Genomic DNA, 57671 nt, shown 5'->3' with positions numbered 1-57671 from the left:
AATGGTGTAGGTGATAGAAGCTCCGGGAGGAATTTGTGCCGTTGCATTAAGGTCATTATTATCCGAAAAGTCACCGGGGTCGGTTACCGCTAGCACCCAAGGAGACACCGCTTCTCTTTCAGCACTGATGGTCCATGATGAAAACACCGGCTTAGTTTCTCCCGACTCATGAAGTAACTCAGCCTCTATCGTACTGATTTCATCTTTAACATTGATATTCGATGCGAAACCGTTCCCTTCTGGGTTGGAAATACTGATCGTATAGGTAATTTCGGTCGTCGTGTCGGTATAGGCATTTTGTTCATTGTGCCCATCTACACGCTTGTCCAGAGTGAGGTAATAATCACGGGGATAAGCACCTCTATCGGAATAGAGCACGCTGTCTACCGTCACTTCATTTCGAATCTCATCATCAGCAATTGGGTTTACGATCGCGGCAATGCTATAAACGATCTTATCGTGTGGGGCTAACTTAGCCTTCTCGTCTAAGATCACTTTATTATTTTGATCACCTTCAATTTGGCCAGTAAAGCCAGGATCACTGTTTGTCGAGATAGAGCCGTCAGAAGCATAAGATTTCGCAGTAATCACCCAGCTCAAATACGCTTTAGTCGGCGTATCATTAATAGACTGAGTCATGACAGAGACTAAATCATCGTAAACCGGCACATCAATCGCGTAGCCGTCACCGTTATTCTCTACCGTGATATCGTAGTTCAGGGTACCGCCAGCTGAGTAGTAACGAGAATCCACTTCCTTTTGGACTTTTAATTTCGAGTTTGGCATTTGTACACCAGAGCCCGACTCACCTAAGTTATCTCCCAAGCACAAGCCTACATCTGAACCATCATCAACAATCTGACCTACACTAGTATCAGCCACTTTTGCGGTCAACTTGTAATGAACAAAGCCCTTTGGCGCGAGGTCGACTTTTAAATCGATGTCGTTTTTAGTCCAAGATCCATAGTTAAATGAACCGTAATTAGAGCCATCACCACTTCTATCAGCGACTTCTAATTTCCATTCAGAAAACGCAGAAGCAGTGCTACCATCAGCTTGCTGTGTAACGATACAAGCAAATTTATCGACAACTTCAACATCGTTCGCGAAAAATTCAGCGTCCTTGTTTGAAATAACAATGTCATAGACCACTTCGTTATCACCGGATATCCCCGGTACATACGTAGTATCTGTTGTGCTCTTATTACGGGTAATTTGGCTTGATGAAGAGTTCAATACTTGTTGTGTATCTAGAGGGGCCGTTAACACATCAGTAGAACCTGCTGTGCCTTCTGCATCCACTACCCGTGCGATAACTTGAGGAATGACGCCAATTGAGACTGGGCTTACATCAACCTCCACCGAATACAGGACTTGTTCGCCAGGATAAATAGAAATTGTGTCGTTTAACGACTTATTGGATTCAATCCCAGTATCGTTCAGTTCAGAAATGCTGTTAGAACCAATAGTAATAACCTGATTGGTCCAAGACTCATATGGGTTGCCCATTGTATCGTCAGCATTCTTGTTATTGCTGACATCATTACCTAAATCGGTTTCAAGATCAGCGAGAAACTGCTGAACCGAATAATGGTAAGCAATACCCGAGTTTGCTTGGTTGGCAACCGTGACCGTATAGGAAAACTCATCATCGACTAGGTAGTTATCCGATTGGTTCAAAGTATGTGTCAGGGTGATACTAGGCTCAGTGGGTGGAGTGATAACCTCATCAACTGTGACCAAGTCATCGCGTGTTTCAGCGGTTATGTTGTCATTAACAATGTCGCCGACTAAATTGTCGGCAACGGTCGCTTGAATTTCGTAAGTCACAGACCCGCCTATATCAATCGACGCATCACTTACTGATAAGTCCCCTGATTCGGCGAAGGTGCCTGGTTCGCTCTTGCTGCCTTCAACCTTGCTGACTGAGTTAACGTTGTCAGTAAAGGCTTGTTGCAAAGCCCCTTCAATATTGAGTGCCTTTATGTCTGAAAGGACATCTTGAATGTCGAGCGTCTGAATAAACGTATCGCCAGTGTTCGAGACCTTAATCTTATAGGTGAGTTTGTTATTGAGTTGATAGCTCATCTTATCGACCGAAACAGCAACATCATGTTGGTACACACCACGCTGAATGGATTCTGTATTTGAGTCCACCGAATCCAATAGCCCAGAACTCGCCGTCGCGAAGTTATCAATCGTTCCCGCAGCCTCATCAGAAACCATTGCAGACATTGTGTAGGTCACCGAACCACCAGCGACAACACGCACGTCAGTTGCTTCTAGGTTGCCAAAACGATTAAACGTACCCGCAGATGAAAGCACCGTCGAATGCGCTTGGATCGTAGCCTGAGTAAACGCGTTAACGCTCTTGCCTTGGTCATCTGTCGTCAGAATATTGAGTAGCTCATCTTTAACGTCAAAGTCACTAATGGCTTTGTCTGACCCATTCGTTAAAACAAGCGTGTAAACCACCTCTTGTCCATTGTCATAAGATGCACTATCTACGGACAGATCCATTTTTAGCCCTGTAGTGTCAGCTTGGGCGGAGAATGGGATCAATAAAATAGATAAGAAAAAGGCAAGGTTGTATCTGAACATTAACGCGCACTTCACAGTAGATTGACAAGTCTCCAGGCTAAATGCCATAGATTTGACGTCACTAATTTGGCATTTCGCCTTTTTAGGGACATGCGCAACATACCGATCAATCAACCCAAACAATTAACATCCGTAAAAAACAAATTACCGAAGATGTTAAATAGAGAGTCTGATGTCTAAATTAGAATCGAGACATTGAGTTAATTATCAGAAGGTTAATGTTTTAATGAGTGAGTTTTCACAGTTGTTACGTAACTTCAGAAAGGAACTTCTATTTACGCAAAGAGAGTTTGCAACCTACTTAAATCAGCTGGACGATGAATTTAATGCGGTTGACGTCGTAACGATAAATCGTTGGGAAAACAATAAGGTAAAGCCAAGTACATACAAAGTACTCAAGATCTTACAGTATCTTGGCGGAGATTTGTTTGAGACAATAAAGAGCTTCAAGTCCGAACAAAAAGATACACTAATCGAAACGTTTTTTAACGAATCCCATGGCTCATTTCAAAGTCGAATTTCAGCTCTAGCAGGCCTCAATAAAAAACAAGGCCAACGAAATTTTAAGTCACAGCCTTTAATGTCAGAGCCGTGTGACACTAGCGTTATCGACAGAATCAAACTACTTTCTAAATTCACAAAAGTCGACATTTCGCCACTGGACCAAATTGATTTATATCTCTATTACCGTGAGAAAAAAGCACACGGTCACAAGCTCATCAATACAGATGGTGACATTGTGAGTCACAACGTAGGCTTTTTCTTTGAAGACCATCAATTTGAGATATTAAAAACTCAAGAGCTAGATCTCAGAATGGCCTGCTCTTTAAATTCAGGCAAAAGCATAAATTATTTTAATATAAGCTCACACTCAGAGACAAAAGATCATGTTATTGAGCATATAGTTTCAGATATACAGTTACTTTCTCAGAACAAAAATATTAAAAAATATTCTGTTTTAGTAAAAGATCCCAACATGATGAAACTCTTGAAGGGCCTAGGGTTTGAAGTGTTTAAATTTTCAGAACCTTCTGCTAAAAAATGTAATATCACATTCAAAGATAAACATTATAGCTACTGTATATTAACGATTGATAAAATAGACTATCTGACGAATCGGAACGTAATGTCACTAATCAAAGATGAATACTCTACCATGATGAAATTTCCGAAATTACTTCGCGAAGCGCGCAAGAAATTGAAGTTAACGCAAAAGGATTTTGCGGCATACATTAATCACTTAGATGATGAATTCAGCTCTGTAGATGTCGTAACGATAAATCGATGGGAAAATAGCAAAGTAAAGCCAAGTAACTACAAAGCCCTAAAGCTATTGGACTGCCTTGGTCTAGACTTGTATACAACGTTGAAGTCCTTTGATTCCGAAGAGAACGAAGACACTGCACTACTTGAAGATTTCCTGAGTGAACGGTTTTTTTCATTTCAAAGCCGAATATCATCTATCACTAAAGGGGATATTGAAGAAGGCTGTAACTGTAAGATCATGCCATTGATGACAGATCAGAATGACAAAGCAGTAATAGATAGAATAAAGCTGATTTCACAATATACAAAGGTGGATCCTTCAGCCCTCGATACTATCGATCTGTTTCTCTATTACAGTGAAAAAAAGGCGCATGGCAGAAAACTGGTCAATGTTAATGGCGATATTGTTAGTCATAGCCTAGGTTTTTTCTTCAACGAAGAGGTATTCGAGCAATACCAAAATAAGCATCTGCATATTAAGCAAGCCTGCTCTTTAGATTCTAATCATAACTTAAATTATATTGTGGTTAGCGGTCACTCTGAGAAGCGCGAACAATCTATTGCGAATCTAATTTCCGATATGAAGCTTCTTGCAAGAAATACTAAGATTAAAAAGTATTCCATGATCATCAAGAACCCAAGTGCATTGGAACTTATGAAGAACATCGGATTTGAAATATGGAAGTTTTCAGAACCAACAGAAGAAAAGTCGAACATCAACTTCAAAAACAAAAACTACCGCTACTGCGTACTGACTATCGACAAGATTGAATTACTGAGCAATAAACATGTTATTTCTTTTATTAGTAAATATGGTTAAACACCGGGTATTAATAGCTATGCTAAGTTCTGCTTGAGCTTCTCTTCTAACGCTTGAACACACAATTGGATAGCGATTGGCGTATTTGAAGTAAACGGATTCAACGCATAAACCGTGTTAGTGGGTAATTGAAAACTAGGCATAATGTCGACCACCTCATCGGATAGCTGATGAAGGTAGAAATCTGGAATTACACCAATGCCAACGCCCGACTTGATCAAGGCAAGGCAACTGTGAAAAGAGTTGGTGGTACAGCTGGCTTGCTGTTGGTAGACAAAGTCTTGTTCATTTTGAGAACTAAAGTGATGAGTCACCTGTTTCCCCTGCCAAGAATTTGCGATGTAAGGGATAGATTCAAGCTCTCTATCTTGCATACCTTCAACACCACACAACACATCTTTGAACTCGCCTAAGCGCTTCTGCTTAAGGTTACTGTCACGGGAGCTGCCTACTCGAACTGCGAGATCAATATCATGTTCCATGAAATCTAAGTGCTGATCATCACTGATCAGTTCTGGTTTTAGCTTTGGGTATTGCTTCATCAGCTCTGCAATAACAGGCGCAACCAATAGATCCATCAACGCATTCGGAGCCGTAATTCGAATTCGACCTTGTGGCTCTTCTAACTCAGCTTTGGCCATATCCCAAGCCGAGTCTGCAATCACGTTAATGTCTTTGCAACTTAAATAGAAACGCTCACCCATACTGGTCAGGGTTTGTCTTCGTGTTGTGCGCTTGAGAAGTGAAGCACCTAACTCTTGCTCCAAAATTTTTAGATGCTGACTGACAACAGATTTAGACAACTCTAGTTTTTCAGCCGCGGCCGATACTGAGCCTTGCTCTACGATATGAGCGAAAATCGACATCTGCTTTAGCTTACTCATTCTATTGTTCTCTTTTTACATACAGTATTTTCTATTATCTCTGTTTTTCAAATCAATTTCCAAGACTAAACTCAATCCAACTTATCGAGACACTCAAATCAAAGACACAGTGTTTGAAAAAAGACTGCTATGGAGAAAAGCAATGTTAAACAACCAAGTATTAGAAGCATGTAAGCAAGGCATTAACGCATGGCAGAAAGCATTCAACAGCCAAGATGCAAAAGGTTGTGCGGATCAGTACTCGGAGTCGTGTGTGATGGAAGCTCGCCCATTTGGTACCTTTGAAGGTCGTGAAGCGATTCAAGCGTTTTGGCAAAATATCATCGACCAAGGCTTCAAAGACGTTGATTACACCGATGTTAAGTGGGAAGAGCACCCAGAAGGCGGCTACATTCTTACCGCTAGCTGGACAATGAACAAGGCGTTTGGTGTTGTACATCGTGAGCACTGGGCACTGGAAGCGGATGGCTGCGCTCGTTTAATAAGTGATGACTTCGAAGTTCAAGGCGAACGCTAGAGCTATAACTAAAAACTAAAAACTAGAAGCTAGAAGCTAGAAGCTAGAAGCTAGAAGCTAGAAGCTAGAAGCTAGAAGCTCAAGAATAGAAACAGAAAACAAAAAGCCAGCAATCCAAATTGGACTGCTGGCTTTTTTAATGTTCACTCTGTCGCCATTTCACTTGATTTGAAGGTGATTGAGTGACTCTACACAATCACTCAACACGCTCATCAAATCAAAATGTCTTGTCAGACAGAGCAAATACAAGTCAAAGTTACAGCGCTGCTTTCTTCGCTTCTGCAATCCAAGAATCAAACGTATTTTGGTTCGCTTTAATCCAACCGTTAACGTGTGCTTCGATATCCGCAGAGCTGTTTTTACCTTTGCTCATAATCATGTTCTGAGCACTTACATCATTGATGTTAAGTTTGATGATTTCGAAAAGCTTCGCTGCTGACGGGTTGTTCTTAGCAAACTCTTTGTTAGCAATAATGCGCATTGAGTTCATTTCGAAGCCGTAGTTTTTACCATTAGACAAAGTAGTATCAACATTCGCACGCTCACCAGGTAGTGAAGAGAACGGAACTTCTAGCCATACTACATCTTCGTTAGGCACCAATACGCCACTCACCCAGTAAGGTGTCCACGTGTAGTAAAGGATTGATTCACCCTTCTGGTAACGTGAAATTGTGTCGGCAATGATCGCCGCATAGTTACCTTGATTATGAGTTACCGTATCGTCCAGCTTGAATGCCGATAGTTGGTGTTCGATAACCATTTCACAGCCCCAACCTGGGTTACAGCCCGTAAGATCTGCTTTCCCATCACCGTCAGCATCAAACAGCTTGGCGATTTTTGGATCAGTCAATTGACCAATATTAGTGATGTTGTACTTTTCTGCCGTTTTCTTATCGATTAGGTAACCTTGAGCGGCACCACTTACATATTGGCCTTCGCGGTAGAATTTGTCATCGCCGCCCGCCATTTTGTATTTATCAGCATGAAGCGGGAACCAACCTACCGTTAGGAACGTCGCGTCACCTTTTGCGATAGAGGTGTAAGCTACGTTGTAGTCCACTTCTTGTGTTGATTTCACGTCGTAACCAAGCTCTTCTAGAGCACGGTTAACAATCAGTGTTTGGAACGTTTCTTCAGCAACTGAAGATTGAACAGGCTGAACTGATACACCTTCACCTGGCAAGCTTGCTGCCCACACGTTCGTTGATACAGCCAGTGTCGAAACGATGCTAACGGCTAGTTTGCTCTTCCATGAATTATTCATTGGTGTTTTTCCTTAGTTGTAGTTCTGATTGTTTACCGCGATTTAAAGCTTTTAGCACAAGGGAAACTGGCCCCATGTGATACCAGCGTAATTTTGTATTACCTGCATTTACCCCAAGAACTTGGGTAATGCGGTCAAGTAGGATTGCCAAAATAACAATGCCTAGACCACCAACAGCGGCCAGCCCCATATCTAAACGGCCGATACCTCTCAGTACCATTTGACCTAAACCGCCTACCGCGATCATTGATGCGATAACCACCATCGATAGCGACAACATTAGTGTTTGGTTTACGCCTGCCATGATGGTTGGCAACGCCAATGGCAATTGAATTCGATATAGCATCTGCTTTTTGCTTGCGCCGAATGAGTGACCCGCTTCGATCAAATCTTCCGGCACCTGTTGAATACCCAAGATAGTCAAACGTACAACAGGAGGAAGTGCGAATATGATGGTCACCACCACACCCGGAACGTTACCGATACCAAACAACATTACGATGGGTACAAGATAAACGAAGGCTGGCGTCGTTTGCATGGCGTCGAGAATTGGGCGTACGAATTTAGCCGCAGTATTACTACGCGCGAGCCATATCCCCATGGGCAAACCAATCAACAGACAGAAGAAGACCGACGTCATAACCAGTGAAAGTGTGGTCATCGCTTCAGACCAAGCGCCAATTAAGCCAATAAAAGTCAAAGAAACGGCTGTAGCCAAACCAAGCTTCAGGTTTGAAAACTGCCATGCGACTAAAAACAAGATGATCAACATGAATGGTGCAGGTGTCGACACCAACGCCGTTTCAAATGAACTTAAAATGAAATCGATAGGCACACGGATTGCTTGAAACAATGGACGTCCGTGCTCAACTAACCAATTCAGTCCAGACTCAACCCAAGTGTCGACGGGCAAAACTGCTTCTGCAAATGGGTTAAGTGGATCAAAAGGTGTCGTTTCGACTGTTTCGCTGCTTAACCAATCCGCTGATGGTGAGGTATCAGCTGCTTGACCCCAAGGATCACTTGCTGGTTGAGCTGCAGGAGCTGATTGAGACCATGGGTCACTTGCTGGTTGAGCTGCAGGAGCTGATTGAGACCATGGGTCATTATTTGTTTGTTCAGACGACATGATCTATCCCTTATCTAATGTTTGTAGCAGTCGTGACTTAGTCACAACGCCAAAGTAATTACCTTGCTCGTCCACAACAGGAACGGAATAAGGCACACCGCCAACAAGGCCAAGCACATCATTGATTGGTAAATCAGGGTTCAGCGTTAAACCATCATCGAGCTGCGCGCTGACGAGTGATTTGTTTTCTTTATGTGCTTTACGAAGGGAATCAATAGAGACGATGCCGGAGTAACGACTGGTCTTCTCAACTACGATGCCGTATTCGCGGTCGTTATCCATCAAAATTTGTAGAGCGGACGCTGGGCCATCGTGTTCTGATTTTTTAAATACCGCAGCTGGCTTCTTACGCGCAATGTCTTTCACAGTAAGCACGCTTGCTACGTTTACACCACGGAAAAAAGCTTCGACATAATCGTTAGCTGGGTTATTAAGAATATCGTCTGGAGTACCTACTTGAACCACTTCGCCATTTTGCATAATTGCAATTCGGTCACCGATACGCATCGCTTCATCCAAATCATGCGAGATGAAAACAATGGTTCGTTTATCGTCATTTTGCAGGCGAATTAGCTCGTCTTGCATTTCAGTACGAATCAAAGGATCGAGCGCAGAAAAGGCTTCGTCCATTAACAGAATATCGGGGTCGCATGCTAGAGCACGAGCCAAACCAACACGCTGCTTCATACCGCCAGACAATTCATCAGGGTAAGATTCTGAATACGCGCCAAGACCTACTCGCTCTAACGCTTCGAATGCTGACTGTTTTCGCTTATCGACTTCAACACCCGCTAGCTCAAGACCAAACGCGGCATTTTCAATTACTGTCATGTGAGGCATCAATGCGAAGTTTTGGAAAACCATTGAGATGTTGTTGCGGCGGACTTCGCGGAGTTCATCTTCTGAGATGTGGGCAATGTCTTTGCCTCGAAGAAGCACATTACCTTGGGTAGGTTCAATCAAGCGGTTAAGAAGGCGTACTAAGGTTGATTTGCCAGATCCTGACAGTCCCATTATTACGAAAATCTCGCCTTCTTGAATACTAAGAGAAACATCGTTAACGCCGATCGTTAACCCTGTTTCTTCGAAAACTTTATCTTTGTTCGCGCCTTCATTAATCATAGTAAAAGCACGGTCGGTGTCTTCACCAAACACCTTGTACAGTCCCTTAACTTCCAGTATGGGATCCATGTAATCTAATCCTTTCTTAGTTATTTAAACTAATAGTTATTTAAACTTAAAAACGGTTGTTTAAACTTTAAAATGGTTATTTAAACCCGAAAAACGATTAGCACTCTAAGCAATTAAGCCGTGCAAATCAAGGGGGTGCGTTCTGTAAACATAGGACAAAACCGTCAACCCCCCAACCAAAACAAAGGTTAAACATCAAGCACAATTAGAGCAAAATATTGATAACAAAGGAATTTAAACCGCAAGCAACATCTGCAATATTATGTATTACTTACTGATAGATTATTGAATATTTATTTCACATCAGAACAATTAATAGGCTAAATAGACCAAGAATACGCACAAATGGTTCGTGTACAAATAATTCGAATACAAACTATTTATTAAGCTTTCATGGCGTTTCAGAGGCGAAAGTTCATTCGGCAACAAAGCTAAAATCTACTCTCAATCTCTACCTAAAAACCAAAGGTCAACCGGCTAAAGTCAGCGAGTCTAAATCAACTTTTTCAACCAAGAATTTTAATACACCACACCAACTGTGATACTTGCTGCAAACTCTCAATTGGTGATTACCTAAGCTGGACATCAACTTGTAGAGTGCTCATTGCTGAGCCATTCTTTATAAAAGAAATAAACATTTTCCCGTGACGAAATAGAGAAAAAGACAAGGAATTCGAATGATAAAAATGTTGGTGTGTGACTTTGACGGTACGCTTGATGGTGGTTCATCTCACGGTGTTAACCAGTTGTTTGATTACCTCACAGAGCAACCTGATATCCGCTTTATCATAGCGACGGGAAGAACATTACCTTCGATTCGAGTGGGTTTAGAGTCGGATAACTACCCGAAACCACACAGTATTATTAGCGATGTGGGCACGAAAATTCATCATGTTCATTCCCAAAAACCAGACCATGTTTGGCATAACCAACTGGAAGCTTCTTGGAACAAATCAAAGGTAGAGACGGCTCTCGCACCACTTGATTTTATGGGTGAGCGCTTCGAAAACCATCAAGGTGATTACAAGATTACTTTTGAAGGGAAACTGTCTGATCCTCAACATGAGTTGATCGAATCAAGTTTGGAATCGCACGGATTGGATGTACATCTCACCTACTCTCACGACTGGTATCTGGACATCACCCCGAAGGGCGTCAATAAGGCTACCGCGATTCATCATCTGCTCAAACAACATGATTTGAGCGTTGCGGAAGTGTGCGTAGCGGGTGATTCTGCTAACGACACCTCGATGCTCACCATTGAGGGCGTAAACTCGATATTGGTCGCTAATCATTATCCTGAGGTTGCTCACCTATCGGATAGAGACAACGTATACACGAGTAGAGCAACACATGCTGAAGGTGTATTAGAAGGCCTTAAATACTGGCAAGGGCGTGCGTCGAGTATCCGATAAACGCCAGTTCGCCATTAACAACAGATTAGAATCAAACAGGCTTCTAGCCCTACTTCCAGCCTGGGAGCCAATTTTGATTATCAGTAAGCTCTCGCCAATTGATGTTTTCTTCTCGTTTAGTCATTACTGCCTCTATCATGCAGCGCACTACTTCCCCTTCATCAAATTCAACTTCTGTGACCATAAAGTGCTTTTCTTTCTTCAAAGGGCTAACGGCCGTCCATTTACTGCGAAGTAATTTCTTTGGATTGATTCGATTCATTGGTTCTGTCCTGTCTTAGTTTTTTAATACTTTATCTATAATCCTCAAAGAGTTAAAAAGATCACTTCAAGTTAAAAAAGCCCACGATTCAAACCCAGGTAAGTCATAACTAAAATCAATAAAACAAATCGTAAACTCGATACAATAGTTGTCACCAGAACAGAAACCTACTTCCCATGAGCCAAACAGAATTCCAACAAAAAATAGCGAGTTTCACTGCCATCGAACAAGCGCTTGATTACTTTGAGATTGGCTTTGATAGCAAGTTCATCGACCAAAATAGAGTCGAGCTCGTTAAACGATTTAATGGTTATCTGATTCTTGCGAAACCTGATGATTGGTTTTCTGGACGAAGGGCATTGAAAAACGCTTATTGCAAGGTGCAACGTAGCAAGTTAGATCGCCACACACGTTCTGCCTGTCGCGGGTGTACGACTTGCCAGCGCCGATAGATTGGAAGTAATTGTTCAAAATAGACAACTAAAAAGTAGATAGTTGAAATAACATCTCATTACGATTTAGTTAGTGGTTTGCTCGAAAAAAAGTGTGCTAGTCTTACGGCAACTCAACTACGAGATAAAAACTACAATGAAAATTTTCAGCAATTTCGAGAGCGGCAACATTCACGTCGTTTCAGCAGATTCACCACAAAACATTCAACTGACTATCCCAGCAGACAACCAGACTGAAATCTCTCAGTGGTTTCACTTCCGTTTAGAAAGCGATGCTCAACAAGCACACCACTTTGAAATCGGCCAACTGGCAACGTCTGCATACCCTGAAGGCTGGAAAGATTACGATGTGGTTGCATCGTATGACCGCGAAGAGTGGTTCCGTATCCCATCTCAATTCGATGGCGACACACTAAGCTTTGATATCATTCCAGAGCACGATTCAATGTACTTCGCGTACTTCGCACCGTACTCATATGATCGTCATCAAGATCTTCTGCACAGTGCTCAAACGCACCCGGCTTGTAAGCTTGAAACTCTGGGTCATACGCTAGACAACAACGACATCACTTTGCTAACTATCGGCGAGCCAAGTGAAGAGAAGAAAAATATCTGGGTTATTGGTCGCCAACACCCTGGCGAGACTATGGCTGAATGGTTGATCGAAGGTCTACTTCAACGTCTACTCGATGAGACAGACACAGTGGGTCGTTCACTATTAGACAGCGTTGTATTCCGTGTTGTGCCTAACATGAACCCAGATGGCAGCATCCGTGGCCACCTGCGCACCAACGGTATTGGCGTTAACCTAAACCGTGAATGGCAGTCACCTTCTATGGAACGCAGCCCTGAGGTTTTCCTTGTACGTGAGCGCATGCTAGAAACTGGCGTTGACCTATGTCTAGACATTCACGGCGATGAAGCGATTCCATATAACTTTGTTGCTGGTAGCGAAGGCACACCTTCATACAATGAGCGTATTGCTAAATTAGAGAACCACTTCAAGCAAGCGCTACTGACGATCACGCCAGAGTTTCAAGATGAGTTTGGTTACGACAAAGACGAACCAGGCAAAGCGAACATGACCGTTGGTACAAACTGGATTGGCGAGCAGTTCAAGTGTTTGGCTTACACGGTTGAGATGCCATTTAAAGATCACATCAGCCACGCTGACGAACTTTACGGCTGGTCGCCAGAGCGTAGTGCCGCATTTGGGCACGACATGCTAGCAGCAGTTTGGGCAACAGTAGACGAGCTATAGATTAGCCATGCTCTTTATTTGACTCTCTATCTAGTTTGGTCAATATAACAAAGCCCAGCACTTATGAAAGTGCTGGGCTTTTTAATCTCTGCTTAGAATAAGCTATTTGCGCCTTAAGGAACTTACGTCAGCCGCTTTTAAGCCACTCTCAGGCTTGCAAAAAATACCGGGTATCTTTGCCTAATATGCCTTTGTTCAGACACCATATCTTTGAAGCTGGGGCCTTGTGATAGCTGAACGATCACTTCATCGCCCTCTTGTCTCAATACAGCACCACTAATATCGACACTGTTGTTGTCATGCAGCCTCAAGGTGCCGGCCATTGAAAAGCCACGATAAACCGGAATGATGTTGCGCATCATCAGGCGTACACCTTTTTCAGACACTTCACTGACATGAAAAAGCTCATCCTTAATTCGCATCACCGGGCGTGCCTTTTGAGGGTACTTTAAGCGGTAATATTTGCGTTTCTGGGTGAATGAATCTTCACGCATTAATGACTCCCTGTCTCGGTTATTCGGTCAAGCAATAAACTTTAGCTTCAATTGGTTTCAAACAAACACATTCACCAAATTGATAGCTGATTATTATATCGACTTGCCGGGATAATGCTTTAGAGATTTATACAGAGAAACAAGGATTGCTTAGCATTCAGTAGAAAATGAGAACTGAGACGGAAATCAGAACTGAACCGATAGCTAAATACCCAATTCTTCACGTCGCCCCCTAAAGCTGAAACAACGCCAACTGGATGCTGAAGCCCACGAATAGAACACCACAAACGATGTTCATCATTTGTGAGGTTCGCTTTTGAACCAACAAGCGCTTAAACGTATCCGCCATTAAGATCACAACCAAGAACCACATCGATACCACTGACGCCTGAATCCCACCAAGCATGAGACTGTCTGCCACAATCGCATCTTTTGAAACAAATTGAGGAAATATAGAAAGATAAAACAGGACGATTTTAGGATTCAGAAGATTAGTGAGGAGCCCTTTGAAAAATTGGTTATATAACTTACTTCCCGATGCACTTACCACAGAAAGTACGCCCTCTTGAGCGCGCAGTGCCGCACGAAAATGGTTATACCCAAGCCAGACAAGATACAAAACCCCAGCCCATTTTAGCCCTTCAAAGGCCATGGGGGTGTTCGACAGTAACAGACTTATGCCGTTGGCCGAGATAAAGGCATGAAAAAAGAAACCACATGACACGCCCAACACGTTCACAAATGCGAACAGCTTCCTTTGAGTTAAGGCTGTGCTTAATACCAATAAAGCATTAGGCCCCGGAATAATGGCAATAAAAAACACGATAACAATAAACAGCCAGATACTGTCCCAACTCATTTCGATCTCATTTCATGAACATTTTTAGGGCGGACATTGTACGTCCATTCATTGCCATTACAATATGACAAACGCTTAATTATCACGTATGGCTAACATATATAATTCGCGCGTATAATCAATACGTTTATCGTGTAACGTACAAAACTGATTCTCTAACATTTGCAGCCCTGTTAGACTCCACATCCCTTTTGATACTTGGTTCATTTATGTCATTTGATAGCCTAACCCTTAACGCAAAAACCGTGTCCGCGCTCCCATCTCAATTCAATAAGCCGACAGAGATACAGCAAGCGGTAATTCCTACAATTATTACGGGGAAAGACGTACTTGCATTGGCTCAAACGGGTAGCGGTAAAACATTGGCCTTCGGCTTACCTTTGCTGAACAACATCAATCATGATGTAAATGAACTGCAAGCACTTGTTATCGTTCCAACACGTGAACTTGCGTCTCAAGTCGCTGAGTCTTTAGAACCCATCGCAACTGCTCTTAATATCAGAACGATTACGTTAACTGGCGGTGTGAACGCAGATGACCAACAACAGCAATTATTAATGGGGCCACAGCTTGCTATCGCAACACCGGGCCGATTGCTGGCTGTTATCAAAAGTGACGAATTAGAGTTAACTCAATGTGTGTCATTGGTTCTTGATGAAGCAGACCGATTGATCGACATGGGCTTTTGGCCTGATATTCAAGCGATCATCGAAGCTCTGCCAGCGAAACGACAGTCACTGCTATTCTCAGCGACACTTCCTCCAGAGTTGGTCAATCAGGCTGAAGCGCTTTTATCAAACCCAGAGAAGATCACAATTCACCAAGAAAACAGCGTTGTCGAAACCATTGAAGAAACACTGTATCTCGTGAACAAAGGCAACAAGGCTCAAGCACTGATTGCCCTACTTAATCAAAACCAATGGCCGCAAGTGTTGGTTTTTATTGGCGCCAAAGACAATGCAGACGCATTAACCAAGCGATTGAACAAAGCCAAGATCAGCGTAAGTGCGTTACATGGCAACAAGAGCCAGGAAGAGCGCGCACAGGCATTAGAGAGTTTCAAAAATGGTGAAACTCGCGTGCTTATCGCAACCGATGTGATGGCTCGTGGCATCCATATTGATCAGCTACCTGTTGTGATCAACTTTGAATTGCCCTCTCACTCAGCAACTTATGTACATCGCGTAGGAAGAACGGCGAGAGCAGGAAGCGCAGGCTGTGCTATCTCGCTGGTTAGCCACAGTGAAAACGAGCACCTCAATGCGATTCGAACTCTGACTAATAAGCCACTTCCGTTGCAATCGTTGGAAGGTTTCCCTGTAACTGATAAACCTGCATCAGAATCAACAGCTCGTAAGCGTCCGCCAAAAGACAAAATGGCCAATCGAAGAACAGCCAAAAAGAAGAGCATTAAGCAGTTTAAAAGCAAAACAAATAGCTCAAAGTAACCAGGAATAGCTCTAAGCAATCAGAAATAGAATGGTCAGCTCAGTTTGCACTGGGCTTTTTCATATGCAACAAAACATAAATCCACACCCAAAAACTTCCCTAAAGCTGCCAACTTAAATGACACTTTTGTGAATTACGATGCCAACGTATTGATTCTTGGTTGCTCAAAAAAAATACTATCAAATCACGTTGACGCCCCTATATCTGGCAACTAGATTTTTCTATTAGTGTCTACAACAGGAGGTCATTGAAATGAAACGTGCTAGCTCTACATATCGATTACAACTGATTAAGGAAGTGGCAACCCGCCGAGATCGTCAACGTTCCAATGACCCGATGGCAAACTACATACAAACCCTATTAGATAATAAAGATGATTGTGATACCTCGGTGGAACGCAACCAGAGGTTCAGTGGCAGTCATTTTGATGAACACATAGGTGGTTGGGTAAGCGACCACTGGGGTAATAAGTAGAACAATAAGAGTAATCCAACCAGCATAGCCGCTGTAGTATTTATCTCCGCATTAACCTATCATCTGCAACAATTCCCTATCCTAGAGTAAGCAGAAAGTGTCTGAGTTAAAAAGAGAAAAAGAAGTGATGGTTGCCTTCCAAGTAATACCTCGCGTTAAAGAAGGCAACAACTTCGAAGTGGTTGATAAAGCCATTGAAGTTGTGAAAGCATCCGATGTGCCGTTCCAGGTTGGTGCAATGGAAACCACGATGAAAGGTGAACTCAACCAATTACTCGATATCGTTAAAAAAGCAGAGCAAGCTTGCTACGATGCAGGGGCTGTTGAAGTCATCACAAACATTAAGATCCATAGTAAAACCACCGAAGCCGATGATACATTTTGTACGTACCATCGAGGTGTAACGAAAGCGAATCACATGTTTGTTTAATAATATGTTTATTTCAGAAAGCTGTTTATTTAAGAAAACAGGGCTTTAAGAAAGACTCTGAAGAACCAGTGGTGTTATTGAAAAGGCATGTCTGAAAGGTGAGAAAGGATTTCCATTCGTTCTTCTTCTGACATCGAATGCCAATCACGCGGAGCCTCTTCAGGGTCATCTTTCGCCCCGATCGTTTTACGATCCAGTGCTTTGACTGGCTCTTTTTTGAGTTTTACGTTCTTTTTATTCATACCGACACCACTCCTTCAGGTACAAAGGTACCTATCTTAATATTACACCCCAACCATTATGTAAAGTAATAGTTACATCGGAGTTAAATAAAATCTTAATGCATCCTCTTTAGCCAAAAAGATCTCTTTGGGGACTTGTATTTCCCTCTTCGTCGACCGACTTACCAACCAAGTTTTTTTGCTTCATTATTTTTCGTCTATAGCGCTGACGACACAGCTTTATCACGTGCAATTGTTCTGACGGTGTCATCGACATCCAGTTAAAGCGCTCTTCTCTCTTGCGCATACAACCATTGCAATAGCCTTTGTCATCGCTTGAACAAACCCCAACGCAAGGGCTTGGAACTTGGAAAAACTCTAACTGCTCCACCGTGCCTCCTTACACATTCAAAATTACGCTTACTATCTCAAAAATAAGCGATTAATTTATCGCCTAGCTCATGAAATCCATACTAAACTATGACCTTATACTGACACATATAGTGTTTTGTAAACTATACTTTGAACCCATCAAGTTACACTTATTCGGTAACTTCGTTCTTTCCTTTGGAGCCTTATAATATGAAGTTTAGTTCAAAAAAATTACTAGCAGTAGCCGCTTTACCTATGATGCTAGCAGCATGCACAACAACAGGTGACAACGCGATGCAAGTAACACCAACCGATCTACAGCACCATAATTGGGAACTTGCGCAAATTGATGGCAAGGACATTGTGAAAAGCGAAGACCAAGCAGCTCCTCGTCTAGAGATCGGCGAAAAGATGACTGCAAACGGCATGGCTGGTTGTAACAACTTCTTCGGTCAAGGCGAGCTGAAAGACGGTCAATTCCGTATCAAGCAAATGGGCATGACAATGAAAATGTGTCACGGCTCTGCGATGGAAATCGAACAGTCGGTTTCTGCTACTCTAAGCGAGTGGAGCGACGTAACCCTAACAAACGATACGCTAGTACTGAAAAACGATGTACACACGCTAACGTACACAATTCGTGATTGGGTAAACTAATCCGTTCTCGAAATAGATATTGATTAGAGGAGCCTTCATGGCTCCTTTTTTATTGCCTGCTTACCCTCACAACACCTTCAAAATTAACACTCATCGACTACTTTTCGTACCAACCTCCAATAAACCTCAAATATCTCTCATTTAGATGCAATAAATTCACTGGTTTATCGGTCTATTGCTAGGATGGTAAGAGCCTAAAGTCTGTCGAGCTTTCGAGACGATCGCATATCGAACAAACTCAACCGCGAACTCCCTGCCTGTTCTCAAGTAATTGATTGAATTTACTGTTGAATTAGAATTTATTTGAGAAACGGATAGAATAACTATTAGGGCGTTCGAAAACACAATGCTCTTGCCCGTTCACTACCAAATGGAAAAGTTTATGAACAAGATAGTAAGTACGTTAGGAATCATGGCAACCGTTGCATACAGCGCAACCACTTATGCTGATGAAGCAACATCCACCGACAGTTGGAACCAAATAGAACAGCAGGCAGAGGGAGAAACTGTCTACTTTCACGCTTGGGGCGGTAGCCAAGAAATCAATCGTTACCTACAGTGGGCGGGCAAGAAATTACAAAGTGAGTACGGTGTTACCTTAAAACATGTGAAAGTAACCGATATTGCAGAAACTACCACTCGCTTACTCGCAGAAAAGGCGGCAGGAAAGAACACTGAAGGCAGTGTTGATATCGTTTGGATCAATGGCGAGAACTTCCGCTCAATGAAAGACAACGCTTTGTTGTTTGGACCATTCACTCAAACACTTCCAAACTGGCAGTATGTCGATAAATCTTTACCGATTGATGTCGACTTCTCTGAACCAACAGAAGGCCTTGAAGCACCTTGGGGCGTTGGGCAACTTGTCTTCATCCACGACCAAGAAACACTGCACAATCCGCCACAATCGTTTTCAGAGATGTTGAGCTACGCTCAGGCTTTCCCGAATCGCTTAAGCTACCCGCGCCCACCAGAGTTTCATGGTACGAGCTTCATTAAGTCTCTACTGATTGAGCTAACAAACAACAGTCCTGCGCTTGCTAAACCCGTTTCAGAAGATACCTTCCAAGAAGTTACGGAACCACTGTGGGCTTACTTAGATAAATTCCATAAAGTGGCATGGCGAGGCGGAAAGCAATTTCCTGCAGGTACATCTGAAAGCATTCAACTTCTGGATGACGGACAGCTCGACCTCGCGATTACGTTTAATCCAAACTCTGTTTATTCAGCACAAGCAAGTGGTCGCCTAGCGGAAACCACTAAGGCTTATGCTCTAGATAGCGGCGCTCTATCTAACATTCACTTCCTTGCGATTCCTTGGAATGCCAATGCAACCGCAGGTGCTCAAGTGACCATTAACTTCTTGCTGAGCCCAGAAGCACAGTCTCGCAAAGGTGACCTTAATGTTTGGGGCGATCCTTCGGTTCTGAGCAGCAAGTACCTCACTGGCAGCGCTAAAAACACCCAGCAATTTAAATCGATTGATGAACCGCATCCTAGTTGGCAAAACGCGCTCGAGAAAGAGTGGCTTAAGCGATACGGTAACTAACCTCCATGCTACGCGCTCTATATTTTGTTGTTATAGCTGTGTGCATTACCCCAACCATCCCTGGGGTAGCGGGAGTCGTGGCTTCATCACTGAGTTTCATCCCGCCCCTAGGTTTAGATGAGCCAACACTCAACGGTTTTAGCCAAGTCTTTCAATGGGAAGGGGCTTGGCACTCTATTGGCTTAAGCCTAGGTTCAGCGATTGCAAGCAGCTATATCGCCTGCTTCCTGACCTTTTGTATTCTTCAAGCCTCTTGGGGAAACCAATTTTGGAGAAAGATTGAGTTAACGCTATCGCCAATGCTTGCCATTCCACATGTGGCTTTCGCCATTGGCTTTGCGTTTTTATTTAGCCCAACAGGCCTTGGCGCAAGAGCCGTGCATCACTTACTTGGTGAATCGGCTACGAGTTCTGAATTAGCTTTGTTGGTCAAAGACCCATACGCATTCGGCCTCATCATCATGTTGGCGCTTAAAGAAGTCCCTTTCTTATTGTTGATGAGCATATCGATACTTCAGCAAATTGATGTAGAGCGTATCACTAAGGTCAGTGCATCTCTGAGTTATAGTCGTGCTCAGATCTGGTGGAAATGTATTTTCCCACAATGGTTTACTAAGCTTCGATTCCCAATGTTGGCGGTACTCGCCTACAGCGTGTCGGTTGTCGATATTGCTCTGATCATTGGCCCAACCAACCCGCCGACCTTTGCCGTTTTAGTATGGCAATGGTTCAACGATCCGGATCTTAATCTACTCCCGCGAGCTGCTGCTGGTGCTATCGTTTTGTTTGGCTTAGCTTCATTGATCATCACCTTGGCGCGTTTAGTTGAATGGGCAATTCTTAAGTACTTTCGAACTTGGCAGTATTCAGGAAGAACAGGGGCTAACTTGCCGGGGAAAACCATATTCACTGTCCTTGCTAGCCTTTCATTGCTGGTCATTCCTTTAATGGCAATTTGGAGCGTTGCTCAGCGCTGGCGTTTCCCTGATTTACTGCCGAGCCGCTACAGCGTGCGCTTCTGGGAGTTCGAGTGGGATGGCATCATGAGCACCGTTAGTCAAAGCTTATGGATTGGTCTGATTGCGGCTTCAGTCGCTTTGTTGCTTGCGCTGGTTGCTCACGAATACCGAATCAAATACAAGTGGCAAGTTCCGGGCTTTATTATCGCGATTCCCATGTTGATACCTCAACTCTCAGTATTGTTTGGCATGCAAGTGACCACCCTATACATAGGCAGCAACGCCTATGAGTTTTGGGTGATTTGGGCACACGTATTCTTCGCCTTTCCATTTGTGTACTTGTCTTTGGACGGCCCATGGAAAAGCTTCAACGATGGGCTGATAAAAGCTTCACTGAGCTTGGGTAAATCGCCATTTCAGAGTTGGTATTCAATCAAACTGCCAATTTTGCTTCCTGCTATCGCCTTTGCTTGGGCGGTCGGAATCAGCGTGAGTTTGGCTCAGTATTTGCCAACATTGATGCTCGGTGCGGGTCGCATTAACACGATCACAACCGAAGCCGTTGCCCTAACCAGTGGTTTCGACCGCAGGGTGACAGCAATCTATGCCATTTGGCAGGCCCTATTGCCTCTGTTCTTTTTCTCTTTAGCGATATTAGTCAGCCGACTTCAACTTAGATATCGCCGTCTTACTTTTAAAGGTTTCCTAAGTAATGAGTCTGTACCTCAACGACCTCACCATCCGTAAAACCGATGGCGAATCGCTGTTTTCAGCGCTAAACGTAACATTAGAATCAGGCCAAATATTGGCGTTGATGGGGCCAAGCGGCTGCGGAAAATCGACTTTGTTAGATGCCATCGCGGGTCACCTGAATGACGAGTTCTCATACTCTGGCACCGTTATTTTGAACGATATTCAGCTAGACGAGCTCCCATCACATCAGCGTGAAGTCGGCATTCTGTTTCAAGATGACTTGTTGTTTCCACACCTAAAAGTATGGGAGAACTTGGCCTTTTCGTTACCAAACTCGGTTAAGGGATCAGATCGCCAACAACAAGCAATGGAAGCGTTAAAAGACATTGAACTGACCCGCTTGGCGGAGTCATTTCCCGACCAAATATCTGGCGGCCAGCGAGCGAGAATTAGCTTAACTCGTATGCTATTGGCGAAACCGAAATTGGCGTTGCTTGATGAACCTTTTAGTAAACTCGACCAAGAACTCAGAGCTCAGTTTCGCGACTGGGTATTTGAGCAACTCACTAAAGCGGATATTCCGACATTAATGGTGACGCACGACCAAGCCGATGTGCCTCAAGGGGCAAAAGTTTTGTCTTGGCCATGGAGAAGTAACCATGTTGGATAAGTACTCTATTAAGGTCATTAAGTGGCCATTAAATCAATCAGCCAAACTACTTAATAGATTCGGCATCACAGCCAACCAAACCACCCTGTTTGGGTTTCTGGTTGGATGTTTAGCGTTTCCAGCATTGGCATTTCAACAATACGAATGGGCGTTAGGGTTTATTGTATTTAACAGGGTTTGCGACGGGCTTGATGGAGCCTTGGCTCGAATCCAAGGCATTAGTGATGCGGGCGGTTTCCTCGATATCAGCCTAGATTTCCTATTCTACTCATTAATCCCCTTTGGCTTTGTTATCGCCAACCCAGAACACAACGCTATTGCCGGTGCATTTTTGATTTTCTCTTTTATCGGCACAGGCAGCAGCTTTTTAGCGTTTGCGGTTATGGCTGGTAAGCGAGGCATTGAAAACCCAGTCTATAAACATAAGTCTCTGTATTACATGTCTGGACTAACCGAAGGCACAGAAACCATCGCTTGTTTCATTGCTTTCTGTATTTGGCCTCAACACTTTGCGGTTATCGCCTACACCTTTGGTGCCGCGTGTTGGCTAACCACATTTATGCGTATCTATTTTGGATTCCAGACCCTCAAGAATCAAACCAGCTAGTATTAGTTTATAAACAAAAACGCCGCTCAGATGGGCGGCGTTTTTTTAGCTGATTCTGAAATTCAATTAAGCATCGGCAGAGGCTTTAATTTGAAATCTCAATACCTTTAGACTTGAATCAAGATCGACATCCACAAACTCAGGTGGATTATCTAAGCGTTCAATAAACTCAACGTTTGGCGCTTCTTCTGCCATCGTCTCGATAAGGAAGTTAGGTGACACTGCAGGTGAGTTCACACACGCAATCACTTCACCGCCTTCCGTTAGAAGCTCTGGCAAACGACGTAAGATCTTTTTGTAGTCTTTAGTTAGGGCGAAACTGCCTTTTTGGAACGAAGGTGGGTCGATAATCACCAACTCATAAGGACCGCCTTTCTTGATTTTGCCCCACGACTTAAAGATATCGTAACCAAGGAAATTCACCGAGCGCATGTCATGTTCGTTCAAACGGTGGTTATCACGGCCTTTGTTCAGTGAGCCACGTGACATATCCACGTTCATGCATTGACGGGCACCACCAGCGATAGCCGCTATTGAGAAGCCACAAGTGTATGCAAACAGGTTAAGAACGTTCTTATCCTTAGCATTATCTTGTACCCACTGACGACCATTACGCATATCTAGGAACAGACCAAAGTTCTGATTACGACCAATGTCTAACTGATACTTAAGGCCATGCTCAACAACCACTGGAGAGTCGTTAAGCTCACCCCACAGTACTTCCGAAGGTGCACCGTCAGCATAGCGGTGTTGCAGAACAATGCTTGTGCCCTGCTTTGATTGCCAGATATCTTTGTCGGTGAGTTCAACCAATCCAGCTTTGAGAGATGACAAGAATTCGTCGTCTACCTCTTTAAACACGTTAACCAGTAACTGTCCATCAACCCAGTCACATGTCAGTTGCTCTAGACCAGGCCAAAACTTACCGCGGCCGTGGAAAATACGGCGAAGTTCGTTTGGCACTTCATTTAATTGCTGTTCAATATGACTAAAAAACAGAGGTAAAGCTGATGCTTCCATTATTTCACTCACTTAGTGTTTAGCTTTGGCCAACTTAATGACCAAGGTTCAAGCCAACCGTCCAAACCGCTAGATACGGTTTCTTGGTGCCACTTCTCGCCTAAAGAGTCTAGGCTCCTTGGGTCACAGACATATTCGTAGGCTTCTGATTGATAAGTAAATCGAATCGCGAAGGCGTGCAGATAACCTCTGTCAGCCTCACTCGATGGATTATAAATAGGGTCACCAACAATGGCTGAGCCGATCGATTTCATCGCGACACGGATCTGGTGAGTTCGCCCTGTATAGGGTTTGCATAACAGCAGACGTTCACCGGGTTCCGCTGTTGCAGATAGAAATTGGGTAATCGCCGGGTTTTCTTTAGTTGCCAGAAGTTTCCAGCTAGAGCGTCTTGAACGCTCCATATCACCAGAAATCAGCCCCTGCTTTTTCTTTGGCTTCTTAGAACCGAGCGCAAGGTAGTATTTCTCTACTTCACGCTTTGCAAATAGCTGTGAAAGCTCGCTCGCCGCCGACGCACTTTTTGCTAGCAGCAGAATGCCCGAGGTCATTTTATCTAACCGATGAACGAGATACAGCTTAGGCTCATTGATTGCCTTAGCAACTTCTTGAAGTAACATAGTATCGCCATCGTCTTTGTGGACGCTGACTCCAGGATGCTTATTGATAAGTAAAAAATCAGAGTGGTTCAGAAGAATATCGAACATGTAAAGGCTAGCTCCATTGTAGAACGTGGAGTATACCGTGTCTGAATCCAGATTCCAGCTACGAAAAAGCCCAACTCATTCAATAAACATTGAATCATTGGGCTTCTTTTCAACCTGTACCAGTTAGTGCTTAGTATTTGCTCGATTAGATTTAAGTAATTCGCACAAAGCAACTCGCCCTATGCAAGATTTTATTTTTCGTCGAAAATCAAATTTCAGAAATAAAAAAAACGGGAGCCAATGACCCCCGTTTCTTAATTTACTTTAGCTCGCGATTGTAGCTTCTAAGAATTATGGTTTCTAAGAACTATAGCTTCTTAGAGATTACCGCAGAGCCAGCAATGATACCAATACCTAGTAGCATGATTGCACCTTTACCGCTGTCGAAGCCAGAAGAGATACCCATAAACGCAACGATAGCGATAGCTACTGGGATGATGTACTTAACTAGTGTGTACCATAAACCGAATAGTGGGAAAGATACTTCACCGTCGTTAGTGATCTCTTTCTCTAGGTCAGCGCGGTTTAGTCTCCAACCAGCGAAGATACATACCAACATACCGCCAACTGCTAGGAAGATCTTATCAGTTAGTAGGTCGAAGATATCGAATGCGCCAGTACCGAACAGTGTAGGACCGAAGCCACCAAGTGATAGAGAAGCGAAGATACATAGAATCGCCATTACTACACTTGCAGACAGTACCGCAGTCACACGCTTCATGCCTTTCTCATCGATTAGGTAAGAAACCACAACTTCAAGTAGAGATACTGAAGATGTTAGTGCCGCAACACTTAGACCCACGAAGAACATAAGAGCAAACAGAAGACCAACTACGCCGCCCATTTCAGCGAATAACTGAGGAACAACAACGAACACTAGACCAGGACCAGCTGCTGGCTCCATACCGAATGCGAACATTGCAGGGAACATTGCAACACCAGCTAGGATAGCAACGCCTGTATCCATTGCTGTAACCATAGCTGTAGTTTGAACTAGGTTCTCTTTCTTCTTCAGGTAAGAACCGTATGTCAACATACAACCCATACCAAGAGATAGTGAGAAGAATGCTTGACCTAATGCAGCTAGGATTACACCGCTGTCTACTTTAGAGAAGTCAGGGCTGAATAAGAACTCTAGACCAGCCATCGCGCCCGGAAGCATGATGCCTTTGATGGATACCACAATCAGGATGATGAAAAGAAGTGGCATCAAAATCTTACCCGCTTTCTCAATACCTCCAGAAATACCCTTCATAACGATTACAACGTTAAGTAGTAGGTATAAGCCCATCCACATAAGTGGTTGAACTGGGTTTGAGATAAAGCCACCAAAGCTGTCACCAATTGCTTCAGGTGCGTCTAGTAGACCACCAGCAATTTTACCGATGTATGCGATAGACCAGCCACCTACTACAGGGTAGAAACCCATGATTAGCAGGCCACTTACTACGCCGATTACACCAGCGAACGTCCAGCGACGGTCAGTTGATTTAAATGCACCTACTGCTGATCTCTGCGTATGACGGCCAATCGCAAACTCAGTCAGCATGACACTGAAACCGATAAAGATTACAAAAAACAGATAAATTGCAACGAATGCACCGCCGCCACTTTCGCCTGCTGTGTATGGGAATTTCCAAATGTTACCTAAGCCAACAGCAGAACCTGCTGCAGCCATTACGAATCCTAACTTCGAACCCCAGGTATCGCGGGGTGTTGTGGTTGTATTACTAGTAGCCACGTTTACTCCAAACTTTTGTGTTATGTGATGTTGTGTTTTGCTTTGGGTGGCGTCTTTAAAAGATAAGGTGTACATGAAAATTTACACACCTAAAAGATTTGATTGACGCTCGTTATATAGCAAGTAAACCAGTTTAAGAATAAAATTGGAAGCCCGAACCGTATAAATTTCGTTACCAATGTAAATTTTTATGGTTAAATGCCGCCTTTTCATACAAAACAATCGTTTTCGTCTTAAGTTAACCAAAACTTAACAACTATAACCTGTTTACAGCTTTAGCTCTAATTTGTAAATAGTTGATTCCTTAAATTCCCATATCCGTAAAATAGCATTACTATCTAAGTGTCTCTTTTTTCGAGTATTCAATGTGGAAAAGCTCTACCATTTTTTAACTTTAGCCTCTGTCGCTTTGTACTGGGTACTTGTAGCCGGTGTGACTTTTCGTGTCGTACTAAAACGACGCTCTGTCAGCGTTTCTCTCGCGTGGCTCATGGTTATCTACATTATCCCAATAGTTGGTGTGGCTTGTTACTTCCTTTTCGGAGAGCTAAACCTAGGCCGAAAGCGGGCTGAGCGCGCACATCGCATGTTTACTCCGTTTGGCGATTGGTTCCGAAAACTAGATGATTGTCAGCTCCACCTTCCAGGAAAGGTCGGCTCCCCTATCCACAAGATTGATGAACTTTGTAACAATCGGATGGGCATTCCTGCACTCAGCGGAAACACGCTTTCACTGCAAGCTTCTCCCAATGAGATCTTACACGCAATTATCGAAGATATAGAAAATGCCCAAACCAGTATCAAGATGGTTTTCTATATTTGGCACCCAGGAGGCTTAACTGATTCGGTTGCTTCCGCTCTCATTCGAGCTGCCAAACGTGGCGTAGATGTTAAGGTTTTACTTGATTCTGCGGGTAGCCCACGCTTTTTCAAAAGTCACTGGCGCTCAATGATGAAAGACGCCGGTGTGCAAGTTGTACAAGCACTGGAAGTAAGCCCTTGGCGTATTTTCTTACGCCGTTTAGATCTTAGGCAGCACCGTAAGATCATCGTGATTGATGAAACCATTGCCTATACCGGTTCAATGAACATGGTTGACCCTGCTCACTTCAAACAGAGTTCAGGTGTTGGCCAGTGGATTGACGTAATGGTTCGCGTAACTGGCCCAACCGTAAATGTGCTGTCAGCCATTCATGGTTGGGATTGGGAAGTCGAAACAGGTGAACGAATCCTTCCTGATTTACCAGAGTGTCCGGTTGAAGAGGTAATAACGCATCACCCTGTTCAAGTAGTGCCATCAGGTCCTGGCATGCCGGAATATTTGATCCTACAAGTTCTGACCATTGCGATTAATCAGGCAAACCATTCTGTTCGCATCACAACCCCCTACTTTGTACCGAGTGCCGATTTATTAGAGACACTGAAAATGACGGCGCAACGTGGTGTAAACGTAGAACTGATCATTCCACATAACAACGATTCACTGATGGTTAAGTGGGCTTCGCGCGCGTTTTATACCGAACTACTTGAAGCAGGCGTGAAGATTTACGAGTTTTACGGTGGGCTTCTTCACACCAAATCGGTAGTGATTGATGAAGAGTTTTGTTTAATCGGAACGGTCAATATCGACATGCGCAGCCTTTGGTTAAACTTCGAAGTGACGCTCGCCGTTGACGATGTACACTTCACTCAACAGCTCTCTGAGCTACAGCAATCGTACATTGAATTATCTCACCCAGTTGTACTGGACCAGTGGGAACAGAGAAAGTTGCGAAATCGCTTCTTTGAAAGATTGTTCTATTTGTTCAACCCTCTGCTGTAATACCTATGATGAGTCGATTGCGACTCATCACTTCCTCCCGTAAGTTTTTAACCTTTCACCATTAATTAAGTGAAAGGTTAAAAAGCGAAAGAAAAGCGTAAAAACTCCCGCTCCCCTCTTGCTTTGAAGGCTATTGGCATGTTTTAAATAGGACATAACCGATTGATAAGGAATTCACAGCATGTCCGAGAACAAAACCACTAAGCTGATCACTGCAGGTCGTGATAAGAAGTGGACCAATGGTGTCGTTAACCCACCAGTACAGCGCGCTTCAACTGTCGTATTCAACTCAGTAGAAGAGAAGCGTAAAGCTACGATTAACCGCGCTAACAAAACACTTTTTTACGGACGCCGTGGAACCAATACTCATTTCGCCTTCCAAGATGCCATGGTTGAAGTTGAAGGCGGCGCAGGCTGTGCACTCTACCCTTGTGGTACAGCTGCCATTTCTAATGCTATCCTCTCTTTCGTAGAAACAGGTGACCATATTCTGATGGTCGATACCTGCTACGAACCGACACGTGATTTCTGTGACACCATCATGAAAAAGATGGGAGTCGAGACAACTTACTACGAGCCAACGATTGGTGAAGGCATCCAAGACCTTATTAAGCCAAACACTAAGGTTCTGTTTACCGAATCTCCGGGTTCAGTCACCATGGAAGTTCAAGACATTCCAACGCTCGCGCGAATTGCCCATGAACATGACATCATCGTTATGTTAGACAACACTTGGGCAGCCGGCGTTAACTTCTCACCATTTGATTTCGGTGTTGATATCTCGATCCAAGCAGCGACTAAGTACATCGTGGGCCACTCTGATGTGATGTTAGGGACTGCGGTCGCCAATGAAAAATGTTGGGACCAACTGAGAGAACAGAGCTACCTGATGGGCCAGTGTGTATCGCCAGATGACGCTTACCTAGGACTACGCGGTATTCGTACTCTTGATGTTCGCCTACGCCAACACGCAGAAAGCAGCTTGAAAGTCGCAAAATGGTTAGAGACTCGCCCTGAGGTTGACCACGTTCGTCACCCTGCGCTTGAGTCTTGTCCTGGCCATGAGTTCTTCAAACGAGATTTCACCGGTGGTAATGGCTTGTTCTCTTTCGTACTGAAGAACTCCAACACAAAGGCGACCACAGCGCTACTTGATGGTATGACGCACTTTAGTATGGGTTACTCATGGGGCGGCTTTGAGAGTTTGATTCTAGCAAACGAACCGAACAGTTTTGATAGCCTAAGAACAGTAGCGAACCCTAACTTCGAAGGTACCTTAATTCGCGTTCATATCGGCTTAGAAGATGTTGATGACCTGATTGCAGACCTAGAAGCAGGGTTAGAGCGTTACAACGCACTCGTTTAATTTAAAGCGTTAACAGACTCAGACCAAAAAGGCAGGATATTCCTGCCTTTTTCAGATTAGCGTATTAGACACATAGCTTTAAAAAGCTATTGAACGTTAAAACAGGCCCAATTGAAAATTTCAGAACGGTGTTCATTGAACATATACAACGACTGTTCCTTTACCACAATGGCGTAGTCTATTGTCACCCCTTTATACTCACTGTAATCCTGATTAATAATAGGATCATGAAAAGGGGTCGCCGTTCTCACATCAATAATGCTCATCGACAAACGATTACCATCAAGGCCATAGTACCCGGAATACAAATTTTCCATTGTACTCTCCTTCCCATCTTGTTCGGTAATCGTCACAAACTCTCTCATACTGAAAGTATGGTCAGACTGAAAAGTAATACTTATACGCTCATAAAGTGATTGGTATGGTTGGAATGCCTGAGATAAAAAATCAGTTTTGACCGTTTTACAGTGCCATCGAGTACCTGCTAGTACGTTTTGTTCCAACAAAAAGCTCGCAGCAGCGATTGCAACAAGAACGAGTAAGCCAATTAGTCGCAAAAGTAACTCCTCTTTTCCATGTACTGAGCAAATGAATCAAAAGATGACTCTACATTGAAAATTGAAGCACCGTAATTCAAAGCTTCCCCATTTTTCCTCTGAACCAGCATATATAACGCATCACTTTCCGGTTGATCGACTGATGGATAGATACGGACAAACACATCAACATTACACTGGCTAGGTATCACATCTGTTAGCTTTTGAGTAATCGCAGGCAACGAATAGGAATCATTGTGCGCAATATGGAAAAAGTAGTGATTGGTATTATCTGTGTAGCTGTCGCGATATTCCGTCTTATCCACAAAATAAGGCTGTGGCGTATAATAGGTTTGGAAAAGGTTGAACGCCGTTACGACGACACAAATCAATGCGACTAAATAGCCCGCTTGAACGACATGAGCATTACTTTTTGAATTTGAAGGTTCTAATTCAGTTGAGTTCGGTTCTTGGTTGGAAGGCGTATTGAAACCAGTATCAGTTACCGTTGCCGTGTTAACATCTGTAGATATTTCAGTTGCAGCCAACACTTCTTTAGCGATAGGCGAAGAGTTTGATTTAGATGCCTTCGCAGTCACTTGAGAAGGCAAAATTTCAGTTTTGCTTGGCTTTATCGACTCGTCGATTTCAAGTGAATAACCCGTTTTACTGACCGTGCGAATGGTCGCACAGCCACAAGTCACTCGTGACAGCGTTTTTCTAATCTTAGATATCACGTTAGTGAGCGCTTGCTCTGAGACAATCACATTGCCCCAGCACCTATCAAATATCAGGCCTCGTTCAATGCACTCACCTTCATTTTCAAGTAAGAACAGAAACACCTTACCTTCTATCGGCGCGATAGTTTCTACGTGGCCATCTTCACGCACAAACTGCCTAAGCAAAGGATCATAACGAGCATCACAGATTTGGTAGCTTTGTTGTTTCACTATCGTCTTCTAGGTTTGAATTTGGTCGCATATGATATTGAATAGTTTATAAATGACCAGTAAATTTTCCTATATTAACGCAATTATTTTTCGACAATAAATAACACTTTTATTTGTGCGGACAACCCACAACATGGTCATTAACCATGCCTGTCGCTTGCATGAACGCGTAACAGATTGTTTCCCCTACAAACTTAAAGCCTCTCTTCTTCAAAAACTTACTCATCGCTTTAGATTGCTCGGTAGAAGCGGGAACTTGAGACATCTCAGTCCATTGATTCACAATCACCTTGTTATCGACAAACTGCCATAAAGCATTTGAAAGAGAGCCGAACTCTTGCTGTAATTCAAGCGTTGCTCTCGCATTATTGTATACCGAAGCAATCTTGCCCTTGTGCTTAACCACATCGAAGTTTTCAATGATGTGCGGCACGTTGTCTTCATTCAACTCAGCTAACTTATTTAGATCGTAATTATCAAATGCAGCACGATACCCTTCACGCTTTTTAAGGATCGTAATCCAACTCAGACCCGCTTGAGCACCTTCTAAGGTAATGAACTCAAATAGAACTTGGTCATCATAAACAGGTACGCCCCACTCTACATCGTGGTACTCCCTTTCAAGCTCGTGTTTAAGTGCCCATGCACAGGTTCTATCCACTGTATTCGCTTCCATTTCGATAGTCTCTTTTAGTAATCGTACATAAAAATAATGCCCCATTCAGGGGCATTATTTCAAAGGTTAATTAGCGTTAAGCCACTTCAATTTTATGGAACAGACGATACAGCACGGGTACCACGATTAGCGTCAGTACAGTCGCAAAGCCCAAACCAAACATAATGGTCACCGCCATTGGTTTGAAGAAGATATCCGGCAATAGAGGGATCATACCAAGAATGGTTGTGATCGCTGCCATACATACCGGACGAACACGACTCAGTGCCGCATCAACAACCGCTACATACGGGTCTTTGCCTGATTTCATCTCAATCTCAATTTGATCAAGCAGCACGATTCCGTTCTTCAGAAGCATCCCAGATAGACTCAAGAAACCCAACAGCGCCATAAAACCAAATGGTGTATTCAAGGCTAACAAGCCTGTCGTCACCCCAATCAACGCCAATGGAACCGTTAACCAAACAATCAGAGGCTCTTTAACCGAGTTAAACAAGAACACAGTGATTAAGAACATAAACAAGTAACCCAGAGGCATGGTCGTGAACAGTGACGCCTGCGCATCCGCTGATGACTCATATTCACCACCCCACTCCAGTGAGTAACCCGGCGGCATCTCAATCGCTTCAATCTGTGGTTGTAAGCGTTTCTGTAAAGTTGATGCTGTCTCTTCACCCAGTAGATCTGGATCCGCCATTACTGTCAGCATGCGCTTACGGTTCTTACGAATGATCAGTGGATCTTCCCACTCCAACTCGTAACCTAAAGTCACTTGTTGCAGTGGGATGTATTCACTTAACGCAGGGCTCCAGATCTTCATGCCTTCGATGTTACGAATATCAACACGCTCATCTTCAGGCAAACGAGCCACAATCGGCATCAGCGTTGTACCATCACGGTATACACCAATTGATTTACCAGAGAAAGACATCGCTAGGAAGTCATCGACATCAGACTTGGTGATACCGTAACGACGCGCTTGGCTTTCGTTGAACTGAGGTTCTAAAACCTTAGTTCTTTCACGCCAGTCGTGACGAACGTTAAATGCACCGCTATCGGCACGCATTACATCCATCACTTGTGCTGCGATTGAACGTAACACCGTTGGATCAGAACCCACAATACGAGCTTCAATCTTCGCACCGCCACCAGGACCTAACTCAATCTGTTTTAGCTTGTAGTCGATCTCTGGGAATTGGCCGTTTACATGTTCACGGAAACGCTTCATCAACCCTTCAAGCACTTCGTAACTCTTCACGCGAACCGTTATCTCGCCGTAAGCGCTATAACTTTTCTCTGGCGCATAGGTCAACATAAAACGTTGCAGACCTTTACCCGCCGTTGTCGTAATGTGTTCAACTTCGTCCTGCTCAGCTAACCAACTTTCAAGCACTTTAAGCTTGGTATTCGTCGCTCGAATATCCGTCCCTTCCGGCATCCACACATCAACTTGGAACATAGGTGTCGTTGAAGAGGGGAAGAAAGCTTGTTTCACAAAGCCAAAACCGTACACACTCGCGCCTAAACCAATAATCAGGACAAACATGGTGAGCCAAGCACGCTTCATGCAGAACTCAAGGAAGTTTTTGTAGATAACAAAAACCATCCCGTTGTATGGGTCTTTACCTTCGCTATCTGGGTCGACCTTCTGACCTTTAAAGAACATGTCAGCAAAGAACGGCGTGAGCGAGATGGCAGTAAACCAACTCAGCATCAAGGAGATAAGTAGAACTGTGAACAAGGTTCCACAGTATTCGCCAGTTGAGTCTTCAGATAAACCAATTGGAGCAAATGCGGTTACTGCAATGACGGTAGCACCAAGCAAAGGCCATTTGGTTTGGGTTACGATATCGGTGGCGGCCTGCATCCGGGTTCGCCCTTTCTGCGTGCCGATCAATATCCCTTCCACCACCACAATGGCGTTATCCACAAGCATCCCCAAGGCGATAACCAATGCACCTAATGAAATACGCTGGAGGTCAATCTTGAAGTACTGCATGAAAATAAAGGTACCGAACACGGTCAACAGCAGTATCAAACCGATCAACAGACCTGAGCGTAGACCCATGAAGAACAGTAGAACTACAATTACGATCGCAACCGCCTGCCCTAAGCTCACCACGAAGCCGCTTACTGACTTATCTACTTCCTTCGGTTGGTTGTAAACCTCTGAAATATCGATCCCGACCGGCTGTTGGTATTTCAATTCAGCAAGTCTGCGGTCAAACGCTTCACCCACTGCGACCACGTTCACACCTTGAGCAAAGGACACCCCAAGGTTAAGTGCGAGTTTACCGTTGTAACCGATGATGTTGCTCGGTACTTCAACATAGCCACGAGTGACGTCAGCTACGTCTTTCAAATAGATAAGACCTTGAGCACCGCCTTCAGTCAGAATCAAATCGCCAAGCTGTTCTACATTCTGGAACTCACCCGTTGGATGGATTCGAATGTATTCGTCACCAATTCTTACCGCACCCGCACTTGATACAATGTTTTGAGTCGATAAAAGATTAAATACCGTGCTTGGAGACAGACCTAAGGAGCTTATTCGCTTCATTGATATTTCAATGAAAACTTGCTCTTGTTGTTGACCAGAAACAGAGACCTTACTGACCCCATCAACCAACTCCAGCTCTCGCCTTAGGTAATCGATATAATCCAGCAGCTCTTTATAGCTGTAGCCATCACCCGTTACCGCCAGCAAAATACCGTAAACGTCACCGAAATCATCGATAACTTGAGGGTCATTCACGCCCGGTGGCAGTTCGACCTTCAAATCATTCACTTTTCGACGAAGTTCATCCCATATTTGCGGAAGATCATCGGGGCCGTAGTTATTCTTCATCGTTACCGTTACCTGAGACAAGCCACGGCTAGAAATAGAGTTCACTTCATCGACATAGGTAAGCTGTTGAATCGCTTTCTCTAGTGGGTAAGTCACTTCTTCTTCCACCTGCTGAGGCGTAGCCCCTGGGTACGAAGTCACTACCATTGCATCTTTGATGGTAAAGGCAGGGTCCTCTAAACGACCCAAACCGAAGAAGGCAGAAACACCACCAATAAGAAAGATCAGAGACAGCATCCAGCTGATGACTTTGTTACGTATAAAGTAAGCAGCAACACCTGTGATCTGTTCATCACCTTGTTGAGCGTCATTTTGGGGCTTGTTATTCTCTTCACTCATTGTTTGTCTCCTGAGATAGTACTTCCACTGTCATCCCATCTCGCAATCGCGATACGCCTGCAACAACCACATGCTGCCCCATTTCTAATCCTTTCGTAACCTGCAATGTTTTCTGATTTGCTTTTCCTAACACGACTTGCTGTTTCGATACAGTCTTGTCGTCGTTAAGCACCCATACATATGAGTTTTGACGAGTTAATTCATCCCCATCAGCGTTAAAAACTGCTTCAATAGGAATAAGTACACCGGCTTTTAAGTCCAATCCGATATCTCTACCGTTTGACGTCACTTCAACTGCCATACCATCAAGAATCAAATCATCTTCTGGCATAGGTAGAGCAAGCGTAACGGTGAATGTACCTGTGCTTGGGTCAGGCTCAGTAGTGAACTCCTTAATACCTGCTGTGTATTCATTTCCACTGGGTACTCTAACCACAGCTTCAACGTTCGCGAGCAATTGTTCGTTCGGTTGATTCACATAGATTTGATCAGGGAGTTGAATCACAACCTCAACATCTTCAACACTGTGAATATTAACGACCTGTTGACCTACCTGAATATTTTCATATTGATCGACACTGACACGTGAAATAATCCCATCAACAGGGGCACGAAGCTTAGTGAACGACAAGCGAAGTTTTGCTAACTCTAATTCGGCATAAGCAATCTGACGTTGAGCTGCGATTTCATCAAACTGCGACTTAGCCAATAAGCCTTTCTTCACTAGCGGGCTTGAACGTCTGTATTGACTGTTGATTACCGTGTAACGCGCCTGAGCGTTGTCGACATCCAATTGATAATCGGTTGGGTCAAGCTCTGCAATGATGTCCCCTTTAGAAACACGTTCACCCTCTTTGACATCAAGCTTATTAATTTCACCAGCCACACGAAAACTGAGGTGAGCTTTCTCAGCAGCGTTTGCTACTGCTGGGAAATAGAGTTTGTCACTAAAATCGATGACTGAAATCTCGATAGCTTTAACCAAGGGCGAATTATTCACCTCTGCAGCTTGCTTATCTTTACAAGCCGTAAGTAAGACCAAACACGACAGGCCAGCGGCCACTTGAAGTATTTTCATGTTATAGCCCCCTTTCCTTTATCCACTCTCGAACTTTAATGCCCGATTCAAGACCATTGACGCCAGAAGTCACAATGCGATCGCCATCGTCCAGTCCAGAGACAATATGGCGTTTTTCATCGATGACGATTGAGACACTCTCAACAATGCCATCGCTATTAACACGCCAAACAGATACATCATCCCCGTCGACTACCATTGCTGACGTTGGAATTTTGGTGGCGGCTGCTAACGCTGAAACCAAATTTACCGTGCCAGACATGCCCGGCAAAATACCCACATCGGTTGGTCTTTCCATTACCATAGTGACTTTGTACGAACCTGTTTTCGGGTCTGCTTCGGTATCCACTTCTTGGAAGGTTAGAGCATAAGAGTTTTCAGGAAATGCATCAAAAACCATGGTTGCATCCGTCTCAAACCCTGAAGAAAAGCGCGTAATAAGTTGGTCGGGTAATAAGAAGACGACTTTAAGAATTTGATTGGTTTGAATATTCATCACGCCTTCTTTAGCAGCAATGTATTCATGGTTTTCAGCCGGAATAATGGAAATTGTTCCATCGTAAGGCGCAACTAGAGTGGTATAGCGAAGGTTTGCTTTGGCTTGATTAAGCATCGCTTTAGCAGAATTGTGATTGGCTTTCGCTTGATCGAAATCTTGCTCTGATACCACTCGGTCTTTACGTAGCTTAATCGAACGTTGGTATTGAACATCAGCAAGCTTAAAATTGGCTCTTGCTTGCTTCTCTAACAGCTGATATTCGTCAGGGTTGAGCGTTGCAAGCCCTTCACCTTTGCTGACCTTTTGACCAGAGGTGACATCGATAGTCTGAAGCAATCCAGGAACACGGAATGCAAGTACCGCTTTGTCACCGGCTTCAGTGGTGGCTGGAAAGCTACGTTCAAAGGCATTACTACCGACAGAGACAGTGAAGAGTTTGGCGGGTCTAGAATCAGGTTCAGGTACGGGAGGAAGCTCCTTACCACACCCAGACAACCCAGCTAAAGCTGTCAGAAGGACAACGGAGGCTCGATACATTGGTGTTCATCCATATCTATAAATATTTTTATAACATAGATTAATCACATGTAACTTACCAGTTATCGTAAGATTTATTTAGACAAAATTATTAAAAAAAATAACGGCTTGGGATAAATTTTCCTAAACCGTTATCTAATCTTTTTAGACTTATCGTTACATGTTCTTAAAAGCGCGATCGACTTTGAAAGTGTCGGAGGTCACATAAGCTTCCATGTTGCGGACACTGGTCTCTAACTTCTGGAAATCACCCTCTAAAGTGCCCAGTAACGACTCTGCCGTTTGCCCTTTTTCCCAAGGTTTTTGCTTGAGTGTGTGCTCTTGCTTGGCTTTCATCTCATCAACATAGTGAGGTGGTTGTTTTTCAAGCATAAATGTCAAAGCTAAATACGCTAATAACACCAGAAAGCTACCACCAAGCAGTGCCGCAGAGATAACTAAGATGCGAACCAACCACACTTCAAGGCCAAAGTAGTTCGCTAACCCTGCACACACACCAGACAATTTGCCGTTAATCGTGTCGCGATACAGTTCTCTACTCATAGTTTCGTCTCCAGTTAGGCGACTCCGCATCCAGTATTTTTTCTAGCGTTTTCACTCGGTCTTGCATGGATTCGGCTTGCGCAGAAAGCTTATGCAGACGTTGAAGGTCGGTTTCTGAAAGACCATTGCTGGATTTCTTCTTGCTGCGGTAATGTAAGAATAACCATAGCGGTGCCACGAAGATTAAGAAGACAATCAGTGGACCTGCAATTAGAAATGTTGACATAGACAACTCCTAAATTATTTATCGCGGTTTTCAACTTGTTGCTTCAGTTTCGCTAGCTCTTTTTCGATTTCATCTTGAGCTTGTAGTTCGGCAAACTCTTGGTCTAAAGATTTTGCGTTACCCGTTTTAGCGTAAACGTCCGCTTCAGCTTCTAATTCATCCACTTTACGCGAGAATTGCTCAAACTTCGCCATTGCTTCGTTGGTTTTGCTTGAATGCAGATGTTTTTGAACATCACGACGATTGCTCGCCGCATTATTACGAATCATTAATGCTTGTTGCTTTGCGCGAGTTTCTGCAATTTTAGTTTCAAGCTTGCCGATCTCACTGGTTAGCTTTTCGATGGTTTCATGAACCAAAGTTTGCTCGGTGTGCAGGCTCTTGATGATGTCTTCCAGTTTTTGCTTTTCGATTAGAGCCGCTCTAGCTAAATCTTCTCGTTGTTTAGTCAGTGCTAGAGTCGCTTTATTTTGCCAATCTAGAATCTGAGTTTCGATAGCTTCAACTTTACGTGCTAACTCTTTCTTATCTGCGATCGCTTTTGCGGAGTTAGTGCGAACCTCAACCAGCGTATCTTCCATTTCTTGAATAATTAGGCGAATCATCTTTTCAGGATCTTCAGCCTTATCTAATAGTGCACTGATGTTTGAATTTACAATGTCTGCAAAGCGAGAAAAAATGCCCATGAGGAACTCCTTAATTACAATGATGGCAAATGTGTTTTAAATCGTTATTCGACTCTCAATCCACTTGCTCAAAAATTTACGTTAGTTGTTAAACCTACCATAAATAATCCAAGTTGCGTGCCAACTTTTAAGGCATTGTTTATCAGTCACTTACGATAAAATGGTGATTAACTCGAATCATGCTATGATGAATTTAACCAAGTATTGGTATTTTTCACCACTACAGCCTTAACATGACCTTCTTCAGTACTTAAATCGCATAAGGACCCGCTATGCAGCAGAACCTCATTGGTGAGTCACCTAGCTTTCTCTCTGTTTTAGATAAAGTTTCTCAGCTGGCTCCAATCGAAAGACCTATTCTGATCATTGGCGAGCGAGGTACGGGTAAAGAGCTGATCGCACAAAGGCTGCATTACCTTTCAAAACGCTGGGATCAACCGTTGATCTCATTGAACTGCTCAACCCTCAGTCAAGGTTTGATTGACTCAGAACTGTTTGGTCATGAATCCGGTTCTTTCACGGGCTCAAAAGGTCGTCATCAAGGTCGTTTTGAGAGGGCCGAAGGTGGGACACTGTTTCTGGATGAGCTCGCGACCACTCCCCTTGCCGTTCAAGAGAAATTGTTGCGTGTTATTGAATACGGACAGTATGAACGTGTCGGTGGACAAAAAGCCTTAAGTGCCAATGTAAGGTTGGTGTGCGCGACCAATGCCGACTTGCCAGACATGGCATTAAAGGGTGAATTCAGAGCCGATTTATTAGATCGACTGGCGTTTGACGTGATTACTATCCCTCCTCTTCGTGAGCGAAAAGAAGACATCACGCTGCTAGCAGAATACTACGCTATTAAGATGTGTCGTGAATTAGAGTTGGAGCTGTTTGTCGGCTTTGCTCCGTCTGCTGTTGAGGCGCTGCTGGATTATTCTTGGCCGGGGAATGTTCGAGAACTCAAGAACGTCATTGAGCGTGCTATCTACCAACACGGTAAAGATCCATATCCTATTGAATCTTTGGTGTTTAACCCATTTAAGCCCGCATGGGAAACAGAGCAATATTCCACGCAGGAAACTGGCAATGAGCCGTCTAACAGCCATACTTCATCAGAGAGTTCGTTTTCTTTGCCGCTTGATTACAAAGCATGGCAAGAACAACAAGACATCAAGCTACTCAATCAAGCCCTAAAACAGAGCAAGTATAACCAGAAACAAGCCGCAGAATTACTTGGGTTAACCTACAACCAATTACGTGGAATGGTGAGGAAGTATGCGATTGTCGGACAAGCTAACGATAAATAGCTGTCCACACTTGATTATTATTTGGAGCCGAATAAATAAAATGTTAAATTGTCCGGATCTTGAGGCTCCTCTAACGCCTCGTTTCGAAAAGTATTTCTTTTTATGAAAGCACTAATAAGACTATCACTGAGCATCTGTACGCTGAGCTTTCTAGCTGGATGTGGTGAGAGTGTGAATCACGAGCAAATCCGCGAAAAAGGCTTCATTTATTGCGGCCAAGGTAATCCTAGTACCTTCAACCCACAACTGGTTGATAGTGGTATTACCGCAGAATCGCTGAGCCCTCAAATCTTCGATACACTGCTCACTCTTGATCCAATGACTTACCGACCAAGACAGAACTTGGCGACAAGTTGGTCTGTTGATAAATCAGGTACAGAGTACACTTTCAAACTGCGCCCAAATGTTGCGTTCCAAACTACAGACTGGTTCACCCCAACTCGTAGCATGAATGCACAAGATGTGGTGTTTAGCTTTGAACGTGTCATTGATAGTTCAAACCCATTTCATTATGTGGGCGGCGGCCTATATCCATGGTTTGCCGGCATCGACTTCAAAAACCTGATTGTCGATATCACTGCCGTTGACGACTTAACGGTGAAATTCCAATTAAGTCGCCCAGACAATTCATTTCTCAACAATATCGCCACCAGCTATGCGGTCATTCACTCTAAAGAATATGCCAACAAGCTCATTGCAGCGGATGAGAAAAATCAAATCGATTCCAACCCTGTCGGCACCGGACCTTTCTACTTAGATGAATACCAAATCAATGATCTAGTTCGCTTAAAAAAGAACAAGCATTACTGGAAGGGTGACGTAGAAATGGACCAAGTTGTGTTTGACACATCACAACGAGGGACTGGGACACTTGCCAAACTCCTTCGCAGTGAATGTGACGTGTTGAACTCACCGATTTCTAGCCAAATTCCTATTATTCAAGCTCATGAAGAGTTGCAGATTTCCGCCACGCCTGCGGTCAATGTCTCTTTCATCGCGCTAAATACTGAGCACCCAGCCCTGCGTGACTCTCGAGTACGTAAAGCATTGAATTTAGCCATCAACCGTCAGAACATTCTTGATTCTGTATATTACGGTACCGGTACTAAGGCCTATACATTGCTTCCTCCTACTTCTTGGGCTCACCAAAAAGACAGTGTTCAAGTTCGCTACGACCGAAACTATGCGATTGCGCTTCTTAAAGAAGCCGGTGTCGAGCCCGGATTAGAGCTTTCGATGTGGGTACCACTAGAGCCACGCGCATACAATCCAAGCCCAAGAAAAACGGCAGAGCTGATCCAAGCAAACTTGGCCGATATAGGTATTGAATTGAAACTCTATACCGACGACCGATTTGACCGCACACAATTATCTTCTATTTCCTCAACAGATTTGTTGCTTACAGGCTGGATAGGCAATACGGGTGATCCTGATAACTTCTTACGTCCGCTTCTCTCATGCAGCTCTGAACGTGCAGGGTTAAATGTCTCTATGTGGTGTAATTCAGACTTTGATTTCCTCCTCGACTTAGCATTAGAGATCAATCAACAAAGGCACCGTGTGAACTTGTATCGACAAGCCCAAAATATTCTCAATGAAGAAGTTCCTGTTATTCCCCTGGCTCATGGCGTGCAATTCCGCGTGCACGATCGTTCACTAACCGGTTTTAAGCAGAGCCCTTTCAATGCTCAACCTTTTGATCAAGTCAGAAGAGAGGTGCAGTAATGTTTTGGTATACATTAAGACGTGTAAACTTATTCATTATTACGTTAGGAATTCTGACATTAGTGGGTTTTGCTCTGCTTCGATTAGACCAAACCTCACCTTGGGCAATTCAAGATTTTTGGCCCGGTTGGCTTAGTTATATCACTGAATTGTCGACACTAAACTTTGGTCTAAGCAAGCATGGTGTCCCTATCATCGATGAGTTAGCCGTGGTTTTCCCTGCAACGCTAGAACTGTGCTTCTTTGCCTTTGTGCTTGCGCTGTTTATAGGTATCCCTTTTGGCACGATTGCAGGTATGAGGCAAGGCAAGTTCGTCGATACCACCATTTCCTTCACCTCAATGGCTGGTTACTCTGCACCTATCTTTTGGGTCGCATTGCTGATGATCATGGTGTTTTCACTGCACTTTGAAATGTTCCCAGTTGGTGGTCGATACGACCTGCTTTACGAAATTGAACACGTGACTGGCTTCGCGATGATCGACGCCTTTTTTGCCGAAGGTCGCTACCGCGCACACGCATTACAAAGTGTTATCGAGCATATGGCGTTGCCTTGTCTTGTTTTAGCGCTGGCGCCAACCACTCAGGTCATCCGATTAATGAGAGCGTCAGTGGCTGAAGTAATGACGCAAAACTACATCCGTGCTGCGCGAATTAAAGGTCTTTCTACGAGAGAGATCATCACGCAGCACGTGCTAAGAAACGCGATACCTCCGATTATTCCTAAGGTCGGTGTTCAACTATCGAGTATGTTAACGCTTGCTATTATTACCGAGTCTATTTTTAACTGGCCGGGCATTGGCCGCTGGTTATTGGATGCATTATCGAATCAAGATTACGTTTCTATTCAAGCAGGCGTGATTGTGGTGGCAACCTTGGTTTTGACCGCAAACATTTTGTCCGATCTACTGGGCGCGATGATCAACCCACTGGTAAGGAAGGAATGGTATGCTAACAAATAACGTCTACCAAGAAGAACAAATTCCAACCCAGTTCGAACGTTTCTGGCGCAGCTTCCGTAGCAATAACCTGGCTATGTTTGGCTTGTGGTGTTTGGTGCTTATCATTCTGGTTACCGTCACCTCTCCGTGGCTAGCCCCCCATGATGCACAAGAACAAACCGGTCACCTATTAACACCGCCCTCTTGGGATCCTGCTGGCACGGTCGAATACTTTTTAGGTACCGATGACTTAGGTCGAGACATTCTTTCTCGCCTGATTATTGGCTCTCAGCTTACTTTCGGCGCTGCGGTGGTGATTACCTTTATCGCAGCAGTCATTGGTTGTCTGATTGGCGTACTCGCCGGGATGACTCGTGGATTGCTATCAAGCACGCTAAACCACCTGCTTGATACCGTTATGTCGATTCCATCTCTTCTGCTGGCGATTATTTTCGTGGCGTTCCTGGGCTTTGGTGAGTTTAATATCTTACTGGCCTTGTGTTTGGCATTGATTCCGCGCTTTATACGCTCAGTGTACATTGCCGTGCATGCTGAAGTAGAAAAAGACTATATTTTGGCTTCTCGCCTTGATGGCGCGAACGATTTCTATCTACTCTGGAACTCAATCCTTCCTAACATTCTTACCGTGGTGGCACTTGAAATTACACTGGCACTATCAGTCGCAATTCTTGATATCACAGCCTTGGGTTTCTTAGGGCTTGGCGCTCAAGCACCAAGTACTGAATGGGGATCAATCTTGGGTGATTCAGTCGAGCTGATTTACCTTGCGCCATGGACAGTAACCCTACCCGGCTTAGCTATTATGTTTACAGTTATCGTGATTAACCTCGTCGGTGAAGGTGTTCGCCAAGCGCTAAATGCAGGAATCGAATAATGCCGTTACTTGATATTCGACATCTAACTATCGAAATTGAGACTCCTCAAGGGATGGTTAAAGCCGTAGATCGAATGAGTATTACCCTCAATGAAGGGGAAATTCGTGGCTTAGTGGGTGAATCAGGCTCAGGTAAGAGCTTGGTTGCAAAAGCGATCGTCGGGGTTTGTAAAGAAAACTGGAAGGTTTCTGCAGACCGAATGCGCTTAGGTAATATCGACCTACTGCAACTGACTCCTAAAGAGCGCAGGCGTGTAATTGCTCGTGATATCGCGATGATCTTCCAAGAACCTTCTACGTGTCTTGATCCATCGGAAAAAGTGGGCAATCAGCTCATTGAAGCGATTCCTTCACACGCATTTGAAGGTCGTTGGTGGCAGCGATTTAAGTGGCGTAAGAAGCAAGCGATCGCGTTATTGCACAAAGTGGGCATCAAAGACCACTCTCGTCTAATGGACAGCTACTCTTATGAACTGACCGATGGTGAGTGTCAAAAAGTCATGATCGCAATGGCAATTGCTGCCAAGCCAAAAGTCTTGATTGCAGATGAGCCAACCAATGATTTGGATCCGATTACTCAGTCTCAGATCTTGCGTTTATTGAGCCGAATGAATCAGATCAATAACACGACCATCATTCTGATCGGCCATGACTTAACCACCATTACTCAATGGGCGACTCGCATTACCGTTATGTACTGTGGTCAGTCTGTAGAATCAGCTGATACGCAGAAGCTATTGGATGCACCCAAACACCCATATACCGTTGCTCTGCTAAAAGCGATGCCAGACTTTAACGACTGGATTCCCCACAAAGAGAAACTGCAATCTTTGCCAGGATCAATTCCGCCGCTGCAGCATCTTCCTATTGGTTGTCGATTAGGGCCTCGTTGCCCGTATGCGCAAAGGCAGTGTGTCGAGATCCCACATACCAAGCGAATCAAAAACCACAAGTTTAACTGTCACTTCCCTCTGAATATGGAGAAGAAAAAGAAATCATGAGTGCATTATTAGAAGTCAGTGATTTGTCTAAAGACTTTACGACTCGCTCTGGTCTTTTCCGTAAAAAGATCCATCAGGCGGTGAAGCCAGTTAGCTTTTCCCTCGAAGCAGGTCAGACGATAGGTTTTATCGGTCAGAATGGCTCTGGCAAATCAACATTAGCAAGAATGCTCGCAGGCATGGTTGAACCAACCGCAGGCGAGATCCGCGTGAATGGCGAAAAGCTAGAGCACAAAGACTACTCGACTCGTTGTAAGCTGATTCGAATGATCTTCCAAGATCCGAATACCTCGCTAAACCCACGCATTCAGATCGGTCGAATTCTTGAAGGTCCATTAAAACGAAACACCAACATGCCACCAGAAGCCCGTATGCGTCGTGTGAAAGACACACTACTGCGCGTGGGGCTTCTACCAGAACATGCTTACTTCTACCCTCAGATGCTTGCGGCAGGCCAAAAACAAAGGGTTTGTTTGGCTCGTGCCTTAATACTTCAGCCATCCATCATTGTCGCTGATGAAGCGTTGAATGGTTTGGATATGGCAATGCGCTCGCAAATCATCAACCTGTTCTTAGAGTTACAAGAAGAGATGGGCGTATCGTTTGTTTATGTATCCCAACACCTCGGTATTGTTAAGCACATTACCGATAAGATCATTGTCATGCACGAAGGTAATGTGGTTGAGAGTGGGGAAACGGATCAAGTATTGACCAATCCAACTCACCAAATCACCCAAAGATTGGTTGAGAGCCATTTCTCCAAAGCGCCGAACCACTAATCTGTAATCACGCTTCATTCAGCAGAGGGGAAAAGTATGTTACGAACAGCTTCAATGCTTCCCCTCTTGTTGGTACTGTTTTCCTTTAACGCAACAAGCACACCACTCACTTGGCTAGATAGAACCTTCGTCGAAACTGCCTTTTATAACGTCGCGCTTCAACACGAATATTCCCAAGGCACCAAACCGCTCGCCAAATGGAAACAACCGATCAAGATTTGGATCGATCACCGCGTCGGTGATGAGGAACTACACCAAGAGCTCACAGAGCTTCATATCCAACACCTATCTGAAGTCACTCAACACCCGATAACAATCGTCAGTAAAGAGTCCGAAGCGAACGTTAAGTGGATATACACGAGGCAGAGCCAGTGGATATCTGAGGCGAAATCAGTGCTCAAGCTCAAATCAACTCAGCATTTAAATAGCGCCATCTGTACGGCAGGTTATCAAACCAATTCTAAAGGTGAGATTGTTTACGCTGGGATTGTAATTCCCGTTGATCAGGCAAGATCGCGAGGTAAGTTAGTCGCATGTATCGTAGAAGAGATCACACAAGCTCTAGGCCTGCCGAATGATTCAGATAAAGCCTACCCTTCTATTTTCAATGACCATACACCAGAAGACTTGATATCGCCCTTAGATGTGGTGCTACTGCAACTACTGTATGAACCCGAATTGAAAGCTGGAATGACAAAGTCTGAAGTAAAACCTATCGTTCGAAAGATACTCAAGAGATACAGCAAAACAGGTGTGCTTCAACAAGCTTCTAAAGCCGCACAACAAGCGCCCTTGTATCAGTTGATTGGGTATTGAAGAAAATACGTTGAAACAGCTTAGGTGAGATAATTGAATGATAGCGCTGCCTAAGAAAGGCAACGCTGACTTACGATGTTACAGTATTACGAAAGAACTAGCGCTTAGCAGCCTGCTTTTTCAATTCGAAATCGAACTCATCCGGGAACAAGATAACGCCTTCTTCTTGCTCGTTCGGGAATACTACAACAGCAAGCTCGTCGTCTTCTAGACCATTCGTCCAGCGACTGTGCCATTTGTTTAGCGAAATAGACTCAGCTTTACACTCAGACCAATCACCCGTTGCCCATGATTCTGCGAACTCTTGGTTTGGCCATACTGGAACACAGTCTTCATCTTCTGTGTTCAGCATTACACAACCGTGTTCATCGGTTAAGATCCATACTTCACGGTTTGCTACGATTTCTTTCACACAGTATTTCAGGCGTTGCTCGCCTGTATACTTGTTGATTTCAGCGATTTTTTTATCGTCTAGCTGTGTAGTCATCTTAATTTCCTACTTTAGTCAGTAACTTTGCTCTCAAAGCTATTCTATGCCGAGTGCTTTTAACTTCAAACATTATCGATGAAGAAGAAAATCTACTTCAAAGAAAAACGCCTGCTAAAGTAGCAGGCGTTTATTATTAAGTGACTTGATTAAACAAGCTCACCTTGCAGCCAAGGCCAGCCTTGCTTCTTACGGCTTAGTGTATTTTCCATCATCAATACGCCGTCTTTCTCGTGCTTAACCAATTTCTCAGCCCACTCACCTTTGTAAAGAAGGCGAGTTTGCGCAGTAGTGATGTCAGTTAGCATTACCGCAGCAAATGCTAGACCATCTTTCTCACAACGCTCTTCAAGATCAGCTTCTAGCGCTTCGATCATGCCGTCTACTTGCTCAAGAGTCGCAAGTTCAACTTGACCAACAACAACATCACGACCGTTGAATGGGTAGCCTTTAAGGTCTTTTTCTACTAGCTGTGCAGCAGATAGGCCTTCAATGTTTGTTTTAGCGATTAGAAGTGCTTTGATGAAAGCATCAACGTCTGTTACGCCAGCGATTTCAGCAAGCTCAGCAACAGCGTCTTTGTCTTTTTGAGTACATGTTGGAGAAGCAAAACCAACTGTGTCTGAAAGAATTGCAGACATCATTAGTTTAGCGATTTGTTGAGAGATAGAGTGGCCTTCAATCTTGAACATGTTGAAAAGTACAGTGTTTGTACAACCAACAGGCCAGATCCAAGCTTCCATTGGATTTACTGTCATCACGTCGCCTAGACGGTGGTGATCGACAATACCTACGATCTCTGCTTCAGCAACATCATCTGGTGCTTGTGCTAGATCTGAGTAGTCTACTAGCCAGATTTTCTCACCAGCAACAGAAGTACGAAGTTCTGGCATTTCAGCACCAGCAACTTCAAGAATGTGTTGAGTTTCGCGGTTGATCTCGCCTTGGCGAATTGGTGTCGCTTCCTCGCCACGAGCTTTAAGAAGCTCAGTTGCAACTAACGCACTACAAATACTGTCACTATCAGGGTTTTTGTGACCAACAACTAAAATCATGTTTCTTCCTATTACACTAACAATTATGACTCTACCTTTAGAGCCTCTCTTTATTACCCATACTTTACCTCATTTTTTTAGATTGGTCATGTTTCGTAGGTTTAGCCAATAGTAACAATAGATAAAAAACAACAAATGCAATTGATAATTATTATCATTCGTATATATTTATCTTAAGCCACTAATTTTGAGTAACACCTATGGATCGACTAATCTCTTTTTTACCAAGCAGTAGCGCTGCGAAAACAACTCAGTTTTCACTGTCATTTAAACGGCTACTATTACCTATCTCACTTGCAGCATTGGTTGCGGCGCCTGCTACGCGAGAACTGACGGTCACTACTTTATCTGACGCCTTCTGGGCAGTGTCATGCTATGTGGCTTTAACCTTGGCGATTTACCACTGGTTAAGCCTGTACATCAACAAAGATAACGTCTTCAACAAACTCGTCCATCAATCCCGCTCCAACCAAGTTGTCTTCGCAGCACTTATGGGGGCGCTACCCGGCTGTGGCGGTGCGATCGTGGTGACCACACAATTTATCTCAGGAAAACTCGGATTTGGTGCGGTAGTTGCTGTGCTCGTCTCCACCATGGGTGACGCCGCCTTCTTGTTGATAGCAAGTGAACCCAAAACGGGTTTGGCTATGATGGCGATGGGTGTGATTGTGGGTACTGCGTCAGGTCGAATCATTAATCTATTCCATGCGGATGACTTCTTACGTCCAAAACAAGCTGAGCAAAATGAAGCCGTTCGCAGTTGCCCATCTCAATCCCAAGACAAAGAATCCGTATCTAAAAAGGCGATCAACCTGCAAGGCTACCTATGGTCTGTACTCATTATTCCCGGCGCTGCAGTGGCCTTACTTGGCTCTTTCCAAGTAGATGTAAACAAGTTACTCGCGTTGCCTGAAATGTCGATGGAATGGACGGGAACAATTTTACTGATTAGCTCAATGTTTCTATGGGGTCTCACTCGCGAAATTGAAGATTACAAATCAGCAGTAAGTGAAGATGAGAAATGTTTAGGCTCTCATCCACTGCAAAAAACCGCTCAAGACACCAACTTTGTCACAGCGTGGGTTGTGGTTGCCTTTCTCTTCTTCGAATTTGGCTCTGTGCTAGCAAATGTGGATTTTGCGACGCTATTCTCAAGCTGGGGCATTATGCTCCCCCTGGCAGGGGTCCTGATGGGCTTGCTACCGGGCTGTGGACCACAATTATTGGTGACTAGCCTTTACCTTTCAGGTGCGCTTCCACTTTCTGCTCAGGTAGGTAATGCAATTTCAAATGATGGAGATGCGCTATTCCCTGCGATTGCGATGGCACCGAAAGCAGCACTGGTCGCAACCTTGTATTCAAGTGTGCCCGCTTTAATCTGTGCTTATGGCTATTGGTTTATGTTTGAGATCTAACTTGATCAGAGTTAACTACATAGGCTTCTGTAAGGTCGGTACTTTGTATCGGCCTTTTTGTTTCCGTCTGCTTAAGTCTTTCCACAGGTTCTTTTTACATTCCCTTCCTGCTTCACTGCTTCTACCACCTCTCTCAAACAGCGCGTTACAGCCTGCTCAAAACGCCCTCTATTAGCCCTGTTACAATGCTTATTTAGAAACACTAACACAGACATCTAAAATACAAAAAGCCCCTGTAAGAGTGCTTACAGGGGCTTTAATTCAAGCTTTAATCTTAGCTTTTAAGCGAGATGCTTAAGAAACTTCGATTGGACCACCGAATGAAGTTACTGGAGGCAGCTTGCCTTGGAACTTCTCGAAGTCGACCAAACATGTGTTTGCTGACGTTGCTTGAGCCAGTTCAGACGTACCGATGTCTTGAGTCAGTGTGTTTGGATCGCCGTATGTATCTAGCGCGCCCACTTTCTCGTTGATCGGACCGTACCAAGCACCTTCTTCGATACGAACAACACCAGGAGCATAGCTATCCATTAGAACAGCACCCGCTAGTAGTTGACCACGGTCGTTGAACACACGTACTACATCGCCATCTTTGATGCCTTTCTTCTTAGCATCTACTGGGTTGATGTAGATTGGCTCACGGCCTTGTACCGCGTAAGTCGCACGCCACTCTTCAGATTCACACATCTGAGAGTGAAGACGCTTGTCTGGGTGACAAGATTGTAGCCAGTACGGGTGTTTGTCAGAGCCTGGACCACCGTGTGAACGTTCAGATTTCTCGAACCACATTGGGTGTTCTTGACAGTGCTCGTAGCCCATATTGCCAACAGTACGGCTTGTGATTTCGATGAAACCAGAAGGTGTACCTAGTGCGTTGATCTCTGGATCTTCACGGAATGAAGCGTGACGAGTCCATGGCTTACCTTTACCGAAGTCTAGGAAACCTTTCTCCCAGAACTCAGCAAATTCAGGCATTTCAAAGCTGCCTTCATTTGAAGCGCGACATTCGTCGTACAGTGATTTAACCCACTGCATTTCGTCCATACCACGCGTGTAATCGTCGTAACGACCCCAACGCTTAGTCAGGCTAGACATGATCTCGAAGTCAGTCTTAGACTGGAACAGAGGATCCACTAGCTTGTGCATCGCGATCAAACCACGACCAGAGTATGCGCCATAACCATCAATATCGTTTCGTTCCCACTGAGTACATGCAGGAAGCACGATGTCAGAGTGACGACAAGTTGCAGTCCAAGCAAAATCAACAGCCACTACAGTTTGTAGGCTCTTGAATGCTTTACGCATCTTGTTGCGATCTTGGTGGTGGTGCCACGGGTTGTTACCACTGAATACCATCATCTTGATATCAGGTAGTGTTACCGTTGAACCATTCGCTTTGATCTTCTTACCAGGCTCTAGCAAGCTATCAACCCAACGAGCAACTGGGATTACGCGGCTGTAGCCGTTGTAATCTGTGTTGGTGTACTTAGGTGATTGACCTTGGTCGATGTTCAGCGGGAAAGAACCCGGAGCAGCGAAGCCAGTTGAAGATACACCGATACCAGAGTAGTGGTGACCGTAAGAGATACCACCGCCCGGTAGACCAATTTGGCCAACCATTGCTGCGATAACTGCACACATCCAGTAAGGCTGTTCACCGTGCTCTTGACGTTGGATACTCCAACCCACAAGAATCTGTGTACGACCGTTAACCAGCATCTTAGCGAAGTCACGGATAGAGTCCGCGCTTGCGCCACAGATAGCAGAAGCCCACTCAGGTGTCTTCTCAACTTTATCTTTCGTTTCACCTTGAACGTACTTGATGAAGTCTTCAAAACCTAGACAGTAAGTTTCGATGAACTTCTTGTCGTATAGGCCTTCGTTGTAAAGCACGTGAGCAACACCAAGCATGAACGCCACATCAGTTTGTGGGTTGATGTACATTTGCTCGTTTTCTAGGTAACGACCTGTTTTGTTTTTAACAGGGTCAACAGAAACAACGTTGATCTCTTTCTTAGCAACTTTTTCTTTCAGCTGTTCTAGGTATGCGAACGACTCGTGAGTCTCACATGTCCAACCTACTTGCAGGTTTTTAACTGGATCGTTACCCCAAAGAACAATGTTGTCACTGTTTTCTAAGATAAGTTCCCAAGATGTACCTTGTGCGTAAACTTCAGTAGAACCTAACACGTAAGGCATGATCGTTTGACCAGCACCTGTTGAGTAGTCACCGATTTTCTTCACAGAGTAACCGTGAAGTGCCATTGCACGTTGCATGTGGTTAGTACAGCTGTGGAACTGACCCGTTTGTCTCCAACCAGTTTGACCTGTGTGAAGCGCCCATGGACCGTAATCTTTCTGTACGCGCTCTAGCTCGCGGTAAACAAGGTCTAGTGCCTCATCCCAAGTCACACGAATAAAACGGTTGTTACCACGCGTGTCTGCGCTGTATTTATGCTTCTTCAACCAATCTAGGCGAACCATTGGGTAACGCACACGTGATGGGCTGTAGATAATACCTTTAATACCTTTCAACATCTCAGTTGGGTGTTGATCGATTTCTAGAGGTTTAATCTCTTGTACTTTACCCGCATAAACACGAGCTCGGAATGCACCCCAGTGAGAACCAGAGACTTTCCACGCACCGTCTGTTTCTGCTGCAGACGCTGATGCCGACGCCAATAAGCTTGGACCGATAACCGATGCCGCACTTGTAGTAGCGACACCTTTCAGAAAACTTCTTCTTGTAATTGCCATTGTGTTACTCCAATTGACGTCTTATTAGTGATGGCCTTCAGAAAAATCTGATGAGTGCTTCTGTAGATACTTAAGAACCAGTGCTTCTGTATCTGTATCGAAGTTAACGAATGCAATCATACCATCTAGCATGCCTACCCAACCGTTAGCGCTGAAGTGAGCTTCATCTGGCTGTGAGTGACACGTTGAACAGTTAGATTGATACGCTTGACCAGCTGCGTTCCAGATTGGATCGAAGTTATCAACCATAGACTCTTTCTTCATCCAAAGTGCTAGGTTAACTTCTTCCCATGGAAGGCCAGTAAGCTCATCTTCTTTCTTCTCACCAACAGTGATAACGTCACTTTGAGATACTTCTTTCGTCAAGATTGCAGTTGAGATGTTCATACCGAAGTCTTCTTGGATTACACGTCCGAAGCCTTTCGCTTTACGCCAACCGTCGATTTGAATCTTGATCATGTCGCCTTTTTCGTCGATAACCGCAACTTTACTTGCAGGGCTTAGTAGACCCGCTTCTACTGTTGCTGTTTCATCTGTGTACATTGGTAGGTGACGAATAGAGATCACGTCAGAACCATTTGTGTAAGATGTACTGCTTGCTACGTTTTCTAGCTCGCCAACAATGCCGCTTGCTGATGCCATATCCATTGGAAGGTTGTGAGCAATACCTTTATGACAGTCAACACAGCTTTGATCACGTTCTGCTGCATTCTTCATCTGGATACGCGCTGTTGGGCGCATGTTCTCGAAGTCCATTGAATCGTAGTTGTGACAGTTTTTACACTCTAGAGATTTGTTCGAAGAGAAACGATCCCATTCGTGTTTAGCCAGTTCGATACGACGAGCTTCGAATTTCTCAGGTGTATCTAGGTCACCAAATACTTGAGCGAATACTTCTTTAGATGCTTGCATCTTACGAGCGATTTTTGCTGTCCATTCATGTGGAACGTGACAGTCAGGACAAGTAGCACGCACACCAGAAGTGTTTTTCCAGTGAACCGTTTCTTGCAGTTCTACGTACACGTTGTCACGCATCGTGTGACAGCTTACACAGAACTCTTCTGTATTTGTGTGTTCTAGCGCTGTATTGAAACCGCCCCAGAAAATAACACCGGCGATAAAGCCACCCATAGTTAGTACACCAAGACTGATGTGTACTGCTGGGCGAGTCATTGTGCGCCATAATTTAACTAAAAATGATTTCATGTTTAGCTCTCTTAAATATTGATTTTAAAAAATGTTGTTACTAGAGGGCATTACATGCCGCCGTGAGCACCAGGAGGTCCGAATACAAACACTTGCAGTGCCCAAACTAGGAAGCCGTAACCGCCTACAAAAGCCACACTTAATATTGGAAAGAGAACCACCGCGATGAAGAGGAAAGACTTCCACTCCAACGAGCGTTTTTCGCCAGTTTCAATTTTATTAACATCACTCATACATTTTGCCTATTTTGTATTTAGTAATTTCGAGTAACCCATTCTATGGGGCTAAAGTTCTTGAGTATCTAACAACAAATTTTAGACCATACACAAAGTAGGGTTCAATCAAATCCCCCGTTATAACCCTTGCTAATCAATACTTTTTTGAGGTCATCCAAACTTGTTTTCAGTTAAACAAAGTTATTAAAAAGTATTAACAAATGTGAAGAATTAAGTATATTTCACAAATGTTAAAAACCAACATGCGCGCAACCATCTGACAACCAATTTTAACTTTTTACCTACTAAGTAGTAGCTAAAAAAGCCTCAAACAACCACTATTTTGTGTTTTGTTTGTTAAATGATTGATCATTTTTAGAATTAGTGACTTTACAGTTGAAATGCATGATTTGGTACTTTCAGATATGATGGAGACCACTTAAAAGGAATCATTATGCAAGACGTTATTGATATATCTTGGTGGCAGTTATTGTTCTTCAGCTCACTTCTCTTGCTACCCATTACCATCAACCACAAATTAAAACTCGGCCTTGGCAAAGAAGCTTCTATCAGCATAATTCGCATGGCTGTTCAATTATTTCTCGTTGGTCTTTACCTAGAATATCTGTTCACGTTGAATAGCTTGTGGGTCAATTTACTGTGGTTGCTTGCGATGATTATCGTCGGGGCAAGCTCGATTGTTGAAAAGTCTAGGCTACCAAGAAACCTACTTTTGGCTCCTGTCGCCATTAGCCTTGCGGTAACTTGTGTACCTATTGTCTTGTTCATCTGCTTTTTCATCATTAAACCAACACCGGTTTTTAACGCGCAATACCTTATCCCGATAGCAGGGATGTTATTGGGTAATAGCTTAAGCAGTAATATAGTGGCATTGCAGAACCTGTTTGATGCTTTTGAAACGCAGAAATCAGAATATGAAGCGGCAATCGCGTTAGGAGCCTCACCAAGCTATGCAGCTTCGCCTTTTGTACGTAATGCAATACAGAAAGCGATGTCTCCGATTATGGCTTCTATGGCTACGACAGGCTTAGTGACACTACCAGGAATGATGACAGGACAAATTCTTGGTGGCGCGTCACCGATGATCGCGATTAAGTATCAACTGATGATCATGCTGGCTATTTTCGTGATGATGAGTTGCTCTTTGGCACTTGCTCTTCACCTTTCATTGAAGAATTGCTTGACGAAAGAAGGACGAGTTCTCGCTAAAATACAGCCTTCGAAATAACCTCTCCACTCCCTTGAGGCCTGGTTACTCACTGAATTTGAGACAGGTTATCCACAGAAATTGTGGATAACCAAATCAATATAGATCCTTTTTTGTCCATTTCCATCCAAAGAACGATCATTACCGTTGATCCTTCGGTGTTTTCAAAGACATATACACATACGTTGAGTAATACTATTGAGCGTTCACATGACAATTTGAGAAATGAGTGAGTAGGTTTTCCACAAATAAAAAACGGCCTGCAATGCAGACCGTCTTCTGGTAAATGTCATAAGTCAGTTCAGTATTGTCACTGAGCTTCAACTAATCTCGTAAACTGAATTAGTCACGTAAATAGATTAGCCAATACCACATACCAACAAAGATACCACCGCCAATGATGTTACCGATGGTAACGGGCAGCAAGTTGTTCATCAAAAAGTCCATCATGTTCAGGTCAACATAGTCCGCTGGGTTAGCGCCTGTCATTGTCCAGAATTCAGCTGGAGCAAATGTTTTAATGCCGATAGCTAAAGGGACTTGGAACATATTCGCAATACAGTGCTCGAAACCAGCCGATACGAACATCGCAACAGGTAAAATCATTACTGCGATTTTGTCGGTCAGTGTACGTCCACTAAACGTCATCCATACCGCGATACAAACCAATACATTACACATGATACCAAGCGCGATAGCTTGGATAAAATCGTGGTGCATCTTGTGTTGGGAAATCGCCATTGCATTTAAACCAACCTGGCCATGGTCAAACATGTACTGTTTGGTCAGAAGCATACATGCCACCAGCAACAATGCGCCAATCAAGTTACCTACATAAACCGTAGCCCAGTTCTTGACGAGCGTGCGCCAAGTAATTTTGCCACTTGCACGAGCAACCAGAGTAAGCACCGAGCTGGTAAATAACTCACCACCGGTAACAACAACGAGAATTAAGCCCAAGCTAAATGCAAGGCCACCTAATAGGCGAGTAATACCCCAAGGCAAATCACCAGCACCGGTCGTTACGATGGTGTAGAACACAAACGCAATACCGATATGTATGCCAGCGGAAATCGCTAAGAGAAAAGATTTGATTGGGTCTTTGGTTGCTTTACCTACGCCAATATCTGCAGCGCGCTCAGCCATTTGTGGCGGTAATAATGAGTCAAATTGGTTTAGATTCATGATGATTTACATTTTGAAACATGTCGTCGGGAGCGCGATAATCCTCTCTTTCATTTCTGAATTCAAGAGCTATTTTAGGCTCAAAATGCCTCTCACAGCCTTGTTGAAAGCAAATAGTCCGAGTTATTCCAAATTCATACGACTTTAGTAGTAAAAAGAAAACTCTGCTGAATGATTAGTTATCAGCATAGAAAATAACACACCTATAAATATCAACAAGTTACATTAAAACCAAAAGAATGACGTACACTATAACGACTCACTGAGCGCTTTTATTTGTAGATTTTGATATAGATCAACAGAACGCAAAAAAGCGCCCTTAGGCGCTTTTAACTCAATCACAAATAAAGAAATTAGTGATACTAAACCGAAGGTTCAATCACTCCTTCTGATGATTGTTCTAAGGTTGCATCCTCTAAATTAGATTCAATAGTCGGGGGCATCACATCAGAGTCACTTTCGTTGGCAACTTTGCCACCTAAGCTTTTCAAACTATCCACTAACTCTTCTAAGCTTTTTATGTGAGCATCACTCTTCGTAATCTGCTCACCTAGAAACTCACTGTGCTTGGTTGCTTCAGACAATTGCTGCGCTTGCTTCTGGTTTTCAGACTCCAGCAGAGCCAATTGCTCAGTTAAAGTTTCAATCTCTGACTTTAACAGCTCTGTCATATCGGAGTTTTTTAACGCTTTAACACTCGCTACAATCTTCTGTGATTGCTGACGTAGCCCAACATCACGGTAATCTTCATCATTGACGATTTGTGAAATGCTCAGTAGCTGATTCTCAGTATTCAAAACCGACTGTTCGAACTTGTCGCCTTTTACACTCGCGAGCACTTTGACTTCATGAGCGACACTGCGCACGTGATTCAATTCAAACTCTGCAGCGTGAACCGCGTCTTCAATGATCGACTTTTCACGAGGGCTGGCTTTCACTTGGCTTTCGGCCAACGCAATTTGAGATGTCGCCTTCGCAAAGGTCAGCGGAGCAACATCATCAAAATCTTCATCTTCCAAGAACTCTAATTCGTTCTTCAAAGGTTCGATGTATTTCTTATGCGCCACTTTAACTTCGAGTAAACGAGCATTGTTAAGAAATTCGACCTGCGCTTCTTGAGCGTCTTCAAGCTCATCGACCAGCACATACTCGAACAACTCACTGTATTCTGAATACAAACGTTTATAGCTCGAGGTAAACATGGTATCTGCGCCAAGGAACTTTAGGTAATCCATTTGGACAATCGAATCAGCGAGTACTCGGTCAGCCTTCTTCTTTAACACTAAGATCGAGTCATAGTTTGATTTGATCAAAGCGATTTTTTCATCGAAGGCTTCAGCGTAAGTTAGGCTCGAAAAAATGGAGTAACTCTTGGTTATTCGAGTTTCGTCTTTCAATAAGTCCGCATAAATGCTTTCAGCATCATCCCATGCGTCTAATAGTTCATTGTAATTCTCTGGTGCATAGAGAGACAATTGAGCATGGTCTTCAAGCTTAACTTCCCATTCGGAGTAAACGCTTTGGACAGACTGAAATGAACGGACTTCTATTGTAGATTCATTATTGTTGTTTGTGTTTTGGTTCGCGTCTGTCTGCTCTGAGGGTGTGCTTTGACAACCTGAGATAGCAAATAGCATACTGATCGTTAATGCTACTTTGTTCGCTCTCACTTATGCATATCCTTTTTATACAATATTCGCTCAATGCAAATTATTTCTAGTCACAATATATTACAACCACTTAGCAATAAACATCACTGATGATTTAAGTGGGTGCAAATCACCCAATATAAACAAAATAAACTCATCACTCGATGATTAATCAATCAATTTGGTATCACTTATCAATTCTCTTTATTTGCTATTGCCTGAGCCGAGAATGCGCACTAAGGTGAAGGTAGAGAACGTTATGAATATATAGGTTAATTATGAAGTACAACGCTGAACATATTGCTGATTTAAACCTCCTTCTTCAATTTGATGTAAGTAGTGCTGCTACTGGAATTAAAGTTCATCAAGAGGCTGCTCAAGAAACTCAAGACGCTGTTAAGCGCCTATTCGAAAAAAACCTTTGTACTCAGCCAGACGGCGGTTACCTAACAGATGAAGGTATTGAGATGGCAGAGCGTGCAGACAAGCTGCTTCGCGTACTTAAATAAAGCTCTATTGTACTAGCAAAAACTCCACTCGCTTCGGCCGTGGAGTTTTTTCATTTTTGGCCAAAGGTTTGTTAGGCTTATTGTAAATCCATAGCTTGTCGTTGTGAGGTACAGATGGCTTCTATATTTATTGTCGGTGCAGGATGGGTAGGTGCACCTTTATCTGAACATTTAGAAAAACATGGTAACCGAGTGGTGGTCACGAAAACGACCCAAGCGGGAGCAAGCACCATTGGTAACGAACGAATCCCATGTGAAGTGTTTAGTTTTGACTCATCCGAGCCAGAACAGACTATCGGGCGACTCTATTCACTGTTACTCGAAAACAACACTGAGATTGTAATTGGTAGCTTCCCCCCTGGCTTTAGAAAAGGAGCCGGACAAGAGTATGCCGACTACTGGCAGCAGCTCACCAACGCATGCCAAAAGGCCAACATTAAAAA

The 57671-nt window shown here is 43.8% G+C and carries 55 protein-coding genes (2 of these 55 cut by a window edge); 26 read left to right on the top strand and 29 right to left on the bottom strand.

Going from position 1 to position 57671, the window contains the following annotated elements; all coding sequences use genetic code 11:
• Positions 1 to 2520, bottom strand: partial view of a DUF11 domain-containing protein gene (locus FTW16_RS16780; protein ID WP_146491936.1) — the 5' end (the start) only. Its footprint begins 7878 nt before the window's first position; the window shows 2520 of its 10398 coding nt (coding positions 1-2520); its start codon is at positions 2518 to 2520; its stop codon lies off the left edge, out of view.
• A 307-nt stretch (positions 2521 to 2827) separates the two neighbouring features.
• On the opposite strand from FTW16_RS16780, the gene FTW16_RS16775 reads away from it, so the two are divergent.
• A complete protein-coding gene (locus tag FTW16_RS16775) occupies positions 2828 to 4687 on the top strand; it encodes a helix-turn-helix domain-containing protein (RefSeq protein WP_146491897.1) in 1860 nt (619 codons plus the stop codon).
• A gap of 17 nt (positions 4688 to 4704) precedes the next feature.
• Here FTW16_RS16775 and FTW16_RS16770 read toward each other — a convergent pair whose 3' ends face one another.
• Positions 4705 to 5571 carry a LysR family transcriptional regulator gene (locus FTW16_RS16770; RefSeq protein WP_146491896.1) on the bottom strand — a complete coding sequence of 289 codons (867 nt, stop codon included), beginning with the start codon at positions 5569 to 5571 and terminating at the stop codon, positions 4705 to 4707.
• Positions 5572 to 5713: 142 nt separating this feature from the next.
• Between FTW16_RS16770 and FTW16_RS16765 the strand changes: the two genes are divergently transcribed.
• Complete coding sequence (locus FTW16_RS16765) at positions 5714 to 6088, top strand: YybH family protein (RefSeq protein ID WP_146491895.1); 375 nt, start codon at positions 5714 to 5716, stop codon at positions 6086 to 6088.
• 256 nt (positions 6089 to 6344) lie between these two features.
• Here the strand turns inward: FTW16_RS16765 and proX are convergent, their stop codons facing one another.
• From proX to proV, 3 genes are read right to left on the bottom strand one after another with little or no spacing between them, the layout of a single operon-like run.
• Positions 6345 to 7352 (bottom strand): glycine betaine/L-proline ABC transporter substrate-binding protein ProX, encoded by a 1008-nt coding sequence (gene proX / locus FTW16_RS16760; RefSeq protein ID WP_146491894.1) that lies wholly within the window; start codon positions 7350 to 7352, stop codon positions 6345 to 6347.
• A complete protein-coding gene (gene proW, locus FTW16_RS16755; RefSeq protein ID WP_146491893.1) occupies positions 7345 to 8481 on the bottom strand; it encodes a glycine betaine/L-proline ABC transporter permease ProW in 1137 nt (378 codons plus the stop codon). The genes proX and proW overlap by 8 nt, the downstream gene beginning before the upstream one ends.
• A 3-nt stretch (positions 8482 to 8484) precedes the next feature.
• Complete coding sequence (gene proV, locus FTW16_RS16750) at positions 8485 to 9672, bottom strand: glycine betaine/L-proline ABC transporter ATP-binding protein ProV (RefSeq protein WP_146491892.1); 1188 nt, start codon at positions 9670 to 9672, stop codon at positions 8485 to 8487.
• Between the two features lie 677 nt (positions 9673 to 10349).
• Between proV and FTW16_RS16745 the strand changes: the two genes are divergently transcribed.
• Complete coding sequence (locus FTW16_RS16745; RefSeq protein WP_146491891.1) at positions 10350 to 11087, top strand: HAD-IIB family hydrolase; 738 nt, start codon at positions 10350 to 10352, stop codon at positions 11085 to 11087.
• Positions 11088 to 11136: 49 nt separating this feature from the next.
• On the opposite strand, the gene FTW16_RS16740 is transcribed toward FTW16_RS16745, so the two are convergent.
• On the bottom strand, positions 11137 to 11349 hold the full coding sequence (locus FTW16_RS16740; RefSeq protein WP_017065368.1) for a TIGR02450 family Trp-rich protein: 213 nt from the start codon (positions 11347 to 11349) through the stop codon (positions 11137 to 11139).
• A gap of 176 nt (positions 11350 to 11525) precedes the next feature.
• On the opposite strand from FTW16_RS16740, the gene FTW16_RS16735 reads away from it, so the two are divergent.
• The gene (locus tag FTW16_RS16735; RefSeq protein ID WP_146491890.1) at positions 11526 to 11801 is read left to right on the top strand and encodes a nitrogenase-stabilizing/protective protein NifW; all 276 of its coding nucleotides are present in this window, start codon (positions 11526 to 11528) and stop codon (positions 11799 to 11801) included.
• A gap of 136 nt (positions 11802 to 11937) precedes the next feature.
• Positions 11938 to 13062: a carboxypeptidase family protein gene (locus tag FTW16_RS16730; protein ID WP_146491889.1), complete on the top strand. Its 1125-nt coding sequence runs from the start codon at positions 11938 to 11940 to the stop codon at positions 13060 to 13062.
• Between the two features lie 137 nt (positions 13063 to 13199).
• Here FTW16_RS16730 and FTW16_RS16725 read toward each other — a convergent pair whose 3' ends face one another.
• Together FTW16_RS16725 and FTW16_RS16720 are read right to left on the bottom strand one after the other, a co-directional pair.
• On the bottom strand, positions 13200 to 13556 hold the full coding sequence (locus FTW16_RS16725) for a hypothetical protein (RefSeq protein ID WP_048658352.1): 357 nt from the start codon (positions 13554 to 13556) through the stop codon (positions 13200 to 13202).
• Between the two features lie 232 nt (positions 13557 to 13788).
• Positions 13789 to 14415, bottom strand: coding sequence for a LysE family translocator (locus FTW16_RS16720; protein ID WP_146491888.1), 627 nt, complete (start codon positions 14413 to 14415; stop codon positions 13789 to 13791).
• 209 nt (positions 14416 to 14624) lie between these two features.
• Between FTW16_RS16720 and FTW16_RS16715 the strand changes: the two genes are divergently transcribed.
• The 3 genes from FTW16_RS16715 (at position 14625) to FTW16_RS16705 (ending at position 16768) form a co-directional block, all read left to right on the top strand.
• Entirely contained in the window at positions 14625 to 15863 is a 1239-nt protein-coding gene (locus tag FTW16_RS16715) for a DEAD/DEAH box helicase (RefSeq protein ID WP_146491887.1), read from the top strand.
• 253 nt (positions 15864 to 16116) lie between these two features.
• Entirely contained in the window at positions 16117 to 16338 is a 222-nt protein-coding gene (locus FTW16_RS16710) for a hypothetical protein (RefSeq protein WP_146491886.1), read from the top strand.
• Positions 16339 to 16465: 127 nt separating this feature from the next.
• Entirely contained in the window at positions 16466 to 16768 is a 303-nt protein-coding gene (locus tag FTW16_RS16705) for an MTH1187 family thiamine-binding protein (protein WP_061018985.1), read from the top strand.
• Between the two features lie 74 nt (positions 16769 to 16842).
• Here FTW16_RS16705 and FTW16_RS24565 read toward each other — a convergent pair whose 3' ends face one another.
• On the bottom strand, positions 16843 to 17010 hold the full coding sequence (locus FTW16_RS24565) for a hypothetical protein (protein WP_186728085.1): 168 nt from the start codon (positions 17008 to 17010) through the stop codon (positions 16843 to 16845).
• 109 nt (positions 17011 to 17119) lie between these two features.
• Entirely contained in the window at positions 17120 to 17380 is a 261-nt protein-coding gene (locus FTW16_RS16700; RefSeq protein ID WP_032545919.1) for a DUF1289 domain-containing protein, read from the bottom strand.
• Between the two features lie 191 nt (positions 17381 to 17571).
• On the opposite strand from FTW16_RS16700, the gene FTW16_RS16695 reads away from it, so the two are divergent.
• The 5 genes from FTW16_RS16695 to FTW16_RS16675 all read left to right on the top strand — a co-directional run bounded on the left by FTW16_RS16695 (position 17572) and on the right by FTW16_RS16675 (position 22496).
• Positions 17572 to 18018 carry an META domain-containing protein gene (locus FTW16_RS16695; protein ID WP_004734625.1) on the top strand — a complete coding sequence of 149 codons (447 nt, stop codon included), beginning with the start codon at positions 17572 to 17574 and terminating at the stop codon, positions 18016 to 18018.
• A gap of 382 nt (positions 18019 to 18400) precedes the next feature.
• The gene (locus FTW16_RS16690) at positions 18401 to 19567 is read left to right on the top strand and encodes an ABC transporter substrate-binding protein (protein ID WP_146491885.1); all 1167 of its coding nucleotides are present in this window, start codon (positions 18401 to 18403) and stop codon (positions 19565 to 19567) included.
• Positions 19568 to 19572: 5 nt separating this feature from the next.
• A complete protein-coding gene (locus tag FTW16_RS16685) occupies positions 19573 to 21273 on the top strand; it encodes an ABC transporter permease (protein ID WP_146491884.1) in 1701 nt (566 codons plus the stop codon).
• Complete coding sequence (locus FTW16_RS16680; RefSeq protein ID WP_146491883.1) at positions 21239 to 21889, top strand: ATP-binding cassette domain-containing protein; 651 nt, start codon at positions 21239 to 21241, stop codon at positions 21887 to 21889. Before FTW16_RS16685 ends, FTW16_RS16680 begins: the two co-directional genes overlap by 35 nt.
• On the top strand, positions 21879 to 22496 hold the full coding sequence (locus tag FTW16_RS16675) for a CDP-alcohol phosphatidyltransferase family protein (RefSeq protein ID WP_146491882.1): 618 nt from the start codon (positions 21879 to 21881) through the stop codon (positions 22494 to 22496). Before FTW16_RS16680 ends, FTW16_RS16675 begins: the two co-directional genes overlap by 11 nt.
• Before the next feature lie 66 nt (positions 22497 to 22562).
• On the opposite strand, the gene FTW16_RS16670 is transcribed toward FTW16_RS16675, so the two are convergent.
• The 3 genes from FTW16_RS16670 to FTW16_RS16660 form a co-directional block, all read right to left on the bottom strand.
• Positions 22563 to 23516, bottom strand: a complete 954-nt coding sequence (locus FTW16_RS16670) for a class I SAM-dependent methyltransferase (RefSeq protein ID WP_146491881.1) — start codon at positions 23514 to 23516, stop codon at positions 22563 to 22565.
• An 8-nt stretch (positions 23517 to 23524) separates the two neighbouring features.
• Positions 23525 to 24223 (bottom strand): TIGR01621 family pseudouridine synthase, encoded by a 699-nt coding sequence (locus FTW16_RS16665; protein WP_146491880.1) that lies wholly within the window; start codon positions 24221 to 24223, stop codon positions 23525 to 23527.
• 307 nt (positions 24224 to 24530) lie between these two features.
• Positions 24531 to 25964: a sodium-dependent transporter gene (locus FTW16_RS16660; protein WP_080967341.1), complete on the bottom strand. Its 1434-nt coding sequence runs from the start codon at positions 25962 to 25964 to the stop codon at positions 24531 to 24533.
• A 367-nt stretch (positions 25965 to 26331) separates the two neighbouring features.
• On the opposite strand from FTW16_RS16660, the gene cls reads away from it, so the two are divergent.
• Positions 26332 to 27786: a cardiolipin synthase gene (cls, locus tag FTW16_RS16655; RefSeq protein ID WP_146491879.1), complete on the top strand. Its 1455-nt coding sequence runs from the start codon at positions 26332 to 26334 to the stop codon at positions 27784 to 27786.
• A gap of 181 nt (positions 27787 to 27967) precedes the next feature.
• Positions 27968 to 29152, top strand: coding sequence for a cystathionine beta-lyase (locus FTW16_RS16650; protein WP_050645075.1), 1185 nt, complete (start codon positions 27968 to 27970; stop codon positions 29150 to 29152).
• Positions 29153 to 29238: 86 nt separating this feature from the next.
• Here the strand turns inward: FTW16_RS16650 and FTW16_RS16645 are convergent, their stop codons facing one another.
• The 9 genes from FTW16_RS16645 to pspA all read right to left on the bottom strand — a co-directional run bounded on the left by FTW16_RS16645 (position 29239) and on the right by pspA (position 38070).
• Positions 29239 to 29709 (bottom strand): hypothetical protein, encoded by a 471-nt coding sequence (locus tag FTW16_RS16645; protein ID WP_146491878.1) that lies wholly within the window; start codon positions 29707 to 29709, stop codon positions 29239 to 29241.
• Positions 29700 to 30638, bottom strand: a complete 939-nt coding sequence (locus FTW16_RS16640; RefSeq protein ID WP_146491877.1) for a transcriptional regulator — start codon at positions 30636 to 30638, stop codon at positions 29700 to 29702. The genes FTW16_RS16645 and FTW16_RS16640 overlap by 10 nt, the downstream gene beginning before the upstream one ends.
• 109 nt (positions 30639 to 30747) lie before the next feature.
• The gene (locus FTW16_RS16635; RefSeq protein ID WP_146491876.1) at positions 30748 to 31314 is read right to left on the bottom strand and encodes a DNA-3-methyladenine glycosylase I; all 567 of its coding nucleotides are present in this window, start codon (positions 31312 to 31314) and stop codon (positions 30748 to 30750) included.
• A 76-nt stretch (positions 31315 to 31390) separates the two neighbouring features.
• Entirely contained in the window at positions 31391 to 34501 is a 3111-nt protein-coding gene (locus FTW16_RS16630) for an efflux RND transporter permease subunit (protein ID WP_146491875.1), read from the bottom strand.
• Complete coding sequence (locus FTW16_RS16625; protein ID WP_146491874.1) at positions 34494 to 35579, bottom strand: efflux RND transporter periplasmic adaptor subunit; 1086 nt, start codon at positions 35577 to 35579, stop codon at positions 34494 to 34496. The genes FTW16_RS16630 and FTW16_RS16625 overlap by 8 nt, the downstream gene beginning before the upstream one ends.
• Before the next feature lies 1 nt (position 35580).
• Positions 35581 to 36615, bottom strand: coding sequence for an efflux RND transporter periplasmic adaptor subunit (locus FTW16_RS16620; protein ID WP_146491873.1), 1035 nt, complete (start codon positions 36613 to 36615; stop codon positions 35581 to 35583).
• Between the two features lie 156 nt (positions 36616 to 36771).
• On the bottom strand, positions 36772 to 37158 hold the full coding sequence (gene pspC / locus FTW16_RS16615; protein ID WP_029405576.1) for an envelope stress response membrane protein PspC: 387 nt from the start codon (positions 37156 to 37158) through the stop codon (positions 36772 to 36774).
• Entirely contained in the window at positions 37151 to 37384 is a 234-nt protein-coding gene (gene pspB / locus FTW16_RS16610) for an envelope stress response membrane protein PspB (RefSeq protein ID WP_004734605.1), read from the bottom strand. The genes pspC and pspB overlap by 8 nt, the downstream gene beginning before the upstream one ends.
• A gap of 14 nt (positions 37385 to 37398) precedes the next feature.
• The gene (gene pspA / locus FTW16_RS16605; protein ID WP_010440091.1) at positions 37399 to 38070 is read right to left on the bottom strand and encodes a phage shock protein PspA; all 672 of its coding nucleotides are present in this window, start codon (positions 38068 to 38070) and stop codon (positions 37399 to 37401) included.
• A 272-nt stretch (positions 38071 to 38342) separates the two neighbouring features.
• Between pspA and pspF the strand changes: the two genes are divergently transcribed.
• The 7 genes from pspF to FTW16_RS16570 all read left to right on the top strand — a co-directional run bounded on the left by pspF (position 38343) and on the right by FTW16_RS16570 (position 45522).
• A complete protein-coding gene (gene pspF, locus FTW16_RS16600; RefSeq protein WP_146491872.1) occupies positions 38343 to 39365 on the top strand; it encodes a phage shock protein operon transcriptional activator in 1023 nt (340 codons plus the stop codon).
• A gap of 102 nt (positions 39366 to 39467) precedes the next feature.
• Positions 39468 to 41090 (top strand): ABC transporter substrate-binding protein SapA, encoded by a 1623-nt coding sequence (sapA, locus tag FTW16_RS16595; RefSeq protein ID WP_146491871.1) that lies wholly within the window; start codon positions 39468 to 39470, stop codon positions 41088 to 41090.
• On the top strand, positions 41090 to 42052 hold the full coding sequence (locus tag FTW16_RS16590) for an ABC transporter permease (protein ID WP_060982810.1): 963 nt from the start codon (positions 41090 to 41092) through the stop codon (positions 42050 to 42052). The genes sapA and FTW16_RS16590 overlap by 1 nt, the downstream gene beginning before the upstream one ends.
• Positions 42039 to 42926 carry a putrescine export ABC transporter permease SapC gene (gene sapC / locus FTW16_RS16585; protein ID WP_060982811.1) on the top strand — a complete coding sequence of 296 codons (888 nt, stop codon included), beginning with the start codon at positions 42039 to 42041 and terminating at the stop codon, positions 42924 to 42926. The genes FTW16_RS16590 and sapC overlap by 14 nt, the downstream gene beginning before the upstream one ends.
• Positions 42926 to 43927: an oligopeptide/dipeptide ABC transporter ATP-binding protein gene (locus tag FTW16_RS16580; protein ID WP_060982812.1), complete on the top strand. Its 1002-nt coding sequence runs from the start codon at positions 42926 to 42928 to the stop codon at positions 43925 to 43927. Before sapC ends, FTW16_RS16580 begins: the two co-directional genes overlap by 1 nt.
• Entirely contained in the window at positions 43924 to 44706 is a 783-nt protein-coding gene (locus FTW16_RS16575) for an ATP-binding cassette domain-containing protein (RefSeq protein ID WP_017060304.1), read from the top strand. The genes FTW16_RS16580 and FTW16_RS16575 overlap by 4 nt, the downstream gene beginning before the upstream one ends.
• Positions 44707 to 44742: 36 nt before the next feature.
• A complete protein-coding gene (locus tag FTW16_RS16570) occupies positions 44743 to 45522 on the top strand; it encodes a DUF2927 domain-containing protein (protein WP_146491870.1) in 780 nt (259 codons plus the stop codon).
• Positions 45523 to 45619: 97 nt separating this feature from the next.
• Here FTW16_RS16570 and FTW16_RS16565 read toward each other — a convergent pair whose 3' ends face one another.
• Positions 45620 to 46009 carry a DUF2750 domain-containing protein gene (locus FTW16_RS16565; protein WP_004734596.1) on the bottom strand — a complete coding sequence of 130 codons (390 nt, stop codon included), beginning with the start codon at positions 46007 to 46009 and terminating at the stop codon, positions 45620 to 45622.
• 149 nt (positions 46010 to 46158) lie between these two features.
• Positions 46159 to 47064 (bottom strand): manganese-dependent inorganic pyrophosphatase, encoded by a 906-nt coding sequence (locus FTW16_RS16560; protein WP_146491869.1) that lies wholly within the window; start codon positions 47062 to 47064, stop codon positions 46159 to 46161.
• 200 nt (positions 47065 to 47264) lie between these two features.
• On the opposite strand from FTW16_RS16560, the gene FTW16_RS16555 reads away from it, so the two are divergent.
• On the top strand, positions 47265 to 48479 hold the full coding sequence (locus tag FTW16_RS16555) for a putative manganese transporter (RefSeq protein ID WP_146491868.1): 1215 nt from the start codon (positions 47265 to 47267) through the stop codon (positions 48477 to 48479).
• Positions 48480 to 48773: 294 nt separating this feature from the next.
• On the opposite strand, the gene torA is transcribed toward FTW16_RS16555, so the two are convergent.
• Genes torA through torE form a run of 3 tightly spaced genes read right to left on the bottom strand, consistent with a single transcriptional unit; the run spans position 48774 to position 52675 of the window.
• Positions 48774 to 51236 (bottom strand): trimethylamine-N-oxide reductase TorA, encoded by a 2463-nt coding sequence (gene torA, locus FTW16_RS16550; RefSeq protein ID WP_146491867.1) that lies wholly within the window; start codon positions 51234 to 51236, stop codon positions 48774 to 48776.
• Positions 51237 to 51260: 24 nt separating this feature from the next.
• Positions 51261 to 52442: a pentaheme c-type cytochrome TorC gene (torC, locus tag FTW16_RS16545; protein WP_146491866.1), complete on the bottom strand. Its 1182-nt coding sequence runs from the start codon at positions 52440 to 52442 to the stop codon at positions 51261 to 51263.
• Positions 52443 to 52492: 50 nt separating this feature from the next.
• Positions 52493 to 52675: a trimethylamine N-oxide reductase system protein TorE gene (gene torE / locus FTW16_RS16540; RefSeq protein ID WP_008222628.1), complete on the bottom strand. Its 183-nt coding sequence runs from the start codon at positions 52673 to 52675 to the stop codon at positions 52493 to 52495.
• 436 nt (positions 52676 to 53111) lie between these two features.
• Here torE and FTW16_RS16535 point away from each other — a divergent pair, with 436 nt between their 5' ends.
• Positions 53112 to 53906, top strand: a complete 795-nt coding sequence (locus FTW16_RS16535) for an ABC transporter permease (RefSeq protein ID WP_146491865.1) — start codon at positions 53112 to 53114, stop codon at positions 53904 to 53906.
• Positions 53907 to 54227: 321 nt separating this feature from the next.
• On the opposite strand, the gene focA is transcribed toward FTW16_RS16535, so the two are convergent.
• A complete protein-coding gene (gene focA, locus FTW16_RS16530; protein WP_048614492.1) occupies positions 54228 to 55070 on the bottom strand; it encodes a formate transporter FocA in 843 nt (280 codons plus the stop codon).
• A gap of 362 nt (positions 55071 to 55432) precedes the next feature.
• Positions 55433 to 56740 carry an ATPase gene (locus FTW16_RS16525; protein WP_146491864.1) on the bottom strand — a complete coding sequence of 436 codons (1308 nt, stop codon included), beginning with the start codon at positions 56738 to 56740 and terminating at the stop codon, positions 55433 to 55435.
• Positions 56741 to 56997: 257 nt separating this feature from the next.
• Between FTW16_RS16525 and FTW16_RS16520 the strand changes: the two genes are divergently transcribed.
• On the top strand, positions 56998 to 57228 hold the full coding sequence (locus tag FTW16_RS16520) for a TIGR02647 family protein (RefSeq protein WP_017630468.1): 231 nt from the start codon (positions 56998 to 57000) through the stop codon (positions 57226 to 57228).
• 114 nt (positions 57229 to 57342) lie between these two features.
• Positions 57343 to 57671, top strand: the start of a protein-coding gene (locus FTW16_RS16515; RefSeq protein WP_146491863.1) for an NAD(P)H-binding protein. It continues 526 nt past the right edge of the window; the window shows 329 of its 855 coding nt (coding positions 1-329); it begins with the start codon at positions 57343 to 57345; its stop codon lies beyond the right edge, outside the window.

It is taken from the genome of Vibrio sp. T20, from assembly GCF_007858795.1.
In the GTDB taxonomy this organism is placed as follows: Bacteria; Pseudomonadota; Gammaproteobacteria; order Enterobacterales; family Vibrionaceae; genus Vibrio; species Vibrio satsumensis.
This window is presented reverse-complemented; position numbering and strand designations above follow the sequence as displayed.

Bases quoted from the DNA above. Each gene is read 5' to 3' on its own strand.
- FTW16_RS16575 (WP_017060304.1), top strand. From the start codon at position 43,924: ATGAGTGCATTATTAGAAGTCAGTGATTTGTCTAAAGACTTTACGACT.
- FTW16_RS16710 (WP_146491886.1), top strand. From the start codon at position 16,117: ATGAAACGTGCTAGCTCTACATATCGATTACAACTGATTAAGGAAGTG.
- pspB (WP_004734605.1), bottom strand. From the start codon at position 37,384: ATGTCAACATTTCTAATTGCAGGTCCACTGATTGTCTTCTTAATCTTC.
- FTW16_RS16725 (WP_048658352.1), bottom strand. From the start codon at position 13,556: ATGCGTGAAGATTCATTCACCCAGAAACGCAAATATTACCGCTTAAAG.
- FTW16_RS16720 (WP_146491888.1), bottom strand. From the start codon at position 14,415: ATGAGTTGGGACAGTATCTGGCTGTTTATTGTTATCGTGTTTTTTATT.
- FTW16_RS16620 (WP_146491873.1), bottom strand. From the start codon at position 36,615: ATGTATCGAGCCTCCGTTGTCCTTCTGACAGCTTTAGCTGGGTTGTCT.
- FTW16_RS16675 (WP_146491882.1), top strand. From the start codon at position 21,879: ATGTTGGATAAGTACTCTATTAAGGTCATTAAGTGGCCATTAAATCAA.
- FTW16_RS16650 (WP_050645075.1), top strand. From the start codon at position 27,968: ATGTCCGAGAACAAAACCACTAAGCTGATCACTGCAGGTCGTGATAAG.
- FTW16_RS16695 (WP_004734625.1), top strand. From the start codon at position 17,572: ATGAAGTTTAGTTCAAAAAAATTACTAGCAGTAGCCGCTTTACCTATG.
- proX (WP_146491894.1), bottom strand. From the start codon at position 7,352: ATGAATAATTCATGGAAGAGCAAACTAGCCGTTAGCATCGTTTCGACA.
- FTW16_RS16635 (WP_146491876.1), bottom strand. From the start codon at position 31,314: ATGGAAGCGAATACAGTGGATAGAACCTGTGCATGGGCACTTAAACAC.
- FTW16_RS16555 (WP_146491868.1), top strand. From the start codon at position 47,265: ATGGATCGACTAATCTCTTTTTTACCAAGCAGTAGCGCTGCGAAAACA.
- proV (WP_146491892.1), bottom strand. From the start codon at position 9,672: ATGGATCCCATACTGGAAGTTAAGGGACTGTACAAGGTGTTTGGTGAA.
- FTW16_RS16665 (WP_146491880.1), bottom strand. From the start codon at position 24,223: ATGTTCGATATTCTTCTGAACCACTCTGATTTTTTACTTATCAATAAG.
- torC (WP_146491866.1), bottom strand. From the start codon at position 52,442: ATGAAATCATTTTTAGTTAAATTATGGCGCACAATGACTCGCCCAGCA.
- pspA (WP_010440091.1), bottom strand. From the start codon at position 38,070: ATGGGCATTTTTTCTCGCTTTGCAGACATTGTAAATTCAAACATCAGT.
- FTW16_RS16770 (WP_146491896.1), bottom strand. From the start codon at position 5,571: ATGAGTAAGCTAAAGCAGATGTCGATTTTCGCTCATATCGTAGAGCAA.
- torE (WP_008222628.1), bottom strand. From the start codon at position 52,675: ATGAGTGATGTTAATAAAATTGAAACTGGCGAAAAACGCTCGTTGGAG.
- FTW16_RS16520 (WP_017630468.1), top strand. From the start codon at position 56,998: ATGAAGTACAACGCTGAACATATTGCTGATTTAAACCTCCTTCTTCAA.
- focA (WP_048614492.1), bottom strand. From the start codon at position 55,070: ATGAATCTAAACCAATTTGACTCATTATTACCGCCACAAATGGCTGAG.
- FTW16_RS16735 (WP_146491890.1), top strand. From the start codon at position 11,526: ATGAGCCAAACAGAATTCCAACAAAAAATAGCGAGTTTCACTGCCATC.
- FTW16_RS16625 (WP_146491874.1), bottom strand. From the start codon at position 35,579: ATGAAAATACTTCAAGTGGCCGCTGGCCTGTCGTGTTTGGTCTTACTT.
- FTW16_RS24565 (WP_186728085.1), bottom strand. From the start codon at position 17,010: ATGAATAAAAAGAACGTAAAACTCAAAAAAGAGCCAGTCAAAGCACTG.
- proW (WP_146491893.1), bottom strand. From the start codon at position 8,481: ATGTCGTCTGAACAAACAAATAATGACCCATGGTCTCAATCAGCTCCT.
- FTW16_RS16535 (WP_146491865.1), top strand. From the start codon at position 53,112: ATGCAAGACGTTATTGATATATCTTGGTGGCAGTTATTGTTCTTCAGC.
- FTW16_RS16630 (WP_146491875.1), bottom strand. From the start codon at position 34,501: ATGAGTGAAGAGAATAACAAGCCCCAAAATGACGCTCAACAAGGTGAT.
- FTW16_RS16745 (WP_146491891.1), top strand. From the start codon at position 10,350: ATGATAAAAATGTTGGTGTGTGACTTTGACGGTACGCTTGATGGTGGT.
- FTW16_RS16730 (WP_146491889.1), top strand. From the start codon at position 11,938: ATGAAAATTTTCAGCAATTTCGAGAGCGGCAACATTCACGTCGTTTCA.
- FTW16_RS16565 (WP_004734596.1), bottom strand. From the start codon at position 46,009: ATGACTACACAGCTAGACGATAAAAAAATCGCTGAAATCAACAAGTAT.
- FTW16_RS16775 (WP_146491897.1), top strand. From the start codon at position 2,828: ATGAGTGAGTTTTCACAGTTGTTACGTAACTTCAGAAAGGAACTTCTA.
- sapC (WP_060982811.1), top strand. From the start codon at position 42,039: ATGCTAACAAATAACGTCTACCAAGAAGAACAAATTCCAACCCAGTTC.
- FTW16_RS16580 (WP_060982812.1), top strand. From the start codon at position 42,926: ATGCCGTTACTTGATATTCGACATCTAACTATCGAAATTGAGACTCCT.
- FTW16_RS16685 (WP_146491884.1), top strand. From the start codon at position 19,573: ATGCTACGCGCTCTATATTTTGTTGTTATAGCTGTGTGCATTACCCCA.
- FTW16_RS16680 (WP_146491883.1), top strand. From the start codon at position 21,239: ATGAGTCTGTACCTCAACGACCTCACCATCCGTAAAACCGATGGCGAA.
- FTW16_RS16590 (WP_060982810.1), top strand. From the start codon at position 41,090: ATGTTTTGGTATACATTAAGACGTGTAAACTTATTCATTATTACGTTA.
- FTW16_RS16570 (WP_146491870.1), top strand. From the start codon at position 44,743: ATGTTACGAACAGCTTCAATGCTTCCCCTCTTGTTGGTACTGTTTTCC.
- sapA (WP_146491871.1), top strand. From the start codon at position 39,468: ATGAAAGCACTAATAAGACTATCACTGAGCATCTGTACGCTGAGCTTT.
- FTW16_RS16715 (WP_146491887.1), top strand. From the start codon at position 14,625: ATGTCATTTGATAGCCTAACCCTTAACGCAAAAACCGTGTCCGCGCTC.
- pspC (WP_029405576.1), bottom strand. From the start codon at position 37,158: ATGAGTAGAGAACTGTATCGCGACACGATTAACGGCAAATTGTCTGGT.
- FTW16_RS16560 (WP_146491869.1), bottom strand. From the start codon at position 47,064: ATGATTTTAGTTGTTGGTCACAAAAACCCTGATAGTGACAGTATTTGT.
- pspF (WP_146491872.1), top strand. From the start codon at position 38,343: ATGCAGCAGAACCTCATTGGTGAGTCACCTAGCTTTCTCTCTGTTTTA.
- FTW16_RS16670 (WP_146491881.1), bottom strand. From the start codon at position 23,516: ATGGAAGCATCAGCTTTACCTCTGTTTTTTAGTCATATTGAACAGCAA.
- FTW16_RS16690 (WP_146491885.1), top strand. From the start codon at position 18,401: ATGAACAAGATAGTAAGTACGTTAGGAATCATGGCAACCGTTGCATAC.
- FTW16_RS16740 (WP_017065368.1), bottom strand. From the start codon at position 11,349: ATGAATCGAATCAATCCAAAGAAATTACTTCGCAGTAAATGGACGGCC.
- FTW16_RS16765 (WP_146491895.1), top strand. From the start codon at position 5,714: ATGTTAAACAACCAAGTATTAGAAGCATGTAAGCAAGGCATTAACGCA.
- FTW16_RS16705 (WP_061018985.1), top strand. From the start codon at position 16,466: ATGGTTGCCTTCCAAGTAATACCTCGCGTTAAAGAAGGCAACAACTTC.
- torA (WP_146491867.1), bottom strand. From the start codon at position 51,236: ATGGCAATTACAAGAAGAAGTTTTCTGAAAGGTGTCGCTACTACAAGT.